This is a genomic window from Mycoplasmopsis citelli, assembly GCF_900660645.1.
Lineage (GTDB): Bacteria > Bacillota_I > Bacilli_A > Mycoplasmatales > Metamycoplasmataceae > Mycoplasmopsis > Mycoplasmopsis citelli.
Genome location: NZ_LR215036.1, coordinates 346,028 through 403,698, shown reverse-complemented (window position 1 = coordinate 403,698; position 57,671 = coordinate 346,028). Strand labels below are relative to the sequence as shown.

47 protein-coding genes (2 of these 47 running past the window's edge) are annotated in these 57,671 nt (G+C 27.3%); 33 read left to right on the top strand and 14 right to left on the bottom strand.

The genetic code is table 4. The features are described from left to right. From EXC58_RS01190 to EXC58_RS04695, 5 genes are all read left to right on the top strand, one after another. Positions 1 to 628, top strand: partial view of a hypothetical protein gene (locus EXC58_RS01190; protein WP_129725241.1) — the end only. The gene continues 1,349 nt to the left of window position 1, outside the view; only the last 628 of its 1,977 coding nucleotides appear in the window; its start codon lies off the left edge, out of view; it ends in the stop codon at positions 626 to 628. 73 nt (positions 629 to 701) lie between these two features. Next, complete coding sequence (locus EXC58_RS01185; protein ID WP_129725240.1) at positions 702 to 2,219, top strand: phospholipase D-like domain-containing protein; 1,518 nt, start codon at positions 702 to 704, stop codon at positions 2,217 to 2,219. Positions 2,220 to 2,272: 53 nt separating this feature from the next. Continuing rightward, positions 2,273 to 3,157, top strand: a complete 885-nt coding sequence (locus EXC58_RS04750) for a hypothetical protein (RefSeq protein WP_197723780.1) — start codon at positions 2,273 to 2,275, stop codon at positions 3,155 to 3,157. A gap of 153 nt (positions 3,158 to 3,310) precedes the next feature. Further along, positions 3,311 to 3,634: a hypothetical protein gene (locus EXC58_RS01175; protein ID WP_129725239.1), complete on the top strand. Its 324-nt coding sequence runs from the start codon at positions 3,311 to 3,313 to the stop codon at positions 3,632 to 3,634. A gap of 467 nt (positions 3,635 to 4,101) precedes the next feature. Continuing rightward, positions 4,102 to 4,245 (top strand): hypothetical protein, encoded by a 144-nt coding sequence (locus tag EXC58_RS04695; RefSeq protein WP_165177510.1) that lies wholly within the window; start codon positions 4,102 to 4,104, stop codon positions 4,243 to 4,245. Between the two features lie 62 nt (positions 4,246 to 4,307). Here the strand turns inward: EXC58_RS04695 and EXC58_RS04745 are convergent, their stop codons facing one another. From EXC58_RS04745 to EXC58_RS01150, 5 genes are all read right to left on the bottom strand, one after another. After that, entirely contained in the window at positions 4,308 to 6,980 is a 2,673-nt protein-coding gene (locus EXC58_RS04745; RefSeq protein WP_129725238.1) for a PTS transporter subunit IIABC, read from the bottom strand. Between the two features lie 414 nt (positions 6,981 to 7,394). After that, positions 7,395 to 7,838 carry a single-stranded DNA-binding protein gene (locus EXC58_RS01165; RefSeq protein ID WP_129725237.1) on the bottom strand — a complete coding sequence of 148 codons (444 nt, stop codon included), beginning with the start codon at positions 7,836 to 7,838 and terminating at the stop codon, positions 7,395 to 7,397. An 80-nt stretch (positions 7,839 to 7,918) separates the two neighbouring features. Continuing rightward, entirely contained in the window at positions 7,919 to 10,036 is a 2,118-nt protein-coding gene (locus EXC58_RS01160) for a DNA cytosine methyltransferase (protein WP_129725236.1), read from the bottom strand. Positions 10,037 to 10,178: 142 nt separating this feature from the next. Continuing rightward, positions 10,179 to 10,445 (bottom strand): 30S ribosomal protein S20, encoded by a 267-nt coding sequence (gene rpsT, locus EXC58_RS01155; protein WP_129725235.1) that lies wholly within the window; start codon positions 10,443 to 10,445, stop codon positions 10,179 to 10,181. Between the two features lie 68 nt (positions 10,446 to 10,513). Beyond that, positions 10,514 to 12,400, bottom strand: a complete 1,887-nt coding sequence (locus EXC58_RS01150) for a hypothetical protein (RefSeq protein ID WP_129725234.1) — start codon at positions 12,398 to 12,400, stop codon at positions 10,514 to 10,516. Positions 12,401 to 12,546: 146 nt separating this feature from the next. On the opposite strand from EXC58_RS01150, the gene EXC58_RS01145 reads away from it, so the two are divergent. The 3 genes from EXC58_RS01145 to EXC58_RS04770 all read left to right on the top strand — a co-directional run bounded on the left by EXC58_RS01145 (position 12,547) and on the right by EXC58_RS04770 (position 17,013). Beyond that, positions 12,547 to 14,142, top strand: a complete 1,596-nt coding sequence (locus tag EXC58_RS01145) for an MAG5620 family putative phospho-sugar mutase (RefSeq protein WP_129725233.1) — start codon at positions 12,547 to 12,549, stop codon at positions 14,140 to 14,142. A 306-nt stretch (positions 14,143 to 14,448) separates the two neighbouring features. Then, on the top strand, positions 14,449 to 15,306 hold the full coding sequence (locus EXC58_RS01140) for a hypothetical protein (protein WP_129725232.1): 858 nt from the start codon (positions 14,449 to 14,451) through the stop codon (positions 15,304 to 15,306). A gap of 573 nt (positions 15,307 to 15,879) precedes the next feature. Then, the gene (locus tag EXC58_RS04770) at positions 15,880 to 17,013 is read left to right on the top strand and encodes a hypothetical protein (RefSeq protein ID WP_220096553.1); all 1,134 of its coding nucleotides are present in this window, start codon (positions 15,880 to 15,882) and stop codon (positions 17,011 to 17,013) included. 230 nt (positions 17,014 to 17,243) lie between these two features. On the opposite strand, the gene EXC58_RS01130 is transcribed toward EXC58_RS04770, so the two are convergent. The 7 genes from EXC58_RS01130 to argS all read right to left on the bottom strand — a co-directional run bounded on the left by EXC58_RS01130 (position 17,244) and on the right by argS (position 24,576). Beyond that, entirely contained in the window at positions 17,244 to 18,869 is a 1,626-nt protein-coding gene (locus EXC58_RS01130; protein ID WP_223211612.1) for a cell division protein FtsZ, read from the bottom strand. Between the two features lie 15 nt (positions 18,870 to 18,884). Then, entirely contained in the window at positions 18,885 to 20,105 is a 1,221-nt protein-coding gene (locus EXC58_RS01125; RefSeq protein WP_129725231.1) for an MAG3720 family protein, read from the bottom strand. A 17-nt stretch (positions 20,106 to 20,122) separates the two neighbouring features. Then, positions 20,123 to 21,022 (bottom strand): 16S rRNA (cytosine(1402)-N(4))-methyltransferase RsmH, encoded by a 900-nt coding sequence (rsmH, locus tag EXC58_RS01120; RefSeq protein ID WP_129725230.1) that lies wholly within the window; start codon positions 21,020 to 21,022, stop codon positions 20,123 to 20,125. Then, complete coding sequence (mraZ, locus tag EXC58_RS01115; RefSeq protein WP_129725229.1) at positions 21,015 to 21,452, bottom strand: division/cell wall cluster transcriptional repressor MraZ; 438 nt, start codon at positions 21,450 to 21,452, stop codon at positions 21,015 to 21,017. Before mraZ ends, rsmH begins: the two co-directional genes overlap by 8 nt. A 234-nt stretch (positions 21,453 to 21,686) precedes the next feature. Beyond that, positions 21,687 to 22,553: a class II fructose-1,6-bisphosphate aldolase gene (gene fba, locus EXC58_RS01110; protein WP_129725228.1), complete on the bottom strand. Its 867-nt coding sequence runs from the start codon at positions 22,551 to 22,553 to the stop codon at positions 21,687 to 21,689. A gap of 28 nt (positions 22,554 to 22,581) precedes the next feature. After that, on the bottom strand, positions 22,582 to 22,839 hold the full coding sequence (gene rpoE / locus EXC58_RS01105) for a DNA-directed RNA polymerase subunit delta (protein ID WP_129725227.1): 258 nt from the start codon (positions 22,837 to 22,839) through the stop codon (positions 22,582 to 22,584). A gap of 90 nt (positions 22,840 to 22,929) precedes the next feature. Next, positions 22,930 to 24,576: an arginine--tRNA ligase gene (argS, locus tag EXC58_RS01100; RefSeq protein ID WP_129725226.1), complete on the bottom strand. Its 1,647-nt coding sequence runs from the start codon at positions 24,574 to 24,576 to the stop codon at positions 22,930 to 22,932. Positions 24,577 to 24,642: 66 nt separating this feature from the next. Between argS and EXC58_RS01095 the strand changes: the two genes are divergently transcribed. From EXC58_RS01095 to EXC58_RS01080, 4 genes are read left to right on the top strand one after another with little or no spacing between them, the layout of a single operon-like run. Next, a complete protein-coding gene (locus EXC58_RS01095) occupies positions 24,643 to 25,863 on the top strand; it encodes a class I tRNA ligase family protein (protein ID WP_129725225.1) in 1,221 nt (406 codons plus the stop codon). After that, entirely contained in the window at positions 25,864 to 26,568 is a 705-nt protein-coding gene (gene rlmB, locus EXC58_RS01090) for a 23S rRNA (guanosine(2251)-2'-O)-methyltransferase RlmB (protein ID WP_129725224.1), read from the top strand. After that, positions 26,558 to 27,166: a hypothetical protein gene (locus tag EXC58_RS01085; protein WP_129725223.1), complete on the top strand. Its 609-nt coding sequence runs from the start codon at positions 26,558 to 26,560 to the stop codon at positions 27,164 to 27,166. The genes rlmB and EXC58_RS01085 overlap by 11 nt, the downstream gene beginning before the upstream one ends. A gap of 18 nt (positions 27,167 to 27,184) precedes the next feature. Beyond that, positions 27,185 to 27,655: an L-threonylcarbamoyladenylate synthase gene (locus tag EXC58_RS01080; protein ID WP_129725222.1), complete on the top strand. Its 471-nt coding sequence runs from the start codon at positions 27,185 to 27,187 to the stop codon at positions 27,653 to 27,655. A 1-nt stretch (position 27,656) separates the two neighbouring features. On the opposite strand, the gene EXC58_RS01075 is transcribed toward EXC58_RS01080, so the two are convergent. Next, a complete protein-coding gene (locus EXC58_RS01075; RefSeq protein WP_129725221.1) occupies positions 27,657 to 28,088 on the bottom strand; it encodes a hypothetical protein in 432 nt (143 codons plus the stop codon). Between the two features lie 171 nt (positions 28,089 to 28,259). Between EXC58_RS01075 and mutM the strand changes: the two genes are divergently transcribed. The 10 genes from mutM (at position 28,260) to EXC58_RS01025 (ending at position 40,517) form a co-directional block, all read left to right on the top strand. Next, positions 28,260 to 29,117, top strand: a complete 858-nt coding sequence (gene mutM, locus EXC58_RS01070; RefSeq protein ID WP_129725220.1) for a DNA-formamidopyrimidine glycosylase — start codon at positions 28,260 to 28,262, stop codon at positions 29,115 to 29,117. Beyond that, on the top strand, positions 29,110 to 29,643 hold the full coding sequence (locus EXC58_RS01065; RefSeq protein WP_129725219.1) for a cysteine hydrolase family protein: 534 nt from the start codon (positions 29,110 to 29,112) through the stop codon (positions 29,641 to 29,643). The genes mutM and EXC58_RS01065 overlap by 8 nt, the downstream gene beginning before the upstream one ends. Next, positions 29,636 to 30,004 carry a Smr/MutS family protein gene (locus EXC58_RS01060; RefSeq protein ID WP_129725218.1) on the top strand — a complete coding sequence of 123 codons (369 nt, stop codon included), beginning with the start codon at positions 29,636 to 29,638 and terminating at the stop codon, positions 30,002 to 30,004. The genes EXC58_RS01065 and EXC58_RS01060 overlap by 8 nt, the downstream gene beginning before the upstream one ends. A gap of 12 nt (positions 30,005 to 30,016) precedes the next feature. Continuing rightward, positions 30,017 to 30,445, top strand: coding sequence for a large conductance mechanosensitive channel protein MscL (locus tag EXC58_RS01055; protein ID WP_256556330.1), 429 nt, complete (start codon positions 30,017 to 30,019; stop codon positions 30,443 to 30,445). A 125-nt stretch (positions 30,446 to 30,570) separates the two neighbouring features. After that, positions 30,571 to 31,197: a uracil phosphoribosyltransferase gene (gene upp, locus EXC58_RS01050; protein ID WP_129725217.1), complete on the top strand. Its 627-nt coding sequence runs from the start codon at positions 30,571 to 30,573 to the stop codon at positions 31,195 to 31,197. A gap of 2 nt (positions 31,198 to 31,199) precedes the next feature. After that, positions 31,200 to 32,042, top strand: a complete 843-nt coding sequence (locus tag EXC58_RS01045) for an MPN527 family putative ECF transporter permease subunit (protein ID WP_129725216.1) — start codon at positions 31,200 to 31,202, stop codon at positions 32,040 to 32,042. An 18-nt stretch (positions 32,043 to 32,060) separates the two neighbouring features. Further along, a complete protein-coding gene (locus EXC58_RS01040; protein ID WP_129725215.1) occupies positions 32,061 to 34,394 on the top strand; it encodes a class I tRNA ligase family protein in 2,334 nt (777 codons plus the stop codon). Positions 34,395 to 34,416: 22 nt separating this feature from the next. Then, on the top strand, positions 34,417 to 37,134 hold the full coding sequence (lon, locus tag EXC58_RS01035) for an endopeptidase La (RefSeq protein ID WP_223211611.1): 2,718 nt from the start codon (positions 34,417 to 34,419) through the stop codon (positions 37,132 to 37,134). Between the two features lie 101 nt (positions 37,135 to 37,235). Further along, positions 37,236 to 38,783, top strand: a complete 1,548-nt coding sequence (locus EXC58_RS01030) for an APC family permease (protein ID WP_129725214.1) — start codon at positions 37,236 to 37,238, stop codon at positions 38,781 to 38,783. Positions 38,784 to 38,957: 174 nt separating this feature from the next. After that, positions 38,958 to 40,517 (top strand): APC family permease, encoded by a 1,560-nt coding sequence (locus EXC58_RS01025; protein WP_129725213.1) that lies wholly within the window; start codon positions 38,958 to 38,960, stop codon positions 40,515 to 40,517. 8 nt (positions 40,518 to 40,525) lie between these two features. On the opposite strand, the gene EXC58_RS01020 is transcribed toward EXC58_RS01025, so the two are convergent. After that, positions 40,526 to 41,877 (bottom strand): IS3 family transposase gene (locus EXC58_RS01020; protein ID WP_129725212.1). Its coding sequence is split into 2 segments (ribosomal slippage): positions 40,526 to 41,436 and positions 41,436 to 41,877, totalling 1,353 coding nucleotides; the frame shifts between segments, so codons are not numbered across the junction. 261 nt (positions 41,878 to 42,138) lie between these two features. Between EXC58_RS01020 and nadE the strand changes: the two genes are divergently transcribed. The 11 genes from nadE to EXC58_RS00965 form a co-directional block, all read left to right on the top strand. After that, positions 42,139 to 42,930 (top strand): NAD(+) synthase, encoded by a 792-nt coding sequence (nadE, locus tag EXC58_RS01015; RefSeq protein WP_129725211.1) that lies wholly within the window; start codon positions 42,139 to 42,141, stop codon positions 42,928 to 42,930. A gap of 12 nt (positions 42,931 to 42,942) precedes the next feature. Then, positions 42,943 to 43,674 (top strand): YebC/PmpR family DNA-binding transcriptional regulator, encoded by a 732-nt coding sequence (locus EXC58_RS01010; RefSeq protein ID WP_129725210.1) that lies wholly within the window; start codon positions 42,943 to 42,945, stop codon positions 43,672 to 43,674. A 3-nt stretch (positions 43,675 to 43,677) separates the two neighbouring features. Next, positions 43,678 to 44,709 (top strand): ZIP family metal transporter, encoded by a 1,032-nt coding sequence (locus EXC58_RS01005; RefSeq protein WP_197723779.1) that lies wholly within the window; start codon positions 43,678 to 43,680, stop codon positions 44,707 to 44,709. Positions 44,710 to 45,064: 355 nt separating this feature from the next. After that, positions 45,065 to 45,673, top strand: coding sequence for a DUF6088 family protein (locus EXC58_RS01000; protein WP_129725209.1), 609 nt, complete (start codon positions 45,065 to 45,067; stop codon positions 45,671 to 45,673). Then, positions 45,660 to 46,697: a nucleotidyl transferase AbiEii/AbiGii toxin family protein gene (locus tag EXC58_RS00995; protein WP_129725208.1), complete on the top strand. Its 1,038-nt coding sequence runs from the start codon at positions 45,660 to 45,662 to the stop codon at positions 46,695 to 46,697. The genes EXC58_RS01000 and EXC58_RS00995 overlap by 14 nt, the downstream gene beginning before the upstream one ends. 134 nt (positions 46,698 to 46,831) lie before the next feature. Beyond that, positions 46,832 to 49,156: a UU173 family protein gene (locus tag EXC58_RS00990; protein ID WP_129725207.1), complete on the top strand. Its 2,325-nt coding sequence runs from the start codon at positions 46,832 to 46,834 to the stop codon at positions 49,154 to 49,156. 2 nt (positions 49,157 to 49,158) lie between these two features. Continuing rightward, positions 49,159 to 50,241: a M42 family metallopeptidase gene (locus tag EXC58_RS00985; RefSeq protein WP_129725206.1), complete on the top strand. Its 1,083-nt coding sequence runs from the start codon at positions 49,159 to 49,161 to the stop codon at positions 50,239 to 50,241. Positions 50,242 to 50,302: 61 nt separating this feature from the next. Beyond that, positions 50,303 to 50,554 carry a YneF family protein gene (locus EXC58_RS00980; protein ID WP_129725205.1) on the top strand — a complete coding sequence of 84 codons (252 nt, stop codon included), beginning with the start codon at positions 50,303 to 50,305 and terminating at the stop codon, positions 50,552 to 50,554. 24 nt (positions 50,555 to 50,578) lie between these two features. Continuing rightward, positions 50,579 to 52,369, top strand: a complete 1,791-nt coding sequence (locus tag EXC58_RS00975; protein ID WP_129725204.1) for a TrkH family potassium uptake protein — start codon at positions 50,579 to 50,581, stop codon at positions 52,367 to 52,369. 4 nt (positions 52,370 to 52,373) lie between these two features. Then, the gene (locus EXC58_RS00970) at positions 52,374 to 53,060 is read left to right on the top strand and encodes a potassium channel family protein (protein WP_129725934.1); all 687 of its coding nucleotides are present in this window, start codon (positions 52,374 to 52,376) and stop codon (positions 53,058 to 53,060) included. A gap of 200 nt (positions 53,061 to 53,260) precedes the next feature. Further along, positions 53,261 to 57,671 carry the 5' portion of a coiled-coil domain-containing protein gene (locus EXC58_RS00965; RefSeq protein WP_129725203.1) on the top strand. It continues 4,055 nt past the right edge of the window, so 4,411 of the gene's 8,466 nt are visible here — the first part of the coding sequence; the start codon lies at positions 53,261 to 53,263; its stop codon lies beyond the right edge, outside the window.

Sequence of the window (57,671 nt, the reverse complement as noted above, 5' to 3'; positions counted from 1 at the left end):
AGACAAATTTACTCAGTTTTATAGCGATGAAGATAATAAAGATCAAAATTTCAAAATAAATCCTTATCCACATTTTATTAAAGAATATTTACTCAACCAATATAAGGAGCTATTTGAATTATTATCAACACAAATTTATAACTTTTATCAACAAGAATTACGACGAAAAGAATTATTAGAATCCTTGAAAAGTAAATTAAATAATTCTCAAGATGATTTTATTATAAGTATTTTAATTAAAGAATTTGAAAATTGAAGTAATTCAGAAGAATTTAGTAGCGAAGTTAAATCATCTCAAGAATTGATTAAGGATTTTTTACTAGATATTGTTGCTTGAAAAATTGCATTAGTTGATATTTCTTCAGATGAATTATCTGATGAAATTGCATCTAAGTGAAAAAATCTTCAAAATTATGATTTTATAAATTACGATTCAGTATTAAGTGGAGATTATCAATTTATTCGTCGAAATTACTTTGCAGATTATCTTTCGAAAATTGATCAAAGTGCCCTTAATATTTATGATATTAATGTTAATGATGGAATTAATCGAGTTGCAATAAAACCAGTAAATGATAAATTGCGTAGTTTAATTTCTGATTATTATTTCAAAAGAACCAAAAGTTAAGTTTTTGCTTAACTTTTTTCTTTTATTGTGATGTTTTAAAATCTACAATATCAAAATATTGTAAAATTTTAACATGAAAAAATTTAGCTTTAATTTATCTCGGTTTGTAATTTTTATTGTTTTCTTTTTACTTTTTGCCGGTTTTATTACAGCGGTAGTTTTTTTAACTTATAGAGTAAATTATTTATATTTTTATTTATGAGTTGGAGTGGTGTATATTTTAAATGCCTTATTTGTCTTTATTATTCATAGCCAAAGAAGACCAACTGCCACTAAATTAAGTTGAATTTATGCAATTTTATTGTTTCCGATTGTGGGTCATTTAGTGTTTTTGGTTTTTGGGTTGATTTTTCGCAATAAAAATGAGCAAAAAATCAATCAAGATCCTAAATTTAATATTAGTTATTATCAACAAAAAAATACTATTGCAACCTTACATCGTCATCCCGAAGAATTATCGCATTTAGAAAAATTAGATAATAATTTATCTTTACCTGGAGATATTGAGTTTTTTCAAGAAGGATATCATTTTTATGAAAAGCTTTTTGAAGCACTTAAAAAAGCCAAAAAAAGTATTTATATAGTTTCTTTTATTATTAAGAGTTCAGAAATTTTTGACCAACTTGAAAAAATAATTAAACAAAAACTCAAAGAAAAAGTTAAAGTTAAATGAATTTTAGATGATTTAGGAGTAATGTTTTTTCCAAAGCGTCGAATTAAAAAGCTTAAAAGCAAAGGATTAGAATACCAAATTTTAGGAAAAATTTATTATCCATTGCTAAACTCAAATAGCTTTTTACGCAACCATGAAAAGCTATTTATTGTTGATTCAGAATACGTTTTTACTGGTGGAAATAATATTTCTGATGAGTATGCTTCTTTGTCAAAAAAATACGCACATTGAGTTGATATGAACTATAAATTAAGTGGTCCAATTATTAATAAATACAATTTACACTTTGCTAAATTTTGAAAAATTGTTTCAGGAAAAGATATTAAAGATCTTGAAGAAAGTTTATATAAAAACACTAAAAAATTATCAACATATAAAAACGATGTTATTCAAGTAAGCGATTCCCCAAATTTAGATTATTCAGTAGCGGAATATTATTGAATTAAAATAATTAGTAATGCAAAAAAAAGTATTAAAATTGCAACTCCATATTTTGCTATTTCTGAATCACTAAAAAATGCTATTGTATTAGCTCTTAAAAGTGGAGTGGAAGTTACTATCTATTTTCCAGGGCTTCCCGACAATAAAGTAGCTCATAAAATATCGCTTTCCCAACTAGAAATTCTTAGACAATACGGATTAATTATTAAACTTTATAACCAAGTTTTTATGCATTCAAAAATGGGACTTGTTGATGAGCAAATTGCTTGAAGTGGCTCAACTAATATGGATAATCGAAGTTTATATTCCCAATATGAAAATATGGATATTTTTTGTGGTGAATCTGTAAAAGAAGTAATGCGAATTTTTGAAGATTATGATCAAAAATGCTTAGAATTACAAGAAATCAAAGGATTAAACCTTAATCATAACAAGTTTGAGAAATTTATATTTGATTGATTAAAACCTTTAATTTAAAATCATATATAATTTTTAAAATATACTAAAAATATATAACGTTAAGGAAATTTATGAAAAGGAAATTTTATTGTGGTTTATTATTAACAATTGTGCCTGCAATTAGTTTTGTTTCTGCTTCATGCTCTCAATCGAATCAGCCACAAGACAACCAAGGTCAACAAGGTCAACAAGGTCAACAAGGTCAACAAGGTCAACAAGGTCAACAAGGTCAACAAGGTCAACAAGGTCAACAAGGTCAACAAGGTCAACAAGGTCAACAAGGTCAACAAGGTCAACAAGGTCAACAAGGTCAACAAGGTCAACAAGGTAATAATTCTACCATTGTAACCCCACCAACAGAATCATCATCAGGTTCTTCTGGTTCTTCTCACAAACAAACTCCCGAAGTTTCAAGCAATTCTAATTCCGGAGAAAATACAACTCAAGAATCACCAAAAACAGCTTCAGAAAAAAATGATCCCGAATCAAATAAACTTACTGCAACATTAAGCTTAAATGAAATACCAGGATCTAACAATAGAAAAGAATCATCATTAGGATTTGCTAATGGTCTTATAAAAATTTTTGAATGAATTATTTCTAAAAATTATGATCCAAATTTACAAATAACTATTGATTTTAACTTAGAAAATGAAAAACAAGAAGAAAATAATGGAACTAAAATTATAAAAAGACTTCGCACTAAAAACAATAAAACATATACAATAAAAGATTTTATTGATGCTTCTCATTTTACAATGGCTTATGGTTTAACAACTCCGCAATCTGATTCTTTGAATTTTTTTAAAAATAATTTCGAAAAAATTAAACAAGATTTACTAACTTTTGCTCAAGAAAGTAATGTAAATTCTGAATCTGATCAAAGAGGAAACGGTCTTTTTATACAATATAGTAGATATCTTTCTCAAGGAGGGCAATCTGAGCAAATTCAGTAATTTTATTTAAGTTAGATTAGATAACCACAACATGAAGAGTGATGTTGTGGTTATCTTTCTTTTTAAGCAAAAAAAGATAAATTTTGATTTTTTTGTATTAGTCTATAATTTATTTACTTTATTAATATACTTAAATAAGTTTAAGAGGAATTTATGAAAAGAACATTTTACTGACCTTTATTATTAGCGATTTCACCTATAATTGCTTTTGCTTCTGTTTCTTGTTCTGATGCTACTGGTTCAAAAAATATTGAATCAGAATTTTCGAATGAAGAATCCGGATCTGAGAATCCGGATAAAAATATTAATAATGAGAATGACTTATTGAGTAATGAAAAATTAAATTCAGTTGTTGCTGATGATGGAAGCAAATCTTCTCAAGATAGTGATAATAAGCCACAAATGCAAAAAACTCCAGAAAACAAAATAAATAATTCAAAATCAAAAATTACTGAAAATTCAGAAAAAATGAGTTAAATAATGTAGAAAGCCAACAAAATTCAGAAGAATCTAATCAAAAAAATATTGAAGAAAAAACTCAATCTTCAAAACAAAAAGAATTAGATAATAACGTAAATTTAACTTCAAATAGCATTACAGTAGATATACATTTAAGTAAGATTGGTTCCTTATCTCAGTCAAATTTATCGTGAAAAGAGTTTGTTGATAATATTTTAAAAATACTTGAATTTATTTATTCAAAAGGAAATGATAAAGACTTAAAAATTACAGTTAATTTTACTTCAGATAGTCAGCAAAAAAACGATGATAAAACAAAGCCTTTTAAAAAATTAAGAACTCAAAGTACAAATACATATACTTCAGAAGAATTAACTAAATATAATTTTTTTAAATCAGCTTATAATTCAAAGAATAAACCCGATTTTAAACCAGATAATCAATTTGAATTTTTTAAAGAAAATTATGAGAAAATTCACAACGATTTGATTAACGGAAAATACTTTTTTCAATTTAATGGTCCAAAACCAGAAAATTACAGCATTGAATCTGCAGGAAGAGGCAGTGATATTGCCTTTGAATATTCATCATTATTTTCTCAAAATGGAAAAACTTACGAAATACAATAAACCAGTTAAAATTTACAAAAAACACCTCATTGGAGGTGTTTTTGAATTGACAACTTAAATTATTATCTAACTTCTAAAATTACATCTTCAGTAGAAACTTCTTTATCTAGCTCTTTAAATGTAAGTGCTTGATGTGGACTTTCATTTAAAACAACGACAATTACTGAATTTTTAAGGTTTTTTGCTTTAAGCAGAGATAAATCAACTTTAGCAAGTAAATCACCTGCTTTAACTTTATCTCCAACTTTAACAAAGCTTTCAAATCCTTGTCCATTTAAACTAACAGTATCAACTCCGATGTGGATTAAAATTTGTACACCTTCAGCTGTTTCAAGACCATATGCGTGTTTGGTTTCAAATACCACACTTAAAGTTCCATCCACAGGTGAATAAACTGATCCAAATTTTTCATCAGCAAATTCAACAACGTACCCATCCCCTATTAATTTTTCTGAGAAGACACCATCATTAACCATTGACAAAGGCACAACTTTACCTTTAGCCGCTGATTTAACCAGTACAGGAGTTTCAAGCATACTTGTTTGTACCATTGTTGCTTCTTTAGCGTGCATTGGTTGTGAAGGTAATTTTTCCATTTGGTGCATGCTTAATTTTGCAATAGCTTCACGAGAATTTCTAATTTTGGTGTTAAGTTGCTCAGCAACAGGACCAAAAATTGCTTGAACGTGATTCTTACCTTCAATTTTAATTGCGACTGCTCCATGTTGTTTTAATTTATCTTGATTAACAAGAGTTGAGTCTTTAACATCATATCTTAATCTTGAAGCACAGTTGTTAAGTGCAGTAATGTTGTCTAAGCCCCCAAAAGCTTCGACAATAGCTAAAGCTTGAGGATCTACTTGAGAAGCAGCTTTTTTAGCGTCTTTGTTTTTTAGATAATCTTCTTTAGTAAATAATTTTACTGTTTCTCCTCTACCTGGTGTTTTAAGATCTTTAAATTTAATTCATCAGTAGAAGAATCCAAAGTAAAGTGGAATGTAGAATAATCCAACAACAAATATTCAATAGAAGTGAGTTCCTTTTGGTGTAGGAATCATTCCATAAATTATTAAGTCAAGGAATCCGCCTGAAAATACTTGAGGAATATGTACGCTAAGCAAGTTAGCTAACATAAATGAAACCCCACAGAAGAATGCATGGAATCCTCAGAATAAAAATGGTGATAAGAATAAGAATGTAAATTCAATAGGTTCTGTAACCCCAGTAACAATTGTAGTAACTGCACTTGGAACTACGGCACTAATAGCTGCTTTTCTGTTTTCTTTAGGAGCGGCAAATATCATTGCAGCTGCAGCGGCGGGAAGCCCTAAAATCATAAATGAGAATTTTCCATCTAGGAATCTTCCTGCTTTAATTCCAAGTTGTTGTGACATAAAGTCAAAAATTGGTGTCTCACCACTAGGTTTTAACACACCGTTTTCTTTAACAGGGAACACAACGGTATTAAAATTAAATTGTAAAATGTTAACTGACATTGTTGAATCACCAACAAATTTATTTGGTGTTGCAGCAACAGTATCAATCAAAGTTTTTAGATCTTTATATTGTGCATTATTTTTAATTTCGTTGACAAAATCTGGGTTTTTTTGAAGTCATTCTCCAAGAGAGAAGTTTAAGCTACCTCCAGCATCAGAGTATCATAGTGGTGAATAGAAAGCGTGGTGAAGACCAAATGGGACTAAACTTCTTTCTACAATACCAAAGATCAATGACTCAAATCCATAAGGAACTTTACCTAGTGCGTTTCCAAATACACTAAGTCCATATCCTACTCATGGTCAGAAAATTAAGAATACAAACGCAAGAAGTGCGGCAAAAGGCACTGTAATAATTGCAACGAATCTTTTTCCTGCAAAGAATGAAACAATTGATGGGAATTGGATTGTGTGGAATCTATTGTAGGTTCATTGAACAAGCAATCCAACAGCTAAACCACCAAAAACAGATGTTTGAAGCGATTTAATTCCGATGGTTGTTCCAACAATTCTTTCAATTGTTTGTGGATTTCTACCTCCTCCACCAAATAAAACTTTGTATCCATGAACTTCTTTTGGTTTAAATGTTAAACCTACATTATTTAGTAAAAATGAAATAGGTTTATCACCTTGAAGTGTAACAGTTATATTAGAATCATCAACTTTAAATGGAACAATTCTTACTCCGTTACCTGGTACGTTTGTTATTTCGTATGCTGTACCATTATTAACAAGAACTTCGTGAGTTGTGGTACCTGAAGCATTTAATGTATCTACTAAATACACAGGATAATTTTTAACTTCACCAAATTCTTTTGTTACTTGTTTTACTTGTGTATTTACATCGCTAATGAAAACTGATTGAATTGCTAAAAATGTTGCAAAACCAATAACGGTGGCAAATACCGCAACCCCAGCTTCATCAGTAAAGGCTATAACAAAAGAAATTGCAAATAATAACGGTAAGAAAGCAAATACCGGTTCTCCTAAATTTTGAATAAATAATCCAAATGTTTTAAGAGATTGGTTTTCACCCGCATTACTTACAATCGCTGCACCAATACCAAGTCAAAGACCAGAAATAGCCATAATTGAAATAGGCAACATAAACGCACCGGAAATTTTACCTAGAGTTTTTCTAACGTTACTATTTCCACTATTGTCTAAATTCTGTTTTTCTTTTTTCTTAGAAAACATTTTCTTAAAGCCTTCTAAGAAACTAGTAAGCGAATTAGTCATTTTTCTCCTTTCATATATTAATTCCTAATAATTATATTTTATAATGGCCCATTTTTAAGGAATTTGACTGGTCAAAGCAAAAAAAAAAAAAAAAAAGTGGAATTTTTTCCACAAATAAGGTTAATTTTATAAACTAGCAAGCCTTGCCATTAATGAAATGGCAATAATAAAACTAGTTGCACTAAAGAAAATTGGAGCGTTAAATTTTATTCTATTTCAAGAAGGAATGTATAATCCAGTATTTTCGTAGCGAAAATGTTTTTTTTTTCAGGATGATTTTCACGAAATTGCTTTAATTGATTTTCTTTAAAATTTCTGAGATTTTTTAAAGAAAAAACTTTGTAATAAAAAATTAGTAATATTCCTAAAATAAAAAATAAAATACCAAAAATAAGCAAAGCTGTGAAATTCATTTTATCCTTTCTTTTTTAGGGTTTTAGGCAATATAAATTCTTGAAATTTATTTTTACTATTTTGTAAGTGCTTATCAAAAATATCGTGCAATTGTGGATCCACAACATCTACATTTAAAAAAATTGGTCTAATTGAATCTTTATTTCGAAACGAAAATGCTTTTAAATTTTCGACTTGAATTACAAATGAAGTGTTAATTTCTTTATTATGCTCAGCAAAATATTTTGCTTCGATAATTTCACCTTCAATATACACTAGAGACCCTTTAGTTAAATAATCTCTTGCAAATGTTGCCATTTGGTTTCAACAAATAATAGGAATAAAATCATTTCGTTGACCTTTATGAGATACAGCTAGTGAAAAACGAACATGATCAACACGATTCATTGTTTTCCCGTAAAAAATCGGACTAGCAATTCGACCTAAAAGCATCGTTTTATTCATAAAATTTGTATTATTATACCAAAAATTCTGATTATAAGATTAGCTTTAGGAATTATTGAGACTATTTTCACAAAAAAATTTTATGTAGATTTAATAATTTCATTTCAAGCTAACTTATGTTCAAAGTTAATTTCATTATTATTTTGAAGATTTTTTAGATATTTCTTGATAAATTTATCAGTATTTTTAATCATACGCAAATAATATTTTAAAGTCGGTAAAACACCATTAACAATTACCTGACAACCATGTTTTTCTTTGATTTTTTGTAATAATAAGTCAATTTGCTTAATTTGAGATTTATCAATATTTTTAGTGCTAAGAATATAATATCTTTGAATTTTATTTTGAGCTATTTTCTGATAAGCATCATCAATAGTAAATTGGTTAATGTCAATATCGAATTTAACTTCTACAGATTCATAAATTTGACTATCACTTTTGTTTTTAATAACAATATCACCAGTAGAACCGCTTTGAATATCAGGGCTATTATGTGAAGCTAAAGGTTGAAGTTGTTTGTTTTGAAATCTTTTTAATTCTTTGACAATACATTCATAAAGACTATACAAAGCCACAACTGGTAAAATCGAAGCACCTCTACTTTTATATTTATAGTAAAAATGCTTTTCAAGAAGAGTCATTATTTGGTTAATTGTGTATAAAGATTCAGATTTAATTGGGTTAATTAATTTAATAGTTCTCTTATTTTTAGTTTCTAAAGATTTTTTAAATAAAGCAAGAAGATAACGATATGCTAAATCTTTTTCGCTTGAATTTTGAACATTATTAATAATTTCTAAGAATGATTTTTTAACATCTTTGTTATTTATTTTACCTGGATAGTTTAAATCATATGGGAAATTCTGTTCTAAAGTGCGAGTTAATCACCCTGATTCTTTCATTGCTCCCGTAAAGCGTTTAGTTTTTAAAAATGGAGTAATGTATTTAGTATCAAAACTACGACCACTATAACCATTTTTCATATTTGATTGATGATATCTTATATCTTGATGCGGATATAAAGATTTATAAACTAAGCTTGAAATTAAAACGGTAAAAACCGCTTTAAAAGTTTCTTCTTTTTGTATTATTGTTTGAATATTTTGCATTTGTTCATTATTTAAAGATAAAGATTCAACATTTTTAATTTCTAAACTCTTTTTATAAAGATTTTCTAAATATTCATTTACTTGAACTGATTTTTGTGTCTTTTGATTAAATTGAACTAAAATTTGCTTTGCGATTTCTTCAATCATTGGAACGCAAACGCTATTTCCAATTCTTTCATAAAGCTTTGCGTTTGTGCCAACTTTTTTAAATTGTTCAGGAAATCCCATAAATTTATATACTTCATTTATAGTTAGTTTTCGAACTTGAGAACCATCATATATAAAATATCTTCCAGATAATTCTTGAGATGCAATTGTAGGGTGAACTCCTTGAGTGGAATAAATTCTATTGGGTTGTTTATGTACTCTTGATAAATGTTTTGAATTAACTTTTACTCCCTTGTTTCGTGTGTTTTTGTTTCTATATCCTACAAAAATCAGGTCTGATTTTTGTCTTTTTACATAATGATGTTCAATTAAAGTATATTGGTCTTTACTTAAAATTTCAAATTCCCCTTGAGTATCTAAAAAATCTTCCATAGAGCTAACATGATTTAAATTTAATTTTGAAAAATCAAAAATTTTTCCGCTCAAATTCCCAACAATGACAATTCTTTCGCGATTTTGAGGAACTCCGAAATCTTTTGCGTTTAAAACTGAATAATTAGTTGAATATCCTATTTCAGCTAAAGCTTTAAGCATAACAAATAAAGTGTTTCCTTTGTCGTGATTGATTAAATTTTTAACATTTTCTAAGATGAAAACTTTTGGACGTTTTGTCTTTAAAATTCGAATAATATCAAAAAATAAAGTTCCTCTTGCTGCATCCTCAAAACCTTTTTTATGGCCAGCAGAAGAAAATGCTTGACAAGGAAATCCTGCAGATAAAATGTCAAAATCAGGAATTAAGCTTGCATCTAATTTTGTAATATCTTCAAAAGAAATTTCATCAAAGTTTTCTTTATATATTAATTGTGCATGTTGGTCAATTTCACAACTAAAAACACACTCTCCACCAGCTTTTTCAAGTGCTAATCTAAAACCACCAATTCCAGCAAATAAGTCAATAAATTTAAATTTCTTCATAATTAATTGCAAAACCTCTTGTTTTTGAATTTCCTTTATTTATATTATAAGTTTTTTGTATTTTTCAATGAAAAATAAAAAAATACCCCAAAAGTCTTGAGGTAAAATAAATTTATTTCATGAGTGTTAAAAAATTTTAACACTATTTTTGTTTTGATTTGTTAACAAATTCATCTAAACGTGAGTGTTTTCTAGCACCTTTATTAGCGTGAAAAACACCTTTAGATACAGCTTTTGCAATTACAGAGTGAGCTTTAGCAACTAATTGAGTTGCTTTTTCGTCATTAGCTAAAACTGCTTCTCTAGCTTTTCTAATTGCAGTTTTTACTCTTGATTTCATTGCTGAGTTTTTAACTCTGGCAGCTTCCATTTTTGCAATGCTTTTGATTTTAGATTTAATGTTTGCCATGTAAACCTCCCTTTTTCTAAATGTTGAAAAATCTTATTAATTATATAACAAATATGTAGTTTTAAAAGCTAGTTTTTTAGTTTTTCATAATAATAATTATCAATAAAAGTTGTTAAACGATCACTAACAGGATTGATTGCTTTATGTACAACTTGAGTATATTTTCAATTATCTTTAATAGTGTAAATTTCAATTGCGTTTTTATCAATAGTATTATCATCTAAAACAAAGTAATTACGTTTTACTATTTCAAATTCAACTTCTTTGCTGGGGGTGTAGTTTATATAATCAAAGTTTTCTAAATTTGGATATTTAACTTTTAAAACTTCTTCTAGATATCTACTTTCATTAAAGTTTACAAAAGATAAAGTATAAATTAATTGATTTATATACTCATTTAATGGAGTTAAAGATTCATAATGTCCTTCAATATCATTTCTTTGATTATAATCATTTAATACATTTAAAAGCATTTGCTTTTCAGCATCAGTTAAATTATTTAAATAAGGTTGGTATAAATTTTTAAAGTTATATAAATTCTCATCATTATAAAGTGTTTGTTGATAAATTTGCGCAAGTTTATTAATAATTTTGCTTTTAATATCGACATTTTCTTGATCTTGAAAGATATTTTCTAAATATTCTTTGTAAAAGTTAGTAATTAAATTTGTTGATGCTTGCTGTTTTATTTTTGTGTCAAAAATATTTAAATTACCGTTATTTAATTTATTATATTCATCGTTTAATTGACCTAAATTTTGCGGAAAAAAGGTTTTTCTCAAAACTTCATAAATAGGTCCTTGATTTTCTTTTTTAATTTTTTTTGAAAGGATAAATCCATCAAGCAAAATCAAATTCTCCTCTGGTCTAATAACTTTAATAGTTCCATTAGGTATAAAAATATTTTTATCAGTACTATTATCTTCTGAATATCATGCATCTAGGGCATCTCCATTAAACATTAGTGCCATATCTGTAGGTTTAGTTCCTTTATTTGGAGGTCAAATTAAATCATTAAGAAGTTTTAATCCATTAGGATTTAAATTGACATTATCAGCGCTATTAAATCCAAATCCAGTTGAATCTTTTACTAAGTTAACAAAATTATCTACAAGATCTTTGTAATTATTTTCATTAACAAATTCACCATATAATTTGGTATTATCTTCTTCAAAATTGGCAGATTTTGGTCAATACGAAGAACCAAAAAGCATATTATTTCTAGTTGCATCAGTAATAGTAAAATTTTTAAAGCCATTATTAAATAAGGTGTTGAAAATATTATAAAATGAATATTTTTTAAATTTTTTTTGAGTGCTTTGCAGTAGTTTTTCTTTATTTTTTTGCAATAAATCATCAATTTTTTGTGGATCTTCAAAAGTTTCTTGATTTTTTGCAATTTTAGTTGGATTAATTCCAATTACTACATCTTGAATGTAGTAAGGAATTGTATATTCTCATAAATGACGAGGTCCATCATCAAAAGGTTTATTATTTTCATCAGTTTTTAAAATCTCATCATACGAAGCTAGATGATCTCAAGTACTTGGAGTATATAAAGTTTGCAAAACAACCTTTAGTTGTTCTGAATTTTGAATAGGTTTTTCTAGTTGAAGCAATTTATTAAAATCGATTTTTTGAAGCAAATCTTTTTTAATTAGCGAAGCGATTTGAAAATCACTTCCAATTCCACCGTAGGTTTTATTATTAATTATTGCTTTTGAAAACTCCGAAACTTCATCAAACTCTCTATATTCAAAGTTTTTATTAATAATTTCCTGATTATATTCACTAATATATGATTTATAGTTTCAAAAAGAAGGATGAAATCCACTTTTAATCTTATATACTGAAGTAGCAACTGTTACTGATATTATTGAAGATATTGAAAGGGTGGTAATTGCAATTTTTTTAGCTTTTTGTTTAAGATTATATTTTACGTTATTTGTTTTCATCATTCCTATTCTGCTTTAAATTAAGCTTTAATAAGTAATATTTTAAAAAATAAATTTAAAATTCTCAAAAAAAATTAGTTTTTTTATTCACGTTTTTTGTAGCTAAAAGGATAAATAGATTATTTTTATTAAGTATAATTTTACTTATGGAAAAAGAATTAAAACAAATTGAACTTTGAAAAGTATTATACAGCAATGAAAATTTGGATATTTCTTTTTTAAGCTCAAGTATACAAAAACTAAAATCAAGCACTAATTTTTTCAACAAGCCCAAAGCTTCAATGTTCGGAATTGAATTTGAAAGCAATTTGTTATATGGATATAGCTATTTAAATTATTATTCAATTGTTTATTTAATTAAAGCTTTTTATGATAATTTTCTTGCACAGAAAAATGCTTCAAATGTGATTATTTATTTTGATTCAAGTATTTCGAATAATATTGTTTCTAAGGTTATTTCGTATTTAAATCTTAAAAAATGTAATGTTTTTGTTTTTGATCATAGAGAAATTACTCCCAATATGATTAAAACCTTAAATTCGCAAAATATAGAAATATCTTTTTTAATCTTTGAAAAAAATATCATTTCTCAAAAATACTATTTATCTATTTTTATGGATAATTTAGCTTTAAGTATTTTTAGTCAGCAAAGACTAATTGATTATTTTTATAACGATTTAGAATTTATTAATTTTGGTCTTGATGATGTTCCGGTTTATATTAATTTAGAAAAATTTTTAATGTTAAATTCTTCTCAAAAACTACCAGTGCAACTACACCACTTTTTTGATTATGAGCAATTTAAAGGGGTTATTTTAACAGAAAATAGTAGTGATTTTAAGTTTTTGAAAACTCTGTTTAACTCTTCGAAAATTAAATTTAAAATTTCTCATAATTCTTATTTGTTTAATTATTATAATTCTGCTAAAAAACATACTTTTAAAGCTCTTTCGCTATTTGATAATTTTCTCAATTTTGAAGTAATTTTCTTAATTGGAAATAATAATAAATTAAAAATTTTTATTAAACAGAAGAATAAATTTATTTGACTTAATCAGTATCAAGTAGCATATTTATTTATTAAAAATGAAGTATTAAAGTGACGAAAACAGGAGAAAAAACAAATTTTAGTGCCACTTGAATCTCCACAATTATTAATTGAATTAATTGATTCATTTAATTTTGAAGCTTTAAAAGTTATCTCATTTAAAGATACTAAAGAAGTTATTTTTGGTTTTAATAATGATTCTTATTTATGTGATTATAATAATACTTTTAAATTTAGTAATATTTCGATGATGCTTTTACTTATTGAAATTTTAGTTAAATATAAGCAAAACAATAACTTGTTAAATTTAAAATTACTGAAAATGAAAGAACATTTTGCTAAAAGTTGAGTCACTTTAAAAACGCTAAAAATAAATCCTGAGCAAATTGAATTACTTAAAGGTAATTTCCCAACTACAGATCTTTTTATTAACAAAAAATTTGAAATTACTCATTTAGAAAATTTAGAATACAAATTTCAAAATCATCAATATTTATTTTTAATTTGTTCAACTAATAAAAAATTACATCCAGATCTTTTCTTTCAGTGAATTATCAGTTATGATACCTTAAGTAAAAATTTAACAGTTCATTGTGAGTTTAATTTTCATAAACCAATTAATTGATTTCGAAAGCTTCAATTAATGTATTTTAATAAAAAGTTTATCAAAAAAGTCAAAAGGACTTATAAATAACTTTTTTATCTTTTGAACAATAACCACTATGAATTCTACAACACCAATTTATTAAAGTCATAAGTTTTTAAATTAAATATCAAAATTCATTAAAATATTTTGATATTTTTTAAGGAAAATTAATTTTTTATTTGATAAAAATAATTTAATTTTCTTAAATCAGTTGTTCTTTATAAAAAAATATACATTTTTAGGTAGAATTAGGTTACATAGAGTATTTTTATCACATTAAAAAATAAATGTGGAACAATGTGGAAAAAATTTTGCTTATATATATATATATATATATATATATATAATATTGCTATGAAAAGAAATAATTTATTAAAATCTTTACTACTTTTAGCTTCTCCTATAGCTATTACAGTAGTTTCAATTTCGTGTACTAAACCAGAAATTAAACAAGACCCTAAACCTGAAGTAATGAATGGCGGCAAACAGGATAACCAACCTGATAAAGATCCAAAAAATCCTCAAGGTTCACAAACAACCCCACCATCAACAGGTGAAAAACCGAATCCTGAAGGTGAAGCAACCCCACCTGTAGCTTCTGGAGATAAAACACCTGAAAAAGAAGGTACACCAGAAGGTACACCAGAAGGTACAATTTCTAAACCTAATGAAAAAACACAAGAAGTTGAAGAAACAATCGCAGAAACTACACCAACAGATAAACCTAAAGAAAACACTAATCCAACAAAGCAGGAAGAAGGTGAACAACAACCAAAAGTGGATCCGCAAAAAGAACTTAAAGATAAATATGTTAAAAAATTAAAAGACGAACTTGAAGAACTTATTTTTTACAAAACAGGAAATACAAAAACACAATATGATGATGCTATTAAAAAATACATAACTCCTGAAGCTAAATTTGTAGATTCAAATAATATAGACAAAAAAATAAGATTTAAGTTAAATGTTTGAAACTTAAAATATTTATACAAACAAGTGGCAGAATTAGAAGAAAAATTCAAAGATTCGATTTCTTATGAAGCACTTCTTAAATATATCGAAAAAGAAATAGAAAGCAAAGACAATACCATTTTTATTAAAGCTTCAGATAGAAACTTACCTTCGATTGATTATCAAAAATTAAATGAAGTTATTTTTAAATTAAACGCTCAAGCAATTGCTAACAACACTCAAAGTACTAAAAATAAATAATAGACTTTAGAATTATTAAAATCAAGATAATTATTTGATATGAAAATTAAAAGTTTTACAACAAAAAGCTAAATTTAGATGACTTATGTTATCAAATGTTATTTCTCCATAATAAAATGAGAAATCCATAATTTAAATATCGGTGAAGACTTTAGATTAAATCTCTGGAATATTATTTTCTAATACCAAAATAAAACGAAATAATAGAGTATCCCATGAATTTCTTATAAATAAGATAAATTTTTGCTTCAATAATTAGCTAATTAAATATATTTTCTCTAAATTAGAACGAGAAACGGAAACTCTCTCTTCTTATTTATTGATTTTAAAAATAAAATCTTAAAAAATGCTCAAAGAATTAAATTTTTTATAAAAATTTTAAAATTTATAATATTATTTTTATTTTATATAGACACAAAAAAACAAAAAATAACTTATTAAAATGTTATTTTATTCCACAATTTTAGGAGTAATTAGTTAATTTATAATATTTTTTAATACATTAAAAAATAAATGTGGAACAATGTGGAAAAAATTTCACTTATATATATATATATATATAATACTGTTACTATGAAAAGAAACAGATTATTAAAACATTTATTTATATTAGCAACTCCTGCTATTGTTTCAATAGCTTCAGTATCTTGTTCAAATTCAGCTCAAGGTGATCAAAACCAAACTCCACCTGCAACAACTCCACCTGCAACAACTCCACCTGCAACAACTCCACCTGCAACAACTCCACCTGCAACAACTCCACCTGCAAATAATACTTCTAATACTATACCACCAAAAGGAGAAGTTTCTCCACAATCAAGATTCGGAACTACTGAAATTGGTTCAAAACCAGAATTTAAATCAGTTAGCTCATCTAAAAAAGATGAAACTGATAAAACAAAATCTAATGAAGAAATGAAAGCATCTGGAGACAAAAATCCTGAAAAACACGAAGAAAGTGGTGAAAATTCTTCACAAGAAACAAAAGCTCCCGAATCTTCAAATGATCAAAAAGATAATGTTATGACACAAGAAGAAAAAATGATGAAAGATTCGGGTCAAACTGATACAGATTCTCACTCAGCTCAAGGAACAGATGGATCCACTGTAAACTCTCCAACAATGTCTCAAGAAGGAGAAAAGGACTCTAAAGATTCTACCACTAGTTCAACTGAACCAAATAATAAGACAGAAGAATCAGGTTCTGGTGAAAAATCAACAATGCAAGACCAACCACAACCTAAGTCAACGGAAGAATCTTCGTCTTCTCCAGCTCCTTCTATGGAAAGTACAGGAAGTGGAGGGGATACTCAAAGTAGTCAAAGTTCATCAGGCACTAAGGATTCTGCAAGCCAAGATGGAAAAACTGAAAAAGCAAATGATAATGCTGGTGGTTCTCAATCTCCATCAATGGATAATTCAGGTGCAACAGTAACTCAACCTAGCGAAAGCGGATCTCAAGATTCTACAAATTCAGCAGAAACAGCTTCTCCAAGTGGAGTGCAAGCATTGCCAACACCAGGAGATGCATCATCACAAAGCCAACCATCAGAATCTGCCCAAAGCATTCCTTCTGCTCCTTCTGAAAAAATGGAGATGAATTCTCAAGGAGAAACTACTAAACCTACAGCTTCTGCAATGTCCGAAGAATCAGGAACTCCGACCTCAACAGATAGCCCAGGATCAAGCGGTCCTTCACAACCATAGAATACCGCTACAAACGTAATTAAAAATAAATAAGCTACAATGTTAATAAAATAAAATGTTTAAAACCTCATTTTTTATAAATGAGGTTTTTATTATTTTAAACTATTCTTTTAAAACATAAAAAACAAAACTACACATTTTATGAGTAGTTTTGTTTACTTGAAATCTAATTTTAAAAAGAAAATTACAAAATACTAAAATAAGTTTTCTAAGACATCAACTGATATTTTTTAGTATCAATCATCTGAATTACTTTTTAAATTTTTTGAAGATTTCTCATCTTGATACTTTTTTTCTTGGTCACCTACCTGAGGATAGCTAAGAAAATCGTTTACTTCTTTGGTTTCTCCAGTTGTATATTCAAGTGTTTTTTCATTATGAACTAACTTATGATTTTGTTCTTCACTATGATTATACATTGAGTGTTCTGGTTGTCTTTTTTCACCAAAAACATTTTCAATTTTTTGGAGTTCTTCAGGAACTAAGTCCGAAGGTTCTTCATCAAAGTAGTTATTGAAAGTGTATTCTTTAGTTTGTTCTTGAGATTGTTTTTGTAATGGTTGATATTCCACTTGATGAACTACTTCTCTTTGTTTTGGTTCACTATGATATTTAGGTTCTTCAACATAAGATTTTGGTTCATTTTTTGAAACAACTTCATTATCTCATTGATGAGAAGTCGAATAACTATTAATCACTAATTCTTCAGCGTGATTTTTAGATAATTCTTGCGGTTTTGTTTCTTGTTTAAACTCATTTAATTGAGCTTGAGCAAATGAAATAGCATCATTATTTTGAATAGTTGGTTGTAAGATGGTTCGAGCATTTTCGTCATTGCTTCCAGTTACAATAATAGATACTTTAAATAACTCACCATTATCTTTAAGATCTACTTTTTCATATCCAGTAATTGTATCAATTCCATCTTCTTCGCTATCAATTGTAGTTTGGAACAATTCATAAACTTTGTCAATTGCTCTGCTAATTTCATTTAAAGTTGATTTATTATCAGCTTGGATGTTGATGATCATTTTTGAGGCTTTTGTAATTGGTTTTTCATACAATTTTTGTTCAAAAGCTTTTTCTACTGCTTTTTCAGCACGATCTTTTCCAGTTGCTGCAGCAATTCCAACCATTGTTAGCCCACCATCAGTTAAAATTTTCTTAACATCAGCATAGTCAATGTTCATTGTTCCAATTCGATAAAGAATGTCATGAATTGCTAAAATAATGTTTTTAAGCGAAATATTTGAAAGTGTCAAAGTATCACTAATTGGCATATCACCATAATTTTCAGCTAATTTGCTATTTGATAAGATGATGAATGAATCCACAACTTTAGCAAGATTTTCAATTCCTTCTTTGGTATATCTTTTTCTTTTTGGACCTTCATATTTAAATGGAGTAGTTACAATAGCAATAGTTAAAGCTCCATTGTTTTTAGCTGCTTCAGCAATAATTGGAGCTGCACCAGTTCCAGTTCCTCCACCAAGTCCAGCGGCAATAATCACCACATCAGCACCGTGGATTTTTTCTTGGATTTCCGATAAACTTTCTTTGGCTGCTTTTGCTCCAACTTCAGGATCAGAACCAGCTCCTAGACCACGATTATCTTTACCTAAAGCAATTTTGTTTTTGCAGTTATTTGAAGCTAAGGCTTGAGCATCAGTATTTGCAACGATAAATTCAACATTTTTGAATTGCTCTTTATTCATCATTTGAATTGCGTTGTTTCCTGCACCTCCAACTCCAATAACTTTTAAGACAATACCAGCGGTATTACGGTCAATCATTTCTTGATTTTCCACATTTGCACTTTCGATTTTCTTTTGTTTTGCATGCAATTCGTCGTACATATTTTCTCCTTATTATTATAGTAATTTAAAATTGGCAAATAATTCCCTAAATAGGAGAAATCTTTGCTTTTTGGTATTTTTTAAGTCATAGTGACTTGAAATGGTATTTACGGTATTATGCTCTTTGAAAACAAAGTTTTCTAAAAAGCTCATAACTCCTAAAGTAATTGGTTCTTGTATTTTTTGAAGTTTATAATTAAGTAAAGTACCTTGGTGTTTTCAAAGATTTATAAACCCTAAATTTGTAGGTAAAAAGTACATTTTCTCAAAATAACTATTCATTCAATCTGATACGCCACTAAAAGAAAGAGTGTTTAGTTTTTCGGGACTAATATATTTTCAATTCACAAAATTTTTCATTTGTAATTCTAAAAAATCACCAAAGATTTTTAAATAAATGTATGCATTACTTAAATTTTGATCTGTTCAAGTTTGTGTATTATCATTTTTATTAATGATATATTTAACTTTATTTGTGGCTTGTCTTAGAGTTATTTTTTGTTTTGAAGCAATTTTAAAAATTAAATTATCAGTACCCACTAGTAATTTTCTATAGCTAATAATTGCTCCATTATAAACTAACTTAAGTAAAGTGTAATCATCATTAATTTCAACTGATAAATTCACTCCAGATATATTTTTAAGCTTCGCTGAATGAGCTTGACTTGTTAAAATTACATTAAATTGTTCACTTGGTAAAGCTTGAAAAAGAGAAATAATTTTATTGTAATTTTCATCATAAGTTTGGTAACAAAAAGAAGTTTTTGCTATTATTTTGGTAAATTTTTTACCTCTTGGAAATTGATGATAAACCTTGATTTGATTGTTTGCTTTATATAACAAATATTCATAAGTGACTTTTGTTCCAACTAATTGTCAGTTATTTGTTTGAATTAACTTCTGAATTTGTTGAGAAATTAGTTGTTCCATTGCCTCTGGAGCATCATCTAATTTAATAATATCATCACTTTCAAGTGTGTTTTTAATTAAATGAACATTAAGATCATTTAATTGCGAATCATCAATAACAACATTAACATAAAGGTACTTATTTGAAATTTTATCAAGGGAATTTTTAATATCAATAATGAAGTTTTCAACATCATCAACATTAGTTGGAAAAATAACTTTAGGAGCGATTTTATCACAATGCAAGTAATTGCCATTTACTTGCTTAACTAAAGCAAAGGAAATTTGCTCTTTGCTAATGTGGAAATTGCCAAATAATTTTTCCATTTTCACCCCCCTTACAATTATTTTTTATATAGTACCCTTAATTTTGCACTTTTGGAACGTTTATTTTCTAAAAGTTCTTTGCTTGATGGCTTTATTTGTTTAGCTTCAAAGGCTTTTGGTACAAATATTGGCATCTTTGCTGGAATTTTATCTTCAATGAGACTTTTAAAGAAATTCTTTACGATTTTATCCTCAATAGAGTGAAAAGTTATAATTGCAAGAACTGAATTATTTTTAAGCAAACTTGTTGCGTCGCTAAGCATTGTCTTTAAAGATTCTAATTCGTTATTAACTTCAATTCTAATGGCTTGAAAAATGGGTTTAGCAGGATTTTTTTGTTTTAACAATTTTGCTGGATAAGCATTTTTAATAACTTCGACTAATTCAAGCGTAGTATTAATTGGCCGATTTTCTACAATAGCTTTCGCAACTCTACTTGAAAGTTTTACATCAGCATATTCTCATAGAATTTTTGCCAAGCTTTCCTCGCTATAGTTATTAACCACTTCTCAAGCATTAAGCTCTTGAGAAGTGTCCATGCGCATATCTAATTTAGCATTTTTATTGTAACTAAATCCTCGCTCAGAATTATCGACCTGAGGCGAAGAAATACCTAAATCCGCAATAATTCCATCAACAGCAGTTACTCCCCTTTTAGTTAATTCTGATTTTATATTCTGAAAATCACTTTTAATTAACTCAAAATTTGAGGAAGTTTTAATTAGACGATTTTTTGAATATTCAATCGCAAAATCGTCCTTATCAAAAGCATATAACTTACCATTAGATAGTTTTTGTAAAATGGCTTCTGAATGACCTCCCATTCCCAATGTGAGATCAACATAAATTCCATTTGGTTTAATCTTTAAATGAGAAATTGTTTCGCTTAGAAGAACTGAATAATGTAATTTATTCATTGTCCTTCATATTTGAGATTTCTTCAGCTAAAGCCGCTAAATCTCCATCTTGAAAATTATTTTCAAAGGCAACAAATGCTTCTTTTGATCATAGTTCAATTATTGAACCAGTTCCAACAAAAACAACTTCTTTTTGGATAGAAAGTTTATCAATGACAAACTTAGGAAGTGAAATTCGACCTTGTTTATCGAGATTAACCTCAACAGCATTACTCATAATAATTCTAGTTAGATGTCTAACTTTAGAATTAAATTGCGATTTGCTTTGAAGCTTTTGAGTGTATAAACGAAAGTTTTCAACACTTCTGAGTTCGAAGTTATTATCAAACCCAAGTGTGATAAAAAAACTGCTTCCAAGGTTTTCTTTATAAACCGCCGGTAAAGCAACACGGTTTTTATCATCAACGCTTCGAGTGTGTTGTCCGTACATACCACTTTCCCCCACTATCCACCATTATTTTACAATATTAATATTTACTTATTTTAAAAAAATAAAAAAAATTGTATTTTGTGGATAAAATCTGCAAAAATTTCTGGAAATTATCCGTATTTTTAAAAAAATTCAAATTATGAAAAATTTTTTTGCAAAAATAGTTAAAAATCTTATAACTAAAATGGAGAAGAAAAATATCACCTTCAAAGAGGTGATATAAATTAAGTGAAATTAAGCTTTGTTATTTGAGCCAAATTCGTGAATTTTTTCTTTTACAACAGCACACATAGCATCAAATCCAGGTTTATAAAGTTTACGAGGATCGAAATTTTTTCCTTCTAAGTCTTTACCTGCAAGAATAAATTCTCTAATTGCTTTGTGGTTTGCTTGTTGTAATTCGGTATTAACATTAATTTTAGTTACTCCAAGAGAAATGGCTTTTTTAATTTGTTCTTTAGGAATTCCACTTCCTCCGTGAAGAACAATTCCAATTTTTGCAGCATCAGAAATTTTTTGTAATGTTTCAAAGCTTAATGATTTTCAAGATTTTGGATATGGTCCATGAATATTTCCAATTCCAGCTGCTAGAACATCAATTCCAAGCGAAGCCATTTTTTTAGCTTCATCTGGATTGGCAAATTCGCCATCTCCAACAATTCCATCTTCTTCTCCACCTATAGTTCCAACTTCCGCTTCAAATGAATATCCTTTTTGTTTAGCGATTTCCACAAGTTCAGCGGTTTTTTGATAATTTTCTTCAAATGGAAAATGTGACCCGTCAAACATTACTGAAGTAAATCCTTCAGTTTGAAGTGCTTCTTTAACTCCTGAATACGATCCATGATCAAGATGTAAAGCAACTGGAACATCAATTTTAAGACCTTCAATTAGTCCTTTAAGCATTCCGCTAACAACTTTAAATCCACCCATGTATTTTAAAGCACCTTCACTAGTAGCGATAATTACAGGAGATTTTTCAGCTTGAGCTGTTAAAAGCACTGCTTTAGCTCACTCTAAGTTGTTAATGTTAATGTGGGGAATAGCGTATTTTCCTTCTTTTGCTTCTTTTAGCATTTGTGATGCATTTACTAATGGCATAGTTTAATTGATCCTTTCTTTTAATTTTTTAGAAAATTTCGATATTTTTACTTTGTCAAGTTCCGTCTTGATTGCGTTCAAAACGACGATCAACAGTTAGCAGTGTGTAAAGTTCTCCGATTTTACGCTCTCTTATTTTTTCATAAGGAGTATCCTCGGAAACAAAATTTGTAGTTCAACTTTGTTGAAGTTCATTTTCAACTACTTCAAAAATTTCTTCAAAAGTAAATTTTTGTGTAGTATCTTGAGAAATTACTTCAATAGCAATATCTAACATTGTTTTCATAATATTCCTTTCAAGGTTAGTGCATTTAATTTTTCTTCTATTATAAATTATAAATATTTTAAACTAGTTTTTTCAAGTACTTTAAACTTTTTACATTTGTTCTGGAGCACTAACTCCAATTAAATTAAGACCTAATTTTAAAGTATTTTTAGTTGCTAAAACCACATAAGCAAGGGTGTTTTGTTCTGCTGAATTAACAATTTTAGTTTCTGAATAAAAACTGTTAAAAGCTTTTGCTAAATCAATTAAATATTGAATCATTAAATTGACTTTATATGTTGAAGTAATCGTTTTAATTAGTTCAGGAAATTTATCTAATTCCAAAATTAACTTTTGTAATTTAATTGAGGTTTGCATTAAGTTATTAGGGTTTTCTAAATTAACTTTATTTAAAATCGAACAAGCCCGAGAATGAGCATATTGAACTATAAAAACAGGATTTTTCAGATCTTTTTGATTAGCTAAGCTAATATCAAAATCAAATTTACTATTAACTTCTCGAGAAATCATGCTAAAACGAACTGCATCTGGTGAACTTTCATCTAATAAGTCACTTAAAAAAACGCTAGTTCCAGCTCGTTTAGACATTTTATATTCTTGTCCATTTTTAATTAAGCGAACTAATTGAACGACTAATATTTCGATGTTTTCCTGCGAAAAACCAAGATATTGGAGTGCAATTTTCATCCGAGCAATATATCCAGAATGATCTGCTCCTCAAACGTTAATAAGTTTTTGTGCTTTATTAATTTTAGTTAAGTGATACGCAATATCTGGAAGTAAATATGTATATGATCCATCTTGTTTAATTAAAACACGATTTTTATCATCTCCAAGTTGCTCAGTTTTTAGGAAAAGAGCATTATCTTTAGTGTATGTATGATCTGCTAGTTTTTCTAAAACTTTATCAATTAATTTTTGATCATAAAGTGATTGTTCACTAAAAAAATGATCAAATGTTACGTTAAAATGACCTAAATCTTCTTTGATTTTATTTAAAAGCAAATTAGTGCAAACATTTCTAAATTCTTTTGTACTGGTTTTATGCAAGAATTGGTCATTGTGCAAGCGTTTAATTTCTTCAGCAAGTCAAATAATATCTTCGCCTTTGTATGATTCTTCAGGAAAAGGAATTTCAATTCCAAAAAGTTGATGATATCTGACTGAAGTTGAATTAGTTAAGATATTAATTTGATTTCCAGCATCATTAATATAATATTCTTTTTCAACATCGTGTCCTGCATGTTTTAAAATTCGAGCCAGCGAATCGCCTACAGCAGCTCCACGAGCATGACCAACATGTAAAAATCCAGTTGGGTTTGCTGAAACAAACTCTAAATTAATTTTTTGGCTTTTAACTTGATTTTTTGCATAGTTTTGGTTTAATTTAGCGATTTTAAACACTTGATTGAGTAAGACTTTATTACTAATTACAATATTTATAAAACCTGGATTAGCAACATCAACTTTTAAAAAATATTCATCACCTTCTAATTTATTTTGAATTTTAGTTGCTAATTGCAATGGAGATCCTTGAAAATATTGTTTAGCAACAAAAGCTACATTAGTAGCAAAATGATAATTTATTTTATCTTCATTTAAATTATCGGGAACATTTGGAGATGAAAGATTATAAACAAGTAATTGAATATTTAAATTCTTATTTAAAATACCTTCATCTTGTAATTGTGTTAATGCTTGATTAATTTTGGCCTTTGTTTCTAAAAATAACGTCATCTTTTTCCTTTTAGTCTTTTAATTATATAAGAAAAAATCATATCAAAACCATATATAATTATATTTATGTCATATAAAATTTACGTATGCGGCCCAACAGTTTATAATAGTGTTCATATTGGTAATATTAGACCGATTTTATCGATGGATTTAATTTTAAAAGCTGCAAGAAATTTGGGAAAAAATTTCTATTTTGTTCATAATATCACTGATATTGATGATAAAATTATTGCTCGTGCAATCCAAGAAAATGTTACTGAAAAAGAAATCGCAACTAAATATGCTAATGAATATCTTTTTTTGTTAAAACAACTAAACATTAATACCATTTCTAAAATCGAATATGTAACTGAAAATTTAGACCATATTGATAATTTTATTAAAAATTTAATCATTAGTAAAAATGCATACGTAGATAAAGAACATAATGTTTGATTTAATGTTGGCAAAAACCAAAAAGATTATGGAGTAGTTTCTAAACAAAAGCTTGAACATATGATTTTTGAAGATAATCAATACCAGAAAGCACACCCTGCAGATTTTGCGTTATGAAAAACCAATACAGTTGGAGTAAAATATCCATCTTCTTTTGGTCAAGGACGTCCAGGATGACATACTGAATGTTGTGTGATTATTTATAAAAATTTTGGTTCACAAGGAGTTGATATTCATGGAGGTGGAATGGACCTTACTTTTCCGCATCATGAAAATGAAAACATCCAATTTCAATCATTAACCGGAAATCAAATAGCTAAGAAGTGACTTCGTACAGGAACGCTAAATTTAAATGGAATTAAAATGTCTAAATCATTAAATAATGTTGTTTTAGCTAAAGATTTTATCAAAGCCCATGGTGCTGATGTTTATAAGTTTATTTTACTTATGAACTCAATTACTGGGATTATTAATTTAGACGAAAATGCAATTAATAATGCTAAAAAATTAATAAATAGACTTAGAAAAATTTATTTTAGAGTTTTTAAATCTCAAATATCAAATATTGTTTATGATCAATTTTTATACAATGAAGCAATGAATTTTATTTTAGAACTTAATTTTTCTAAATTTATGAGTTTAATTCATGATCTTGTTAAAAAATCAGATCAAAATCCACAATTTGCGATAACATTGATTAAAATTTTCGATTCAATGGACTTTGATTTCAAAAATTTTGACTATAAAGAATGCTTAATTTTATATCAACAGTGAGAGCAACTTAATTCCCAAAAAAAATATCAACAAAGCGATCAAATCAGAAGTCTCTTAATTAAGAAGGGAATTTTCTAAATGAATAAGTTTATCATTAGTGGGAAAAACTCAGTAATTGAAGCTTATAGCAACAATTTGCCAATTTTAAAAATATTATTATCCAAAAAAGAAAACACTGTTTTATTTAAAGATAAAAAAATAGCAATTGAAATTGTAGACCAACAAAAACTAAATTCAATCACAAAAGAAAATCATCAAGGATTTGTTGCTTTTTTAAAAGAAATTAATTATGGTGATATTAATCAGTTAATCAAAAAACAACCCAAAGGTGTTTTAATTTTAGACAAAATCCAAGATCCACATAATTTTGGAGCAATTATTCGCAGTGCTAATGCTGCCGGAATTAAAGATATTATTTTTCCAAAGGAAAATTCTTGTGATATTAATGCAACTGTACTTAAAATTTCAAGTGGTGGATTTGTTAATATGACCTTTTATAAAGTTAATTCAATTAGTGCTACAATTACAAAACTTAAAAAAGCTGGTTTTTGAGCTTACGCAACAAACTTAAATCCAGATTCAATTTCTCATTCCCAAGTTAATTACAATACACCTGCACTTTTAATTATTGGCAATGAAGGTAGCGGAATTTCAAAAAGCGTTCTTTCAGTTTGCGATCAGAGCATTTATATTAAACAATATGGAAGTGTTCAATCATTAAATGCCTCAGTTGCTGCTGGAATTATTCTTTTTGATTTTGCTACAAAAATAAATGCAGACTAAGTCTTACATTTATCGAAAAGATTTACGAGATGAAATTATTAGTTATTTTCATTTACACAATTTTATAAAAATTAGATCTTCACATCTTCTAAACATTATTTATGAATTTGCTAAATATAAAATTCGCTCATTAACACGAAAAGTTTTAAGCTTACATTCACATAATAATGGACTTTCTGAAGAGGAAGTTCAAAATTATATTTACTCAATTCTTTTAGAAATTGTTCAATATTGAAAAGATTTTCTACATATTCCTTTTCAAGCTTATTTTTGAAACACAATTAAATTAAAAATGATTAACTATATCAATAGAACTAATAATCGACAATTTGATTTTGAAGTAAAAATAGGAAATAAAATGAGCAATTTAAGAAAGCTTATCTATGATTATACGGTAAATAATGCTACTAGCGATAATGGTAAAATTTATAATTTAGATTTTATTAAAAGTATTGCCTCTGATAATGAATATCAGTTTCTAGAAAGTTTAGTAAATCAACAATCAGCTGAATCTGATTTTTATACAACTTATCAAAGAAATAAAATAATTCGTTCAATTAACTTTAAAATTGAACAATTTCAAAAAGATAATTATTAAAAAACAATAGGAACTAAGATGAAAGACAAATTTTCCCAAATTCATATTTTTTCAACTGATACTGTCACTGGAATTGGAGGTCCAATTAGTGAGGAAACTTTAAATTTGCTTTATGAGCTTAAAAATCGTCCCCGAGAGAAAAAAATTATGATTTTAGTAGCTTCATTAGAACAAGCTCAAAAATTTCCTCAATGAACTCCTGGAGCAACAAAAGTAGCTCAAAAATATTGACCCGGTGCTTATAGTATTATTGTTAATAATCAAGGTTTTAGAATGCCTAATAATGACTTATTACTTCAATTTTTGGAGAAAAAAGGCCCAATGTATGTTACAAGTGCAAATTTATCAGGTAGTAAACCAATTGATATAAACCAAGCAAAAGAAATTTTTCCACAAATTAAAAATGTGCATGATTTTGGCCTATGTTCAGGCAAACCAAGTACATTAATTAATTTAGATAAAGATTTTGAAATTATCAATCGTAATTAGTTTAATAACTTAGGTAACTAATTAAAATTCCTAAAGCACTTACAAAACCAACAATTCAAAATGCATAAAAACTTTTATAAGTGTGATTTGTCTCTTTTTCTTGTTCATTACGCAAAAATTCTGCAATTTTTGCATCATTTTGATTTAATTTTGATTTTTTATTGTAAGAATATTTATTCTTGCTTTTAAAAGCATTTTTTAAAAAACTATTCTTAGCAACTACTGAAAATAAATTAACTAAAAACACAATGACAAAAGCAATAATAAAAGCATCAACTCGCTGTTGTCTTAGTGCAAAATTATAACCTTTAAAATGAGCTAAAAGCAAAATTACACCCAGTAAAATTGAATGTGAAACTATTATTAAGTAAAATTTAATGGTTTTAACTTCATACTTTCAACGCTGTGCTAAATAATCTAATAATTTTTTCATTTCATCTCTTTAATTTAATAATTAAAATTTAAATGTGTTAGTCAATTAACTATAAGCTTGCAAAAATTTTTGCAAGCTATTTTAACTTTAATTATATCTGCTAATTAAAATTACTTACATAAAAAGATCAATTACTTTGTAATTTTTAAATAAATTATTATAATTAAAGTTATGCCAGAATATCCAGAAGTGACTGTTGTTCGAAAAACCTTACAAAATGAAGTAAAAGGTAAAAAGGTCTTAGATATTAAAATTTGAGATCCTAAATTTATCAAAAATGCTTCAGCTCAAGAATTTATTAATTTTGTTAAAGGAGAAACAATTGAAGATATTTCCAATGTTGGAAAATTTTTAGTATTTTCTTTAAGCAATAATAAAAGATTTCTTTCTCATTTAAGAATGGAGGGTAAATATTATTTAAGAGATCCAAAAATTCTTGAAAATTATCATTATAAACATGATTATTTATATTTTTATTTAGAAGATAATGTAGTTTTAGCTTATAATGATACTCGTAAATTTGGAAGTTTTGAAATTTTAGATGCCTCCTTAAATGATAAAAGCATTCATGAAATTAAAAATTTAGCTCAACTTCCGGCTTTTGTTGATGTTGAAGAACTTTATCAAAAACTACAAAAATCAAGCAAATCTATCAAAACCATTTTATTAGACCAATCATTAATTTTAGGGATTGGAAATATTTATGCAGATGAATCATTATATCAGTGCAATATTTTTCCAATGACTAAAGCCAAAGATATTTCTAAAGAGCAACTTGCTCAATTACTTAAAACAGCTCAAGAAATTATGGATCAAAGCATTGTTGCTGGAGGAAGCTCAGTTCACTCGTATAAAGCCGTTAATGGAGTGGTTGGAACTTTTCAAAATGAACTCAAAGTATATGGAAAAGCAAAAAGTGTGTGTTTAAAATGTAAAAAATCTGAAATTGTTAAGGTTAAGTTAGATTTTAAGCCAAACGGAAGAGGGACAAGTTATTGTCCGGTTTGTCAGAAAGATCCATATGAATAAAAAACTCATAATTGTTGTTGATATGCTAAATGGATTTGCCAAATTTGGACCTTTATCTAGCGATAATGTTAAAAAAATTATTCCTTCAATTTATGAAGAGTTAAGAAAAGGAGACGATGTTATTTTTGTCTCTGATGCTCATTATGAAAATGATTTAGAAATGTGTGTGTACCCACTTCATTGTCAAAAAAATTCTGAAGAGGCTCAAATTGTTAGTGAATTACATGAATTTGTTAATGATAAAAATTCATTTTATAAAAATACTACCAATGCATTTTGAGAATTAATTGCTTTAAATATTTGAAACGAATATGATCAGTTTTTAATTGTGGGATGTTGTACTGATATTTGTATTTTGCAACTTGCGTTGACAATGCGAACTTATTTTAATAAAATTAACATGGATAAGGACATTGTTGTCAATGCCAATTTAGTGGCTACTTATGATTCTTTAGAACATAATGCAGATCAATATCATGAATTTGCTCTTAAATTAATGCAACAAGCAGGAGTTAAAATTGTTTAACTTTTTTAATAAGTTTAGAGAAAATAATCATACTGAAGTTGATTTACACGGATATGAATGAATTGATGCACAGAATATAATCTTAATGTTAATTAATGATTTAAAAAAATCTAAAATCACTAATGTTTTAATTATTACCGGAAAAGGTACCGGTGCCTTAAGAGCACAAACAATTAAGTTATTAGAAGATAACTTTATTAATTTTGAACTTCAAAATCAAGATGGAGCAATTTTTGCTTATATTGAAAAACCAAAATTTTCTTTTTGATTTTCAAAATCAAATGATGCAAACCCCCAAGAAATTAGTGAACTTTTTGATCAATCTTTAAAAGATTTTGAAGAATTCAAAAATCAAAAATAATATAATTATTTTATGAAGAAATTATTAAAATTAGCAATAAAAGATGCAAAAGGACACCTTAAAAAAGGGAATATCTTTATGTTGGCAGTTGCTTTTATTTTAGGAACTGTCTTCGGATCACTAGTGTCATCTTTTGCAAATGATATTTTAATGGGATTAATTGCTTCTCTTGTTGGAAAAACTGATAGTTTAGATGCTTTATCTTGAAAAGCAGTTAAATACGGAAAGTTTCTTGGTGCATTAATTTATTTTCTTGTTGTTTCAGCATTTATTTTTGTCTTTTTAGTAGTGTATTTTTCAGTTATTCGTATCAAAGAAAAACGCTTATTAATCAAAAATCCAGTTGTACCAGAACAAAAAGCTTCCACTCCTGCTCCAACTACTGAAGAATTAATTCTAGCTGAACTTAAAAGTTTAAATGAAAATCTAACAAAAGAATAAGACCTTTTTTAAGGTCTTTTTTTGCACTATTTTTTGTTCTTTTAGAAAATAAAAAAACAGATAGATTTTTAACTTTAAAAGTTATAATTTAATAATAAAATAAGATTAAATTATTAAGGAGAATTATGTTGAAAGTAATTTCGCACCCTTTAATTGAGATAAAACTCACTAAAATGCGTTCGGTTTTAACTGATCACTTAGTTTTTAAAAACAATTTAAATGAGATTGCTTCATTGATGGTTTATGAAATTATGCGTGATTATCAAACTAAAGATCTTGAAGTTGTAACCCCTTTAAATGAAACAGTTGTTGGCAAAACTTTTGATAAAGAAATTGTTATTGCTCCAATTTTACGTGCTGGATTAGGAATGGTTGATGGTTTAACTAAATTAATGCCTCAAGCAAAAGTTGGACACATTGGAATTTATCGTAATGAAGAAACTTTACAACCAGTGGAATATTTTTATAAAATGCCTGAGGTAAGTAAAGATTCAAAAGTCATTGTTGTTGATCCGATGCTCGCAACAGGAAATTCAGCTGTTGATGCTATTAGTACTCTTTATAAAAATGGATTTACTAATGTGGAATTAGTTTGCTTAGTTGGTGTACAACAAGGGGTAGAAAATGTTGAAAAACATTTTGGGAAAGATTTTAAAATTTATCTTGCAGCCTTAGATAAAAAACTTAATGATAAAGGATATATTGTTCCTGGTCTTGGTGATGCAGGAGACCGAATTTTTGGAACTAAATAGTAATGATCAATCAAAATAAAAATCAAAAAAATAAGCTTAAGCAATCCTGTTGCCCAGCTAATTTTATTACCCAAACAAATGATAAAGTCTTTCAAGCAAATAATTCTCAAAATTATATTAATTATGGAATTAACGATTATCGTAATATTTCCAAAATTGCAACTTGTGGTTTAATTTTAGCTTTAGCTTTAATTTTTAGTACTATTAGCAAATTTACTCCTAATGTTTTTAATTTTTTACAATTTAACTTTTCGCTGATACCAATTTTATTTGGCTTTTATTTAGTTGGATGGAAATATGGTTTGGCCATTATTTTTATTAACTTTTTAATTGCTCCGATATTAACATCATCTTCACAAAGTTTTGATATTCGCTATTTGGGACAGTTTAATTTATTAATTTTACATTTAGTCTTTGTTTTTGTACAAATTTATTCTTTTAAATACTTTTTTAAATTTACTAATTATAAATTTGGGTTAGCTAAGGCTAAAAAAGATCGCTTAATTCGACAAATTATTGTTTATACTTTTTCAATTACTTTCACTGTTTTAATTACTACTGTAATTTTAAGTACAATTAATACTTTTTTTATTAATTTAATTTATTTTAAAGCCTTTTTTAACATTCCTTTTTCACTTCAAAGTACTTTAAAATCATATCCAACAACACTTAAATTTTTATTTTTTGGAATAAATAATTATTTTGCTGGATCATATACTTTATATATTGTTTTTAATATCATTAACCTTTCATTAAATTTAGTTATTATCACAATTATTTGATCTTTAGATTGAAAAACCCGCTTTATTACCAATATTAAACAAAAACACAATATTTTTTATTAATTAAATATAAGGAGAATTATGGACAAAGAATATAACTTTTTAGATATTGACGCTAAGTGACAAGCATATTGAAAAAAGCACAAAACCCATGAACCACTTAAAGATTTCACTTTGCCTAAAAAGTATATTTTAAGTATGTTCCCTTATCCAAGTGGAAAAATTCACATGGGACATGTTCGTAATTATTCAATTGGTGATGCAATAGCACGTTTTTATCGTCGCAAAGGGTATAATGTTTTTCATCCTTTTGGATGAGATGCTTTTGGACTCCCAGCTGAAAATGCTGCTATTAAACACCAAATTCATCCACGTCAATGAACTTATGAAAATATCGCTTCAATGGACCAAGAAATCCAAAAGCTTGGAATTTCGGTAGCATGAGATTATGAGCTTATTACTGCTGATGAATCTTACACTAAATGAGAGCAATTTCTTTTCATTAAACTTTGAGAAAAAGGGTTAATTTATAAACGAAAAAGTTCACTTAATTTTTGTGAAAATGATAATACTGTTTTAGCTAATGAGCAAGTTATTGATAATAAATGTTGGCGTTGTGACAATGTTATTATTCAAAAGGAACTTGAAACTTATTATCTTAAAATTACTGATTATGCTGATGAATTATTAGCAGATTTGCAAATTTTAAAAAATCACTGACCAGATCAAGTTCTTTCAATGCAAAAAAATTGAATTGGCAAAAAACAAGAATATAAATTTAACTTAAAAGTTAAAAATTTACTTGATAATAGTCAAATTGACATTCCAATTTATGAAGGACATTTAGATAATGTATTAAATGCAGATTTCATTGCACTTGGAACTTCACACCAATTAGTTAAAAAATTAAAAGAACAAAATCTTTTAAATAAAACCCAAGAACAGTTTGTTGAAAAGATTACTTCAAATGTTAATAATAAAATTTTTAGTGATAAATTGGCTTTAAAATTACCTTATCAAGCTACTATTGAACATAGCAACATTACTTTAGATTTATATTTAAGTGATTTTGCAAGTATTAATTTAACTAAAAATATTCAATTTGTTAGCTCACATAATAAAACTCATTTTGCTTTTATGCAAGCTAATAATATTGAAATTTTAAATAAGGATTATCGCAATATTTCAAAGGATAAATTAATTTTAGAAACTAAATACAACTTACGTGATTGAGGGATTTCTCGTCAAAGATATTGAGGCACTCCCATCCCCCTTATTCATTGTCAAAAATGTGGAACTATTGCTGAAAATTTAAATTCTTTACCCGTTGCTTTGCCAGAAAATGTTGTTTTTAGTGGCCAAGGAAACCCTTTAGAAAGCACTAAGGATTGAGTTAATATTACTTGTTATAAATGCGGATCACCAGCTAAAAGAGAAACAGATACTTTAGATACCTTTTTTGAATCAAGTTGATATTTTTTACGCTACACTACTCCTTCAAATTTACGAAATGACACAATTTTCAGTGATCAAGATTTAAATTACTGAAATAAAGTTGACCAGTATATCGGAGGAATTGAACACGCTATTTTACACTTGCTTTATGCACGCTTTTTTACTAAAGCTTTAGCTGATTTAAATTTAGTAAGCTTTAGAGAACCTTTTGAAAATTTACTTACTCAAGGAATGGTCCTTAAAGATGGTGCTAAAATGTCTAAATCAAAAGGAAATACCGTTGAACCTTCAGAAATTATCGCTAAATATGGAGCTGATACCACTAGATTATTTATTCTTTTTGCTGCACCTCCAACAAAAGAATTAGAATGAAGTAATTCTGGGATTAATGGTTCGTTTAAATTTATTAAACGATTATGGGAACGCTCATTTGAAGTTAATCCAAATAGCGATTTTAAAAACATTGTTCATGCACAATTAAATGAACAGGAACAAAAAGCAAGACATAAATTATATTTAGGACTTCAAAAAGAAAGTGAGATTTTTTTAAATCCACAAAATGAATATGCTTTTAATACTTTAATTTCTTGAACAATGGAAACACTAAATGAATATGATAAAATAAATAATTGCAGTTTAATTACTGAAATGTTTTATGTTTTACTTCATATTTTAGAACCCTTTATTCCGCACTTTGCTTGAGAATTGTCTGAGAAATTTTTTAATTTAGAGAATTTATATGATTTTTCTATTGATTCTAATGCACTAGAAGTAAAAAAAGTTACTTATGCAATTACAATTAATGGGAAGCTTCGGAGCGAAATTTCAGTAAACAAAGATCTTACTAAAGAACAAATTTTACAAATTGCTAAGCAAAATGTCCAAAAGTGACTGGAAAATTCAACCATTATAAAGGAAATTTTTATTCCTAATAAGTTAATTAACTTTGTTGTTAAATAATATAAAAATGAAAGAGATACAAATGCAAATCAACCAATCAAACAAACTAATTAAAGCTCATTACATCACTACCGATATGGATAATGTTGCTTTTCCTGGTGCAATCCACCAAATTGCTATTGATATTAATAAAGAACCAGCTAATAGTGCTCGTTTAGAATTATTTAAAAAACTTTATTTAGTTACCCATTCAAATGCAGTAAATGAGTTTACTGAAAATTTAGTCATTGTTTATCGTGCAGGACGTTTTGAAAGTTATCCAGAAGCAAACGAAACTATGGAAGAATTTAAAATTAGCCTTGATTTAGATACTGATTTAAATTTATATGCAACCGGTTTATATGTTAAAGTTCTTGAAATTTTAGAAAATAATAATCAATACATTATAACTTACAAAGCACTCTCACAATTTGAAATTGAAGAAATTAAATCGGAAGTTCAATTAATTAAAAAAGATCAGGAAACTACAAATAAAGTTATTGAAAAAAATCAAGTGCTTGGAGAAGCTGATTTTGAATTAGCAATTTTTTCAGATTTAAAAGATCACCACAGCGAATTACAAAAAACCAATTTCCGAACCACTTTTAATGATTTTATTGATAAAGCTCCAAGTGGGAAAGCTGAATTTACCAACACAATTTTCCAAAGAATTCCATCAGAAAGAAACAATCCAAGTACCATTAAAAGCATTTTAAAACTTTATAATTCACATCCATTTCATAAAGCAAGTGATGAAGCTGGAGTAGATTTTGAAAATGAGTTTACCATTTTTAGTTTCTTAGAAAAAATTGTTGCTCCTAATATTTTAAAATATAAATTTTTATACGAATTTCATTGAGATTCATTTTTAGAATTTAGCAAAACAGTTCAAAAAAATATTTTATTTTTAGCTACAATTGAACACAAAATTAACCGAAAAATTGCAACAAAACTTAATGAACAACAAGATGAGTACATGTTAAGAGAACGTTATAAAACTCTTAAAGATATGGTTGCTAAAGAAGAAGAATTAGATGAGTATCAAGAGACAATCAAAAATCAAAAAATGTCTAAAAGATATCCTCTTTGAATTCAAAAATCAATTGAAAAAGAAACTAATCGTATTTCTGAGATGATGATTACATCTCCAGAAGTTAATATCACCAAAACTTATATTGATTTAATGAAAAAGCTTCCTTGAAGATTAACCCAAAAAGAAAAACTTGATATTGGAAAAGTTCAAGAAACTTTAGATAAATACCACTACGGACTTAAGGAAGTTAAAGATCGGATCATTGAACATATTGCTGTATTAATGAAAGCTAAACGCGTTTCTGATGTTAATAATAAAAAACGAATTTCTGTTGATAAAAATACTGAAATTGATTTATCTTTATTTAAAGAAAACGAAAACGAATTAAAATCATTTAATAATGTTCCAATTCTTACATTAATTGGACCTCCAGGGACTGGAAAAACCTCATTAAGTAAAGCAATTGCAGAAGCACTTGGGCGTAAAATGGTTAAAGTTTCTCTTGGTGGAGTGCGGGATGAATCTGAAATTCGTGGACACCGAAAAACTTATGTGGGAGCAATGCCTGGAAAAATTATTAAAGCTATTCAAAAAGCAAAAGTATCTAATCCAATTATTTTACTTGATGAAATTGATAAAATGTCTTCTGATGCAATCAAAGGAGATCCAGCTAGTGCAATGCTTGAGGTTCTTGATCCAGAGCAAAATACCAAATTTCAAGATCATTATTTAGAGCATGAGTATGACCTCTCAAAAGTAATTTTTATTGCTACAGCAAATTATTATGAAGGAATTCCTGAAGCATTACTTGATCGGGTAGAACTTATTGAAGTTCCAGCTTATACTTTAAGTGAAAAAATGCAAATTGGTCGTAAACACTTACTTCCAAAAGTAATTGAACAATCATATATTAATGAAGATTTATTTAAACTTTCTGATGAGATGTTAAAATACATTATCAAACACTACACTCGTGAAAGTGGAGTACGGGGACTTAAAAAAGTTTTAGATAAAGTTGCTCGTAAAATCAGCAAGCAAACTGAATTTGATAAAAGTATTTCTGAATTTAATATTGACACTAAAGTACTAGATGAATTTTTAGGGCCAATTGTTTATAACACCGAAAAACCTGAGCCTGAATATGGACCTGGGGTAGTTAATGGACTTGCTTATACTTCATATGGCGGATCGCTTTTACAAATTGAAGTAAATATTTTTAAAGGAAAAAGCGAACTAAAACTAACTGGTTCTCTTAAAGAAGTAATGCAAGAATCAGCAATGATTTCACTATCATATGTTCGAGCAAATGCCAAAAAATTTGGTATTGAAAAATTCAATTTTGAAGAAAATATCATCCACATTCACGTTCCTGAAGGTGCAACTCCAAAAGATGGACCTAGTGCTGGAGTGACCTTTACCACTGCCATTTTATCAGCAATTAAAAATCAACCTGTATCCACAAAATATGCGATGACTGGTGAAATTACTCTGCGTGGAAGAGTTCTTGAAATTGGAGGATTAAGAGAAAAATCATTTGCAGCATACCAACATAAAATCAAGTATGTATTTATTCCTAATGATAATCAAAGAAATTTACTCAAAGTTTCAAATGAAATTAAAAGCAAATTAATTTATATTCCAGTTGAAACTTATGATGATATTTACGATGTAATTTTTCTTGGTAATGAACCTAAAAAACAAATTATTACCTCTGAAGAGGCAGAATAATTTTAAATTTTCTTATTATTTATTATGTTCCTAAAATCAGGAACATAGCTTTTATAAAAACTTTTTAATATTTTTAAATAAACTTACTTAATAAGGATTTTATGAGCACAAATAACAATCAAAAACCATTTACTTCCAAACAATTTCTTTCCTTCGGAATTAATTACATTGCCGGATTTGGATTTATTGCAACGGCATTTTCATTATTTTCATTAGGTCCACTTTGAATTTTGGTTTTTGCAGTCTGTTCATTTATTGCTTTAGCAGTTATGCTTTGTTTTTCGAAAATGTCAGAAACTTCAAGTAATCGTTTTGGTGGTCCTTATATTTATGCAACTGAAGCACTTGAACACAAAAAATTATCTTCAAGAATGTTCATTTTTCTTACTGGATGAAATAATTTTGTGGGACCTTTACTTTATTCTGCGGCCTTTCCGTTATTTCTTGTTTCGGTTTTTTCTTCTTTTATAGACACAAATAATCCAAGTGCAAAATGAGGTTTAATTATTGGAGGTTTAGCAGTTTTTATATTAATAGCTTTTATTTCAACTTTAGGATATCAATTAAGCAAAGGATTAGTTTTATTTTTTGCAACAATTAAGTGATTAATTATTGCTACAGCAATGGTTTTAGCAATTATTTTAATTGCTCAAAGTGCTGGAATTGGTTTTAGCGAAAATTACCTATTAACTTATAATGGCAAGCCAAAAGAAATAACTTTAAGTAAAATCGCGACAATAACAACTGCCTTTTTCTTTTCATTTGGTGGACTTGAAGATATTTCAACAATGTCTCCTGAAGTTAAAACAAAATCTTTTAAGAAAATTTTAAATTTAACTTTCATTGGTGTTTTTATCATTTATGCAATTGGTTTAGTGATTTTTAGTGGTTTACCAGTTGGAGGAAATGGTTCATCTGAAGTAAAACAAAGAATTTCAAGTTATTCAGACATTTATAAAGCCATTGGTGGAATAACTGCTTTATCATTTTTTGCAATTGGATCACTTTCAAATTCAATTGCTTCAAGAATTTCGATAACATTAGCCAACTCCTTTAAGCTAGTACCTTTAAGCGAAGATGGATATTTACCTAAATATTTTCTTGCTAAAAATAACAAGAATAAATTTTCAAGAATTATTTATTTAACTTTAATACTTACATTAATATTAATGTTAGTGATTTTCTTTGTTTCTCTTGCTAGTGGTTCAAGCGATTTTGATTCAGCAGTTTCTAAAGCAGCATCAATTGGAGGAGCAAGTGCACTATTTCAATATTTCCTTGGTTTTATTACTTTCTTTGTTTATTATCATAAAGGCAAACTCAAAGATCGCAGTAATTGAAAAAATATCATCTCTTTAATTATTCAAGCCTTTTCATTAGTTTTTATTGCTATTATTTTGTTTTTATTCTTTTTCCCATTGGATACAGCAATAAAACCCGGAACTAATCAAACACATGTTATTTTAAATTGAGGAATTCAAAACACTCTTAATATTACAATTTATCCAGCAATTTTATCTCTTGGTTATGTTTTGTTTTTTATTGCTGAACGAAGCTCTAAAAAACAAAATAAAAACATAAAGTTATCTCAAAAACAATCTCATTTTATAAGTTTAGATTCAAAAAACAATTTTAAAAATAAAAGATAATAATTAAAAATTACAATTAAATTTTTAGATTTATTTTAAAACTAAAATCTAAAAAATGCAAAAACATCATATTTTTGTAAGCATTTTGATATTTTTAAATAAATAATATAATTTTATAATCCAAAAAAGATTTAAATATTTAGAAAGAATTTAATAATTAATTAAAATTTTATTATGAACACAAAAACTACACAAAAGCATTTTAGCTCTAGACAATTTATCACCTTTGGAATTAATTATATTGCAGGTTTTGTTTTTGTAGCAACTGCATTATCATTATTTGAATTGGGTCCACTTTGAATTTTGGTTTTTCTTATTTCAACGTTTATTGCTTTAGCTGTTATGCTTTGTTATTCAAAAATGTCAGAGTCTTCATCTGAACGTTTTGGTGGTCCTTATATTTATGCATCTGAAGCTTTTGAACGTAAAAAATTAACTTCAAGAATGTTCATTTTCATTACTGGATGAAACAATTACATTGGACCATTAATTTCTTCAGCAACTGTTCCTTTATTTTTAGTTTCAGTTTTTTCTTCTTTTATTAATACAGATGATAGAGTAGCTCAGTGAATTTTAATTGGATTTGGTTTAGCTATTTTTGTATTTTTAACTTTTATTTCAACTCTAGGTTATAAATTAAGTAAAGGATTAATTTTCTCTTTTGCATTAATTAAATGATTAGTGATTGCAACTGCATTTATTTTAGCAATTGTTCTTATTGCTCAAAGTGCTGGAATTGGTTTTCAAGAAAATTATCTACTCACTTATAAATCAAAACCAAGAAAAATTAGCATAACTCAAATTATTCAAATAACAACTGCCTTCTTTTATTCATATGGCGGATTTGAAGACCTTTCAGTTATGTCTCCTGAGGTTAAAACTAAATCTTTTAAAAAGAATTTAAGCTTGCTTTTTATTATTGTTTTTGCTATTTATGCAGTTGGATTATTAATCCTTAGTGGTCTACCTCTTGGAGCAACTAATAATTCAGAAACATTTAAAAGAATTCAAGGTTATTCAGATATATATAGAGCCGTTGGAGGAATTACTACACTTTCGTTTTTTGCAATTGGATCACTTTCAAATTCAATTGCTTCACGCATTTCTGGAATTATAACTAATTCCTTTAAGCTAGTACCTTTAAGCGAAGATGGTTATTTATCTAAATATTTTCTTGTTAAAAATAACAAAAATAAATTTTCAAGAATTATTTATTTAACATTAATTTTATCGCTTACTTTAATGGTTTTAGTGTTTTTTGTTTCCTTAATTAGTGAGAAAACAGATTTTGATTTAGCAATTCGAAGAGCCGCTGGAATTAGCGGGGCTAGTGGTTTATTTCAATATGTACTTGGTTTTATTACCTTTTTTGTTTATTATCATAAAGGAAAAATTAAAGATAAAACCAATTGAAAAAATATTGTCTCTTTAATTATTCAAGCAGTTTCTTTTGTTTTGATTATCATTATTTTATTTTTATTTTTCTTCCCAATTGATACAAAAACCGAAAATAACCAAACATATATCATTTTAAACTGAGGGGTTGAAAATACACTCAATATCGCACTTTATCCTGTTGTCTTGCTTCTTGGGTACATTTTATTCTTTATTGCTGAGCACAATACTAAAAAAGAACTTCAAGAAGCAAAACTTACTCCAACTGAACTTTTTTATTCTTCAAAAAGAAAAACATCATTTTATAATTTAGATCCTGATATGAACCCCAAAAGTTAGACAAAAAATTATTGAAGGAACTTAGTTCTGTATTGGACAGGGCTAAGTCCTTTTAATCTAACTTTAATTCTTTTGTTATTGTAGTAATCAATGTAATTGATAATAGCTTTTTCTAATTGTTCAAGCGATTTAAAAGTATGTTCCTTGCCATAAAACATTTCTGTTTTTAAAACTCCAAAAAATGATTCCATCATCCCATTATCTGGACTATTACCTTTTCGGGACATTGAAGCTTTTATCTCTTTAGAATTTAAAAATTTGTGATAACTATTATGTTGATATTGTCAACCTTGATCACTGTGTAAAATTGTTCCACTATATTTAGCTTTTGTGAAAGCCTTTTTAAGCATTTTTTCAACTTGCAATAAATTTGGGGAGCGAGATATAGTAAAACTGATAATTTCGCTATTATAACCATCTAAAATAGCTGACAAATAAAGTTTTTGAGAATGACTAGGTAAAGCAAATTCAGTAATGTCAGTGTAACATTTTTGCAATGGTTTTTTAGAATAAAAATCTCGATTAATAAGGTTTGGAGCTTTTTTGCCCACTTCGCCTTTGTATGATTTATATTTTTTACGCTTACGATTTCCGCCAATTAAATTTAGCAAATTCATAAGTCTTTTTACTTTTTTATGATTTACCAAATATCCACGATTTTTGAGTTCTAAAGTAATACGACGATATCCATAACTGCCTCTATGTTCATTATATATAGATATAATTTCGTCTTTAAAATTTTTATTTTTATCAGCTGAATTGATTTTTTTAAGATGATAATAATAAGTTGAACGTGATAGTTGAGCAATTTTTAATAAAATTTTTAATGAGAATCCTTCGTCGACCATTTCTTTAACTTTTTGGCTTTTATATTCTGTAAGTCTTTTTGATCCAACGGGATCCCTTTTAACTTTTTTAGGAAAATCACCTCAGTTCTAAGATATTCAATCTCTTGTTTAGCTTTTTCAAGTGGTGTTAATTTTTCTCAAGTTTTCTTTGGTTTACGTCCCATTTTTGATGGCCTTCCTTTTTTCTTTTCAACAATAGTATACCCATTTTTCTTGTATTGAATAATTCAATTTGAAAGAATTCCTCAATTAGGTAATCCATATTGAAGTGAAATTTCTCTTGTAGAATGTCCTTTAAGAAGAACTTGATTAATCATTTCTAATTTTATTTGTGGAGAATAATATTGATTTTTAGTCTTTTTAACAATTTCAATTCCGTGACGATTTATCAGTGCGACAATATATTTTATAATTGCACGATTTACTCTAAATTTTATTGTTAAAGATTTTTCAGTAAATCCTTTTTTACGTAATTGATATATTTTGATTTTGTCTTCGTAACTTAGTTTCATAAAAATGAACCCCTTAATTTTGGATTTTATTGTCCAACTTTAGGGGTTCATATCAATCCACAAGAAGATTTACAAAATAAAAATAATTCCAATAAGCAATAATTAACTAGCTTTTAAAATATTTAAAATTAATTTAAAATATCATAGTTTTATAAAATGCAGAATTAATTCTGCATTTTATAATTAGCATATATTACTAAACCGGAATATATATTTTTATGATAAAATAAATATAAAATCTATATTAATATTGGTGTAATCATGAGTAAAATAACTTCATATCAAAACAATCAAGCTTTTTATGACAAAGAAACAGCTTTAAAATATTTAGAAACTATTAAAAAATTTCTCAAAACAAAAGTAAAAAATGCTAATGCTCAAGGAGTTATTGTTGGAATTAGTGGAGGAATTGATTCTTCACTTGTTTATACAATTGCTAAACAAGTATTTCCAAACCACACAATCGGTGTTGTTATGCCTATTGAAAAAATGACTCAAAGTGATTTAAACCACATTTCTCAATTAGAGCAAGCAACCAGTAGCAAATTTTTAGTTAAAGATTTAACCAAACCTTTTAAGGAAATGTTAAATATTTTAGATGTAACTAATCATTTAGCAGTCGCTAACATTAAACCTCGTTTACGTATGACCACACTATATGCAATTGCACAGCAAAATAATTCACTAGTTTTAGGAACTGATAATGCTGATGAGGTTTTTGTTGGATACTTTACTAAATTTGGTGATGGAGGAGCTGATTTGCTTCCTATTAGTAAATTAACTAAAGGAGAAGTAAGATTTTTAGCTTCACTACTTAATGTTCCTCAAAGTATTTTGGATAAAGCACCGTCAGCTGGTCTTTGAGAGGGTCAAAGCGACGAAAATGAGCTTGGATTTTCATACGATCAACTTGATTTTTATATTAATAATTTAAATGATACTCAAAACATTCAAAAAAATATAGAACCTAAAATTGTTGATAAAATTGAACAACTACACAAAAATTCACAACATAAACGCGATAAAGTATATACACCAAAAGACGTTAAATAGGAGAACAAAAATATGGCCGGACATTCACACTCAGCTAATATTGCACACCGTAAAAATGCTCAAGATGCAGCACGAGGAAAAGTTTTTCAAAAGCTTTCTAAAGAAATTTTTGTTGCAGCTTCTGGAGCAGGAGGACCAGATCCAGACAAAAATCCTGCACTTAAGTTAGCTATTTCTAAAGCACGTAGTAAAAATATGCCCAAAGATAATATTGAAAGAGCAATCGCTAAAGCTCGTGGAGATAAAGGAGCTTCTTCGTTTGTTGAAACAGTATTTAATGCAACTGTTCCGGGTGGAGCAACTTTTATTGTGGTAACTCTTTCAGATAATTTAAATCGGGTAAAATCAAACATTCAATCATATTTTAATAAACAAAATGCTACTTTAGGAAAAACCGGACAAGTCCCTTTTGCATTTGATAAAAAAGGGATTATTGAAATTAGTAAATCTTTAGTCGATGAAGAAACTTTGATGCTAATAGGACTTGAAAATGGAGCTGATAATATTGAAAGCGAGCAAGAAAGCTATATTTTAACAGCTCTTCCAGAAAATTTTAGTGCATTAAAAAATGCACTTGAAGAAAATTTATCAATTAGTGATTTTATTCAATGTGAAGTTACTTATTTACCAAATATGTATGTCGAATATGATTCTGAAAAGCAAGCTAAATTGCTTGAATTTGTTGATAAATTAAAAGAAGATGATGATGTTCAAGAAGTGTATCACAATATTGAACTCACTTAAAAAATGCATGAATTTATAAGAAATTTATTTGTTGATTTATGGGTTTTAACTTCAAGTCAAAATGTTGCTAAATTTATCATTGTCCTACTTTTTTTAGGGATATTATTATTTATTCCAATAATAATTTCAGTTCTTTTTCCTTTTGTTAAGCAGCAGCTTAATGCTCGTTCGAAAGTATATTTATATGCTTTTACCACTGGTTTTTTTATTGTTATGTCCACTTTTGGATTTATGCGCGAATCGCTAGAAATTTCTTCAATATATTCTGATGCTCTTATTCCAAGCAATTGAACTAATCGATCATTATATATTTATGGATATAATATCTTACTTGTTGGCGGAGGAGTATTTTTTGGTGTTGTTTTAGCTTATTTTATTAAATTTGTTATTTCATATCGGATCAATACTAAGTTGCTAGCCTCTAAAAAAATGCAAGTCTTTGTTCATGAACATTCTGATGAACATGGAGGAGTACATACTCATGAACATCCTACCCATATTTTTAATGCTCAAGATAATGCTGTAGTTATCGAAAATACTTTAACAGATAAGGTTGAAGCAAAATTAAAAGTTATTGCCCTTGTATTATTACTCACTCACCGCATTCCTGAAGGGTTATTACTTGGATATAATATTAATTTGTTGCTCCAAGGGCAAAGTAATTCGCTTTCATTAGTGTTTATTTTTAGCTTGATTTTACACTTAATTCCTGAAGAAATTGTTTTTTACTATCGTCTGAGAGATAGTGGATTTTCAAAATGAACTTCACTGTTTATTTCAGTATTTGGATTATTTTTATTTTTACCATTTATGCTTATTGGGGTTTATTCAGGAAACTTTATTGATTCAGCTTGAGAGATGAAATCTTTTATTTTTGCAACCATTGGAGGAATTTTTTTATTTACTTCGCTAGTGGAATTTTTTCCGGAATTTTATCATTATAAAATGAGTAAAAAACGTTGATTTAAAGTCATTTGAACTTTATTTCTTGGAGTTATTTTTGCGGTTGTATTACTTTCTATTCATACACATTAAATGTAGATATTTGTTTTAATTTAAACTTATTTTTGCTTTTGTAAATTAAAGTAAAAATAAGTTTTTTCTTATTTTCTTAAATTTTTTTAATAAAACAACTAAAAAAATTATTACTTAAATGAATGGGGACTATAGTTTTTTAGTGCTTATTCACTAATTTCTAAGTTATTTTTATAAATGCTAGATATTAAATTAATTAATGAACAAGCCGTAATGAGGCAACAAATTAATAAAATATTTAAAAAATTTAAAGGAATAATTTTGTTTTAGTAAATCTTAATTTTTTGTGGTTTGAAACAACTTTTAACGAATTTGTGTTTGTAGTATTATAATTTTATTATATAAAGAGGCAAAAATGCAAACATTAAAAAAACAAATTAACGAAATTATGAAAAAAAACGCAGGAGAAATTTATACTGCTCAAGATTTTAAGCATATTGCTAGCAAAAATACAATTGCTTCAATTTTATCTAAATTAGCTAAAGAAGGTGAAATTGAAAGATTACTTAATGGCTTATACACCAGACCTTATTATATTGGTTTAGTAAGAGAGTATTCATATCCTAATCCAGAGCAAGTTGCTAAAAAAATTGCTCAAAAAAACGGGTGAACCATTGCTCCTGCTCGCGAAGCAACTTTAAATTACACTGGTGTTTCCACACAAGTTCCTGTTATTTTTGAATATATTTCAGATGGTCCATCGAAAGTTTATATTTATCGTAAAAGAAAAATCACTTTTATTAATAGACCAAAAAACTATATTTCAACATGCTCAAGAAGGTTTGCAATTTTAGTTGAAGCAATTAGATGATTAGGAAGAAAATATATCAATAATAACGAAATACGTGATTTAGCTTTTTATGCTCGAGATGTTCAAGAAGATTTACTAAAAGATACAAAAAATGTCTCCTTTTGAATTCGAAATGTTTTATTGAAGATTAAGGAGATCAATGATAATCGATAAGATTTTTACTTTACCTTATGATGAAAGGTCTAAAATTGTTAATAATACAGCAGAAAAGTTGAATGTTTCTCCTGCTATTATTGAAAAAGACTTATGAGTTTGCATCCTTTTAAAATACCTTTTTAATGATTTTAAATATAAAGATTATATTGTATTTAAAGGTGGAACAAGCCTTTCTAAAGCATATAATGTAATTAATAGGTTTTCTGAAGATATTGATTTAACGCTTAATTGAACTGCTTTGGGATATCCTGAAAATGAACCATATGAAAATAGAAGCAATCGAAAACAAGATCAATATATTCAAAAAATCAATTGAGACACTTCGAATTTTCTTAAAAGAGAAGTTATCCCACTTTTGAAGCGTGATTTAAAAGGAGTATTAAAAGGTAAAAAATTTAGATTCTACATTGAAGAAAAAAGTCCGCTTAATATATGTTTTGACTACCCAAAAGAATATGGTGAAGATTCAACAATTTTAAGTATTATTAAATTAGAATTTAGTACTTTATCTGAACCTATACCAGCTTTTAAAAAAGAAATAAAATCTTATGTATCAGAATTTTATCCAGATACTTTTTCAGAAAAAATATATGTGAAAGTCGTTGATTCGTTAAGAACTTTTTATGATAAGGTAACTATTTTACATCGTGAAGCTAATCGAACAAATGGAAATTATCCAAAGAGATATTCGCGACATTTTTATGACTTATGTAAAATGATCGGCAGTGATTTAGGAGATAAAAGTCTTAAAAATTTTGATTTACTTGAAGCAGTTATTGAATTTAAAAAGAAATTTTATCGAAGTAATTTTGCAAAATATGACGAAATTTATCAAGGTAAATTAAAATTAGTACCTCCTGAAGAAGCTATAGCATCTTATCAAGAAGATTATGAAACTATGAAAGGCATGATCTTTGGAGATATTGCTAGTTTTGATGAAATTATCGAAGTTTTAAAAGTTCATGAAAATGCTTTAAATAAAGCAATTAAATCTTTTGAAAAATGAAAAAACAAGCAATAAAATTACTTTTATCTTATACGAAAAACAAAGAATTTAAAATCCTTCAATATTGAAGGATTTTAAATTATCAATATTTTTTAAAATTATCTTTGTTATGTTTTATATCTTAATAAATACTAATATAATTATTTTATATGCATAAAATAATTAAATGAAACCTCTTTAAAAGAGTTTTTTGAAATAATCCAGCTTTAATTTGAGTTGGGAATGATTTAATAAAAGCTCTAAATGATGGCTTTGAACAAAAGTGATCTAAAAAACGTCTTTTTTTAGAAGAAGAGCAAGATTTATTTTCTGAAAGTATGGATGAAATTCCGGATTTTGATTTTGGTGAAATGGAAACAAATTTAGAAAATAATCAAACAACTAGCATTAATAATATTAATTTAATTGCTTTGCAAAATTTTCGTAAATTAAAATCTAAAGCTATTGAATTTTATGCAAGTAAATATCAAATTTTAGAATCAGAAATTGGTTATATTCCAAGCAATTTAAAAGTGGATCAAAAAATTAGCTTAACAAAAAGTATGCTCTATAATGATGGTATCAAACTTATTGTTGATGCACATTTTTCTTATGTTTTTATTGGTAAAAACCAAATTTATGAGTATGTTGCTGATTGTTTTTTATTTGATAAATCAGCTAAAAAAATGGTTCTTTTAGGATATTCGGCTAAATCTCCACTTGATAATTTTTATAAGTTTTTTTATTTAATTAATACTGCTAAAAAAACTCATGAAATTTTAGATGCAAGTGTAATTATTATTGACCCAGTGATAAATTTACTTCGAAAAACCACTGTTAAAGAAATTGTTTTTAGCGAGAGTTTTTCGGCCCATTTAAGTAAAAGTTTACCAGCAAGAAATAATAAATTAAGCTATAAGGAAAATTTTTATAAAGAAATTCTAGCTCGCACTGGAGATGGAAGCTTATTTTTAGAAAGTGTAAATTATAATAAAGCTTTTTATTCTTTTTATAAAGTAGCTCTCAGAAGAGAATTACCTTTAAGTGTTTTTAGAATTCAAGGTTTGGATTATCTCCCAGATGATTTAATTAATTATCACGTTAATAAAAATAGTGATTCTTTTAAAGTAAACTTTAATTTAGGAAAAACCCCGAAATTTATTGAGTTCCAAGACATTAATTGATACTATCAATTAATTGATGTTGCTTATGAAAAATATGGTGAAAATTGTGTTTATGAAGATATTAGTTATTTTGTGCAAACTGATTTTTCAGATCCGGAAAATGCGGAAATATTACAAAATTTTGTTAATAAAAATTTAGTTATTACATATAAATATTCCAAAGATGCATATCTTCAAAATCTCTTTATTCAAAATGAAGAAATTCTAGCCCTTTTAACATATATTTTTGGAATTGAGCAGTGAAATATTAGTAAAACTTTTTTTAAAGCCTTAAAATTAAAATACACAAATTTTGAACATATTCAAAAAGCGACAAAAGTTTCAGAAAATTTAGTTAATTTTTTTAATATAGGTATTTTGGAAGTGGTTAAAAAAATGCATATTAAAAATCAACGAATTATTTGATATGACTATGAGGGATTTTCGGATTTGTTTCCAATTATTAATACCTCTCGTTCTTATGAGCAAATTGTTTCGCAAGTTTCAGTAATTGAAACAATTAACGGGAAAGAAGTGGATAAAATTAATTATGTAGTTGATACTAAAAATATCCAATTGGAAGATTTGGTAGTGCTAATTGATTTAATTTACGCTAACAAGGCAGATTTATTTATTGTTTATAATAAAACTTATGAAAACACTAGAAATAATGAAATTTATAACTTAGTTGAAAAGGAAGTTTTAGAAAATCCAAATTCACCATTTTGTAAGTGATTTGAAGAACAAAATTTAGATTTATTTACATTTAAAGAAATGATTACACATATTAACTTAAATACAATAGATTTATATGATTGCTTTAAATATCGAGATTTAACAACCAAATATCCACAATTTTGTGGAGATGAGCATATTTTTTCTTTTAAAGTTCAAGACGGAACAATTATTAAAAGCATGCAAGTTAAAAGCATTGATAGTGCTTTAAAATATAAAAGTTTTATGTTTTTAGATAAACTTTTACTTCAAGGTTCAATTAAAAAAGTAGAAAAATTTATTACTTATAATCAAATTAAACTAAAAACATTAATTGTTCCTTATACTGAATTAGTTATTCAAAAAGGAACCATGGCTATGAATGAAGCAATTTTACGTTATCATGGCTTTACTGGTGATAATCAATGAAATGTTATTGAAAATGAACTCAAAAAATATTGTGAAAATGACGTAAGAGCAATGATTATGGTCTATGAATTTATTATGCAAGCCATTCGAAGTGTTTTTCCTCAAATAGATAATTATGAATATCAAATTGAAGAACAAAATTTTCAATACAGTATAATTAATAACAAATTAACAATTACAAGGATATAAAAATGAATAAAGAAGAATTTAAACAAAGATTAGTTCAGTACATGGAACTTGAAGGAATGTCTCGCTATGAAGAGCCGGTAGCTCAAGCACTTAAAAATAATGTAAATTCAAAAGCTTTTGAATTTAGTTACGATAATTTCGGATCACTAATTATGCACAAAAAAAGCAAAAATCCTAATGCTCCAAAAGTACTAATTGCAGCTCATATGGATGAAGTTGGTTTTATTGTGCGTGAAATTCATGATAAAGGTCAATTATTGCTTTCTCCAATTGGTGGGGTGTGACCTAGCGTAGTTATTGGAACTAAAGCCAAGTTATTAAATTCACAAAACGAAGAATTTATAGGAGTATTCGGACACACTTCTATTCACATTATGCCTAAGGAACAAGTTTCTAAAGCACTAACAAATAATGATTTATATGCTGATTTTGGTTTTAAAAACAAGCAAGAAGCTTTAGATAATCATGTTGAAGTCGGAAATAGAGTATATATGTCTGGAGAAACTATTTATTTTAAAAACCCTGATTTAATTGGTGGAAAAGCAATGGATAATCGTGCGGGAGTTACTGTTCTTGATTATGTTGCTTCCAAAGTTGCTAATTTAGATTTAAATGTTGATTTATATTTAGTAGGAACAGTTCAAGAAGAAGTGGGAACTCGAGGAGCAAAAACCTCAGTTAGTTTAGTTAATCCACAAGTAGCCATTGCATTAGATACAACTAGTTCTCATGATACAATTAACACAATTTCTGGAACAACTCATCTTTTTGGCGGAGCTGCATTAAGAATTAAAGACGGAGGCACTTTAATGGATCCTAAATTAGTTGATTTTGTCTATTTAGTTTCAAAAAAATATCAAATCCCAGCTTATAAATTTGTTGCAATGGGAGGCGGTACTGATGCTCACGAACTTCAATATGCTCGTGGCGGAGCTGCAACTTTAACAATTTCGCTCCCACAAAGATATTTACATAGTCCTATTGGAGTTTGTTCAATTAGCGATTTAATGGCTGCTGGAGATTTACTAGTAAAGTTTTTAGAAGATTTTTCACCTGAAGAATACTCAAAAATTCAATACAAATAGTTTTTTAATTATGTGCTAAAATTAAATTAATTACTAATTTGATTTTTTAAAGGAGAAAAATATGGTTACAATGAACTCTGGTGTTTTTGCAATTATGATAATTGGAGTAATTATTTTAGTTGTTTTAATTACTGCTATTGTTACATTTTTACTAGCTCGTAGAATGTTTGAAAAACAAATTAAAGAAAACCCTCCAGTTTCAGAAAAAATGATTCGTGTAATGTTTAAACAAATGGGAAGAACAGCTTCAGAAACTCAAATTAGACAAATTATGCGTTCAATGCAAAACGCAAAATACGACAAAAACAAATAATATAATCAAAGCAGGTTATTAAAAATGGACAATTTCAAGCGCTGATTTAAAAAAAGTTGATTTGGCCATTCTTTTTTAGAAATTAGCAAGTTCAAAAAAAATGTTCCGAAACTCAAATACTTGTTATTTGTTTATTTTTTAGTTGTAATTATTTCAGCACTACTACTTTGATCTCCGATTTCTCAAAATAATATCGATCCTATTTCAGGAGTAAAATTTGAAGAAGGATTATCGTTTATTGATGCACTTTTTACTGCTTCAAGTGCCTTTAGCGACACTGGATTAACGGTAAAATCAACTTATTCGCAATTTAATATTCTTGGACAAATTTTAATAGCAATTTTAATTTTTAGCGGTGGAATAGGGATTTTTGCTTTAAAATTATTTGTTTTTAACTTTATTTTTAGACGCAAAAGTATTTCGCTTGGAGAAGCGAACTTAGTTCAATCTGAACGTGGCGGAAATGATTCAGGTAAAGTTTTAAAATTAGTTATTGCTTCGGTTAAATTTTTATTATTAATGACTTTTGTTTTTGGGTTTTTATTATCAATATACTTTTATTATGCTCCAGAAACAAATTACACTCCAGGAATTGGAGAATATTTAAAAGATCAATACGAAAATATAGGGAACAAACTTCCTTTTGATTCACCTAAAGGGAACTGATCAAAATCATTTAGATTTGGATTTTTTCACACAATTTCTGCAATTAATAATGCTGGATTTGACATTATTTCTTCTAATTCACTAATGCCATACTATAATGATTATTTTTTACAAATTTGTTTTATTATTTTATTTGTTATTGGTGGTTTAGGTTATCCAGTTTTATATGATTTATACGGTTGATTTAAACATAAATCTTCAAAAAAACACGGAAAATATAACTTTACTTTATTTACTAAAATTTCAATAATTATTTATTTAGTTGTTTTTATATTTGGTTTTGTATTTTCTTTAATTTTTGAAATTGTTTCAAAGGATTTGGATAGCTTTTGAAACAAATATTATGTATCAATTAATAAAAATAATGATAAAAATAAAGCTTATCAACTTTACATTATTAATGATAGACAATGAAAAATACCATGAAAAGGTCTTGATGGCAAAGATATTGATAGTTCCCAATATAAGGAGACAATAAATTCGATTTTAGCTCAAGGACCTATGTATGGAAATTGATTCCAAAAAACTTTTGCTATTTTATTTATTAGTCTTTCGACACGAAGTGCTGGATTTTTTACTGCTTCTCTTGGAGATTTTACCTTTAATAGTTATATTATATATTCGATTATGATGTTTATTGGAGCGGCTCCTTCAAGTACAGGTGGCGGAATTCGAACTACTACTTTTGCATTGGTAATTTTAGCTCTTTTCTCCACATTTAAAGGAGATCAAAAAATTCGTCTTTTTAGAAGATCGATTAATAAAGAAAACACATTTAATGCACTTAAAGTTTTTATTATTAGTTTAACATTAATTGTTATTGCAACAATGGTTTGTGTGACATCTTTTGATGTATATAGTAAAAACGGAGCTCCTTCATCTGGGACACTTAATGCATATAGTGCTTTAAATAATAACGAACAAAGTTATCGACTTGAGCAAATTATTTTTGAAATTTGTAGCGCTTTTGGAACAACTGGACTTTCTCTTGGAGTAACTCCAGTATTAAATCCAGTTTCTAAAATTGTTCTTACTATAGTAATGTTCATTGGACAATTTGGAGTTAGTTCATTAATGTTTGTGTGAAAACGCAAAAAAAGATACAATAGATATTATGAATACGTTGAAGAAGACGTAGCGATTGGATAAAATTATGGGAATTAGACATAAAAATGATATTGCAGTAATAGGAACTGGTCGTTTTGGACGAGCAGTTATTGAGCAACTTATTTTAATGAATAAAAGCATTCTAGTCATTGATAAAGATGAAGATTCAGCTCGTAATTTTGTGGATGAAGTCCAAAGAGTAGTTATTGCTGATGCAGCTGAAATTAAAGCTTTAAAAGGTATTGGAATTGAAAATATTGAAACAGTAGTAGTTGCTGTGCCAGATAATATTGAAATTGTAGCTGCCCTTCAAGAACAAGGAGTTAAAAACTTAATTGTACGAGCAATCAATGAGCGTCATGCTCGGGTTTTAAAACAAATTGGAGTTAATATTATTATTCGTCCAGAATATGAAGCTGGAATTAGAACGGCATTAATAGCAGGAAACAAGCACTTTGTTGATTATAGTGAAAATCTTAAAGAACTTGGAGATAATTTTGTTCTTGGAACTACTAAAGTTATTAGCGAAGAATTTAGTGATAAACAAATTAAAGATTTAAATTTTAACAATTTTGGAGTCACTATTGTTCTCATAAAACGTGGAGCAATTACAATTAGACCCCAAGGTGATACAGTACTAAAAAAAGATGATTTAGTTACTATTATTGGTGAAATTGCTGATGTTACTGATATTTTTAAAATGCTTAATGAACCTTTACCACCAGCACCTTAAAATTTTTAATTTCTAAATAAGCATTTTTATATTAAACTAAACTAAAAGATGCAATTAAATCATTTTTAGTTTAGTTTTTCATTTTTTAAAATTAATATTTATCAAAAAATATTATAATTTTTCAATTATTAATTATTTTAATTTTGAATTTAAAAACACAAAAGATAAATTTATCCAATCATTCAAAAATGAGGTTTATTATGAAAAAAGCAAATAAAGCAGTTACATCATTGGGGATAGCAACTGGTATTACCGGAGCTGGAGCTATTGCATCTGTAGGTACTGTATTGTCATTGCATAACAATTACACAAATTCTCCTAAGCAAACATATTTTTTTGTGGAATTGAAAAATCAAGTTGATAAAACAACAGCTCAATTAAAAAAACTTTCAAAATCAGAGAAGAATAACAAAGAAATTAAAGACCTTTATTTAGAGGTTGATTATGCCAATCAACTTCTTGCAAATGAAAATTCAAGCATCGCAAAAATGCTTCAACAAAGAAACAAACTAAGGCACTCTTCGCCTAAGGCACTGCTTAATGTTGCTAAAGACTCGGACGAAGAAAAAAATCTTTTAGAAGAATATTATTCTTTGATTAAAGATGTTGATTTTCAAAGTTCAATTAAAAACGCAAAAGAAAAAGTACTTAGCCAACTTTCCACACCAAATAAACAAGATGCTCTTAAAGCTTTTTATGAAGTTGTTGATCCGCTTATTGAGCAACAAAATGACTTTTCAATTGGTCTTGAAACCAAAATTTGAAATAATCATGAGCAATTAATTAAAAATATCACAACTAAATTTAGTTCTCAAGAAAAAAGTGCTTTATTTTCTACTATTGATCAAATCTTAAATTTACTAAATCAACCTCAGTATTCAAGAGATGCCTTGGTTGAATATGAAAAAGTTTATGATCAAATGATTGCTAAACTTTCAAAAGATAAAGAAAAATCTAATAAATCATTAAATAATTTTCTTGAAAATGTCATTAAAGTTCGTAATGAGGTTATTGATTTAAAAGCTAATGAATCATTAAAAAACAATTTTCTTGATCGAATCGATAATTATAAAAATCAAGCTTTAAGCCCAACTCCAACCTTAGCTCTTGATAAAGACAAAGAAATTAGTTATTTAAATGATTTAGTTAATAATCAACTTCAAACAATTATTAAAGAAACCCCTGATACAAATAAGTTGTTGCAAACTTTATCATCAAGTTTAAATAATCTTAAATCCATTTCAAATGATTCGCAAATTCAAAAATTAGTTAATTTACAAATTCAAAAGATTCAAAATAACCCTAAAGAAACTCAGGGCGATATTTTAAATAGTATTGTTCAAGCTACAAATTTAGTTTCAAGTGTTAAAAATATTGAAAATTTAATTAACTCTATTAAAAGTCAAATTGGACAATATTTAAATAATAAAACTCTTAGCAATATTGATGCTGATTCTTTTAGTGATTCATTAAGTAGCATTATTAATTCTGATTTTGATAATATTGATCAATACTTAGAAAAACTCAATTCATTACATAATGATATTTATGATAATGATTTATTAGCTTCGCTATTTCGAAACTCGTTATCAAAATTAAATGAACAAGTTTTAGATTCTCTTATTAAAGGATTTAATATCGATAAAAAAAGTTTATCTGAAATTAATCTTGAAATTAATAAGTTACTTGATTCAAATCCATCCGTTAAACAATTAAATGAAGCACTATGAATTCAAAGTAATAAGCTAAGAGAAATTAATCGAATCGAACTAAAAAATTGATACGATTTTGCTCAATCTTTTATTACTGTTGATGATGATAATTTAATTGCTATTGATATAAAAAATCAACTAAAATTTTTAAATAAGCAAGCTGAAACTTTAATTCCGATAAATTCCACTGCCATTAGAGAAGATTTACAAAGATTAATTAAGCTTTATCAAGAAGCTCGTGCAAAAATTCACATTAGTGAAGGATATGAAAAGGCTTTATTGCAATTTACTCAAACAAAGAATTCAATATCTAAAGTTTTTGCCAATGAAAATAAAGAAATTAATTCACCATTTGGTCAAAATTTGTTTAATCAAGCCCAAGAATTAAGAAAGCAAAGTCAAATTACAACTCAAAACCCAACTTTAACTAACAAACAAAAAGAAGCAAAATTCAAAGAAATTTCTAATTCACTTAATAACTTAGCAATAACTTCAGTAAATTGAAAACAATTAGAAAATTTAGTAACCTTGGGAGATGAAACCCTTGATTCTTCAAAAGACAAAAAAGCTGAACAGGCTTATTTAGAAAGTGAAATTTTAAAAATTAAAGCAGCTAAAAATAGTATTTTAAGGACTCTAAATAATGCAGCAAATGTAAATAATTTAGATGATCTTATTGATCAAATTACTCAAGCTATTAGAGATTACAAAGATAAACAAGCTGAATATCAAAGCACCAAAGCTCCATTAGAAAATACTAAAGAAATTAATGATACTTTCGCTCCTTATTCAGTAAATGGGAATCCAACTCAAATGCAAAAGAAAATTCTTGATAAGTTAGCTCAATATCAAGAACAATTAGCCCTAACTACTTTAAGCAACACTCAAAGAGAACAAACCAATCAACAAATTGCTCAATTAATGGATACGTTACAATCTGCTAAAGATTTAGAGGTTAAAAACAATACTTTAAAAGCATTAGTTAAAGATACCGAGCATAATGATTATTCAAATTTTGCTCCAACAAGCGAATTTAATAAAGCTAAACAAATTAATAATGAAGTTGATTCTTTTATTGAGACTTTGTTTAATCCAAACTTTGATAAAAATCAAATTAATGCTAAAATTGTGGAACTTAATAATTCGCACGAAGCTTTATCACTTGCTATTTCAGTTGCATTATTGAAAAAAACTAATAAAGAAATTCAAGATAATAAAGTTTCAGACCCTAATTTAATGAACAAAGGGCCTTATTTAGATATTAATACTTCAATTGAAAGTATTAATACTGAAACTAATAATTTAATTGATAGCCCAACCAAAACTCAAGTTCAAGTTGATGAATTAAATAATCAAATTAAAAATTATTTAAAATTAGCACAAGCCTTAAAATTAAGTGCTACATTATTAGCTCAAGTTGATGAAAGTAATAGCTCAATTGCATACACTACATTAGTAAATGCAATTACTAACAAACCTTTAAGCGGAAATAGAAATGAACCAATTAATTCATTAATTAAATTTGGCGATTCACTATCAGTTATTGATTTTAAAACTCGGATTTTAAAAGATGAAATTGCCAAAACCCAAAGTCGAATTGAAGCTCAAAATCATCTTAAAACCTTGCAAAACGTTTATACATCAAGCGAACGAAATCGTGCTATTTTTGATCATGCAATTAGTGTTTATGATGTCAAAACCCAAAGTTACGAAGAGCAAATTGGACAATTTTATAACTCAAAAGGTAATTTAGTTGCCTTACGGGATGAAATTGATTTTTATATTCAAAATGCAACTGATCAAAAAAATGAGATTGAAAAGGCTTGAGACGCAGCTTTAAGTTTAAAAAATAGCAAAAAAACTGAATATGATGGTCAAAAAAATGCTGATGGATTAAGAACTACCACTCATACAGATAAAGTTTTTGCTGATTTTGACTCTTTAAAAGACGCAGCTAATACTAACGGGAAAAAGACAACCTTAACAGCTCAACTACTTGCTAAACTTAATGAACTTCCTCTTGCATATGCAAAAGATGCATTTATGCAAGATTCAAGTAATTTAGCTGATAAATTAAACCCATTTAGTAGTTATTCAAGTGAAATTCAAAATGCTTATAGCAATTCATGAAAAGGAATTATAAGCAATTGAATTAATGCTTTAAAAACCACTGTTAATAATTACACTCAAACATCAGATTTAGTTAAAATTAAGCAAGATTACCAAAAACTTTCGGCTCTAAATTCCTTAATTACACAATTTAAGGTTGTTTTTGATTATTTTGGAAAAAATTCACAAAGTAACCCAAATCAAAGTAACCTTCAAGTATTAACTAATCAGCGTCCAAATAATACGCTTTTTGCTCAATTAAATAACAAAACTCCATATCAAGGAACTGATAATGACTTATACACAAAAACTCCTGAAAGTATTTTGAATTTAAGAAACCAAATTAGAGATGTTTATTTTGATAATGTTTCTCTTGAAGAAGCTAAAGCAAGCGAACTTGAAAAAATTAAGAATTATTTAGCTGAAGTGGATGGAAAATTAAACGCTCAAAACAATCATATCGATTCAAGTTTAAAAACTCAAATTGATACTAAGATAAATAATTTAATTACTCAAACTAACGCAGTTCAACATAGAAATGAGCTAATTAATATTGATAATTTGCTTGGAGAAGTTCAATTTAAAGAAAATAATTTAAAACAATTAGCAATTACCACCAAACAAGCAGAAAATTTAGTAAGTGCAAACCCAAATATACCTTCTGATCAAGTTGGAAAACAAAGTATTATTAATGATATTTCAAATATTTATAATGCTTATAAAAATTCTTATTTATCGCTTAATTCTTTAGAATTAATCTCTAAAGAACAAAATTTACAAGAACAAATGG